Raw genomic sequence first — 46,988 nt, 5'->3', positions numbered from 1 at the left:
TTGTGCTGGCGACCATAGCAAGAGTGAACCACCTGATCCCTTCCCGAACTCAGAAGTGAAACCTCTTAGCGCTGATGGTAGTGTGGGGTTTCCCATGTGAGAGTAAGTCATCGCCAGCTCATTATTCTAAACACCCTCAACTTAACAGTTGAGGGTGTTTTTTTATGCTTGGAAAATTTAAAATGATAGAATAATTTTGGAATGAATTATGATATAAACCAAATACCTTAAAATGATAACAAGAGTATGAATAATGAAATTTGTAGGATTGAAACTATTTGTCTGTATGCTAGCTATAACACTTGGTAGTAAATCTATCTATGCTAATAAAGCTGTAGAAAGTTTATTTAGCACAAAAGCTTTTTTAAATATTTGTGTTAGTTCTAGAGGAAATCCAGAAATAATAAATAGACAAGCAAAAAATATGGGTTTTATTCAAATGCCTAATGAGTATGCTGCACATTTTTTAAAAGATTATAATGGGAGCGCTTGGATGATAAGCTCTTCAGAAGGGAAGTTTGTTATTACTCAACTCGATAACGGTGTATGTTCATTATTTATAAATAAAGGAAACTCAACTGAAATTCAGAAGAGTTTAGAAAGCTGGTTGCCCCCTAAATCTACTGGTTTAACTTATAAAAAGGAAATATCTAAAGATAAAAATTTGACTACAACAAATTATATTATTTCTAAAGATGGAAAGGCTTTAGAGACATGGATATATACTAGTTCATCTGAAAAGAATGCTTCACTAGTTGCAGTTATTTCCCATCAAATGAATTAATTAAAACAATTTAATGTATAGAAGAACCAACTTTTATTAAAAGAGCTCTTCTAAAATTGATTATTTCAACTGTCTACGTGCATGTTTTAAAGCAGTTCGAAGACCTTCTTCTAGAGTTGGATGATAAAAGGGTTTCTCTAAAATGTCATTTAAGGTTAAACCTTCGCCTATTATCCAGCTTAATAGGTGAGCCATATGTTCTGTTGCTTCTGTAAATAACTCAGCACCCAGAAGCTTTTGACTTTCTTTATCTATATAAACCTCAATACCTCCTTTGTTTTTTCCAAGGACGATAGCTCTACCTTGTCGTTCATAAGAGGCTTCGCCAGTAATAAAGTCTATACCAGTCTCTTTTAGTTGTTTAGAACTTTGCCCAACGATCGCCATTTCTGGATCACTAAATACAATTCCTAATGGGGTAAGAGTCTTAACTGAATTGATTTGTGGATAGTTCAAACAGTTATGAACAACTTTTTTCCCCTCATGTGCTGCTTCGTGTTGTAATGGTGTTAAGGTATAAGCATCACCGACAATAAAAATTGGATAGGTCTCTAATTGCTTGGTTTTTGCATTTATAGGTAATGACTTAATATCTTTAAAAGAATCATCAATATTTTCTAGTTTTAAAGTATCAAGCAAACTTGAACGGCCTGTTGCAACTAGAACATATTCAACTTTGAGAGTTTTCTCTTTTTCTTCAAGTTTGTAATTTAATATGACACCCTCAGAATTACATTTAACTTCACTTGGTAAAGTCTCGAATAGAATTTTTAACTCTTTCCCTAGCTCTTTTTGCGCAAGTTGTTGAAGTTTTGAGCTAGTCAGTATCCCAATTCGTTTACTGCGAGCAAATATAGTGGTTTCTACGCCCAAACGATGCAAGGCTTGCGCGATCTCAAGGGCAATCACACCACTACCAATGACTGCAATAGATTTAGGTAGTGTTTTTAATTCGAATATTTGATCTGTTGTTATAAGTTGATTACCGAGTTCTTGCTTCCAGGTTTGATCATAATTAGGAGTTGAACCAACCGCTAGAATAAAACTTTTTGATTGGTACTGTTTCCCGTTAACTTCTACAGTCTGTGCATCAATAAAATGTGCTTTACCAGAAATTTTATGTTCGGCAGGCCATTGTTCTACATCTTTTAAAGTTTCTTGCGTAAAACGATCACGTAAAGTTTGTACGTGCTGCATCACTTGATCAGTATTAATTTTTGCAGATACATCCAAAGCAAACTCTTGAGCATTTTGAATGTTAAACATACGGTTTGCTGTAGAGATGAGGACTTTACTTGGCATGCAGCCTACACGAGCACAAGTGGTATCCCATGGTCCATCATTTATAATTAAAAGATTATTAGTGTGTTTAACTGCTTCTTTATATGCGCTAATACCAGCGGTACCTGCACCAATGATAATAATATTGAACATTTTTCATTAAGCTATTTTAATAGATATTTAGAATATATAGAAAAACCCTCTTGAACAGAGGGTTTGGTTCTAATTATTTAGCTTTAAAATGTAAATTTTTGCATAAAAGGAGTTTTTAAAGTGGTTGAAACAGTCCCATTTTGATTTATAGACTGACCTTCGATGCTTATACCATTAATGACATGCTTAAAGTCTAATGTAGTTCCATTCAAGCTTTGTTTAAAAGTAAAAATATTTTGTCCTTCTAAATAAATACTGCCATTAAATTTTTGTGCATTCGTCGTTGAAGATTCATTCTCGACGCGACTTCCTTCAAGGCTAGTAATACTTGGTAGGCTTAATATTTGCTGATTACTTGATTTTACTTTGTATGTCGCATTGTTCGTATTGCCTGGAGTAGAGTTCACAATAAATGAAATTGGCTCAGCAAAAGGAACATTAGGATTATCATTAATAAGTACGTTGAAACCAGAACCACCCTGAACTACGTAGAGATCACCATCAGTTGATGTATTATCTTTATATACACTCATTGCACCAGTAGTAACTTCTTTTTCAGTGGGTTGACCTGTTTCTGGATCTTGAACAATAGTCGTTGTAGTAATTTTATAATCGCTTGTAGTGGCGTTAATTAATACAAATCTTTTTTGCTTGGTTTGTTCCAGTCCCCATGACTGTTGGAATGGATACGCAAAGGCTCCAGTAATTGTTACATCTTGGAAGTTTTTATCATTATTTTCATTTTCAAAAATATAAATTCTGGTATTTGATTGATAATCCTCTAAATTTGGAGATGTATTATCGCTTGCCAGTTTAATATTCTTTAAATCATCTGCTGTAATATCAAAGTCCCAATCATTATAACCAGAGAGCAAAGTTTTAATTTCTTCACCTTTAAATACGTAGCAGGCACGGTAGTCTGTAGTACTCTTTAGAAAGCATTTTTCACGATAGTGATCAGAATATTTGGTAAGATCTACTTTTCGAATATCTAAGGTTAACTTGAGTGGGCCTTGAGCGAAGGTGTCTAGTGCGTGATCAATGTAACCTTTTGATAACTTTTCATCGTTAAGATCATAGGCGCCAAACAAATATTTTCCTTCTTGCTTTACGCTATTTAAAACAGAAGTAGCCAACTCTTGATCTGTTGATGGTGTGGTTGGTGTTGTTGTAGAGCCAGAATTTGAATTTTGGTTATAGTAGCCATCACCGCCACCTCCACCACAAGCTGTCAAAAAAGCAGCCAAAGTAATCCCACATACCCCATGAGTAAGTTTCATCATTATCCCCAATTAAAATGATAAGTTATTTAAAATAATTTTTTAGATTTATAAAATAACATATACTTCATGAGGTTGCTCATTATATTTATGAGCAGTTAGCTAATTAAATTCTTGTACCCATAGTTACTCCAACTGTAGGCTTTACTTGCATTGATGAGCATGCTGTAAGAATTAAACAGGTTAAAAGAGCAAATATAAATTTATTCATGAAAATTAATAAATGATTCAAAAAGATTTAAATACTTTAGATCAATATTATTTTTAGTTCTGTTGAGTTCGTGCAGAGATATGCAAAATAAGTTATCAAAAAACCCTACTTTAAAGAAGAAATAGGGTTTTATAAAATATTAATTTCTTAAAATTAATCGTCTAGCAAATCCATTTGTTTTGCTAATTGATATAGGTTGTTTGAGCGGTTTCCTGTACGGCAGAACATAAGTACAGGTTTTGGTAACTCATTGTAATGATTTGCGAAAGTACGTACATCCAGTTCTGTAATCTGTCCAGCTACAACAGGTTGATAAACGTAGTCTAAGCCTACTTGGCGTGCTGCTTCTTCAATTTGAGCACTTGTAGGTTGTTCTGGGCCGCCTTCCATATCTGGTCGATTATTAATAATCGATTTAAATCCTTTTTCTACAACTTGGCCAACATGCTCTGGACCAATTTGACCTGCGAAACCAACATTCTCTGACATTTCGTCACTCCAAAATTTAACAAAACCTCTTATGCTGTATCATAGCATTAAGCTTAACCTGAGATACAAGACACTCGTGTGTTGTTCTGACTGAGAAAGTTATGCCTTATAGCTAAGTTATAAATTTTAAAAATGATCATCAAGCTATTTTAAAATTGGTTATTCATATTCTATTTCAACGGAGCACATATGCACGCTTATACGGTTGAGCCTTTATATGTTCCATGTGGTCAGGAAACGATCGCAGCTGATTTTTATATTCCAAAAACAAATAAGAAATCTGCCGTTATTATTATGGCCCATGGTTTTGCTGCGTTGCGTCAATTTAAATTAATCCAATATGCTCAGCGGTTCGCTCAAGCAGGTTATGCTGTTATTTTGTTTGATTATCGATATTGGGGTGGGAGCACTGGCAAGCCAAGAGAAATGGTCTCCATCAACTCACAATTAGAAGATTGGAAGACAGTAATTCAATACGCTTCTACCTGTAAACTTGTGGATAATCGAAGGATTGTTTTGTGGGGGACTTCATTAAGTGGGGGATATGCGCTAAGTCTGGCGTCTGAATTAAAAAATATTCAGGCAATTTTAGTACAAATTCCTTATGTCGATGGTGCTGAAACTGCCAAGCTTTATCCTTTGCAACGCTATCCTCAAGCATTGAAGTTATCGAGTCAGGATTATATGGGATCAAAAATGGGGCTTAATCCCAAAAGATTGCCTGTCGTCGATCAACATAATTTATGCTTTATGCCTACAGCTGATAGTTATTATGGTTATTTATCGATTGTAAATCCTGACTATTATTGGAGTGGGGAAGTCCCAGCCCGTGTCTTTTTTAATTTGATGCGATACCGTCCAATTCAAGTTGTACGCCAGATTAATATTCCAGTTTTATTTATTGCGGCCCAAAAAGACTCACTTATTCCTATTGAGTCCAGTCGCGAAGCTGCGACAAATATTGCGCCTTTTGTGAGTTATCATGAGTGGAATATGAAACATTTTGATATCTATCACGGTTCATGGTTTGAAAAAGCAGTGATAACCCAATTAGAATTTTTACATCAGCATATAGGAGTGGTGTAAATGATTATTGTATGTGCATCGTGCGGTGCAAAAAACCGAGTTCCGGAAGAAAAACTTCCTGAGCAACCAAGCTGTGGGCAATGTCATCAGCCATTACTACCGCTTGCACCTATTGAGTTAAATGAGCAAAATTTTAGTAACTACATCACGAATAGTGATCTACCTATTTTCATAGACTTATGGGCAGAATGGTGTGGACCTTGTAAAATGATGGCGCCACATTTTGCGCAGGTCGCAAAACAGAATCCAGGCGTTATTTTTGCCAAGATTAATACCGAAGAATCTCCTCGCTTGAGCCAAGCTTTTCATGTGAGAAGTATTCCGACACTTGTCTTAATGAATAAAACGACAGAGGTCGCGCGTATTAGCGGTGCATTACGTGCGCCTGAATTGCAACAGTGGCTTGATCAACAACTTCAAACGAATTTCGGGAGCTAAGGTGTCAGAAGCTTATACCAAACCAGAAGGGGTTTTATCCTTACAAACGATTGCCATGCCAGCCGATACAAACTGGAGTGGTGATGTCTTTGGTGGATGGATTGTGTCACAAATGGACTTGGCTGGAGCAATTCACGCAGAACGTTTCAGTCGTGGCCGCTGTGCTACGATTTCCATTAATCAAATGACCTTTTTGGTTCCAGTAAAGGTTGGCTTTGTCATTAGCTGCTATACCAAAATCTTAAAAGTTGGAAACACTTCTATTCAGATGCAAATTGAAGTTTGGGATAGTCATGATGACTCTCGCGAGCCAATACGTATTACCGAAGGAGTTTTTACCTTTGTAGCAGTGGATGTAAAAGGTAATAAGCGTCAGATTCCTGAAGAAGCGAGACACAAGTTTTTAGCATCTTGTGAATAATAAAAAAGCCCAAATTCAAATTTGGGCTTTTTTTTATCTTTATTTTTTACGTTTAGGTAACCATGCCCACAGCATTTGGCACTGGATTGGTTCATTGCCTGCATCATCAATCACAGTAACCGGAATCACAAGTTCACCTTTCTCATTATCCGCAATAAACTTTTGCTGTTCAGCAGATAACGTTGCTGTGGCAGTCAAACCGCCTTCAACCACTTTTAAATAATCCACATGCAATGATTTGATTAATAAAATGCGGTTATCAGGAATGTGTAAACCCGTTAGGAAACCAGTCGCAGTTTCTGCTAAAAGAGCCATAGCAGCAGCATGGACTCCTTTAATATGATTCTGCATATTTTTTTGGTTTTCTAAACGGACAGTAACGTGGTTTGAGTCTACTTCCAGATAGCGAATATTTGCTGTACCCACCATTGGCACGATACGACCAAACGCCTTGCTCCAAAGTGTACTCCGAATACCTTTAGGGAATTTTGAAGTCGCTTTTACCAGTTTTGATAGACGATTGGATTGAGACATGGAATTACCTTAGCTTTAAATGTCACGACAAGAGATTAATCTTTAAAGTTATTAAACTGTAATGGCACACCAAATTGTTGTTCACGTAAAAAATTCATCACTTGTTGTAAAGTGTCGCGCTTTTTATCCGTTACACGAATTTTGTCGCCTTGGATAGAAGATTGCACTTTAACGCCACTTTCTTTAATGGCTTTATTAATTTTTTTTGCAGTATCTGAGTCAAGACCGTCTTTAAGTTTAATTACTTGTACAAAATTTTTGCCTGAAGCAGCAGCTTTTTGCGGGTCTAGAGCTTGTACATCAATTTTACGTTTGTAAAAATGATTTTCTAACATGTTGTAAACTTGTTCACACTGGAAATCGCTTTCGGTACTGATTTTAATTTCTTTATTTTTTTCGTTTATTTCGACTGAAACATCATGACCACGAAAGTCAAAACGTGTTGCAATCTCTTTTTGTGTGTTCTGTACAGCATGATTAACTTCAAAAATCTCTAATTCAGAGACAATATCGAAAGAAGGCATAGTTTAGACCTTTACAAAGGGAAAGAATATTTGAGATGCTAAGAGGGTTTTCTTCATTTGCCAAGTGTTGTTTACATCAAAGGAGTGCACAATGATCCGTAAACAAGAAATTACAACATTTGAATTCCCAGAAAATGCTGTTATCTGGGATGTCCGTGATACAAATGCTTATGCAGAAGGGCATGTTAAAGGTGCGGTAAATCGCCCGATTAATGATTTGAATGCTGATATTTTGAACCAGGTCTCTGCGGGTCAGCCGATTTATATTTTATGTGGTGGTGGTAGCAAAGCTCCTCGTGCAGCTGAGACACTAGAAGGATTCGATGCCTCGCGTGAATATGTCGTGCTGATGGGGGGGACACGTGCAGCTCGTGATGCCGGCTTGCCTCTAGAGCAGGGCGCATAAAAAAAAGCACCTTCGGGTGCTTTTTTATGGAATTGAACTATTGTGGTTTGAAATAAGGCTTTTTAGGTTTTACTTTTTTTTGGAATCGTTGCGGATTCAATTTTTGTAATAAGCGGTCCGGTACTGGACAAGCTTCTCCTAACATTTGGGCAACTAAGATCTCACTGCATAGCGGAGCAAATAAGAAGCCCTTAGAACCAAGACCAGCAAAAGTAGCAATTCGGCTATTCTCCTGCATTTTTCCAACGAGAGGAAAATAATCTAAGCTTTGTGCGCGGATAGATGCTCGGCCTTGCCAAGTAGTTGTAGAAGGCAATTGTTGTGCATATTTAGGGAATACGCTGTGGATTAATTCAAAGTTATGCACATGGTCTTCTGGCACTACTTCTTGATCCTCACGATTTGGGTAGAAAGACGCACCTAAAATCATCTGTGAAGCATTAAGTTGCATACAGTAGCCGCCATAGCTATAAGCTTCCTGTATAGGTAGGGGAGCAAAAGTATTGTCAACCCAGCTTACTTGCCCACGTATTGGTTTTAACTGTGGATAGCTTTCAAAAAAAGTCGCGCTTTGACGTGCACAACACACAACAACATTGTCTGCCTCTGCAATAACTTCATTGCCAGTCTTCAATTGAACTTTATTTTCACAAGATACAAGCTCTGTAATATTGAGAATTTTTAAATCGATCAAAGGATGTTGCAAAATTTCATCACGTAGTTGATGTGGTGAAACAGAACCCGCTTGGGTAAGTAAAACACTTGAATATGCAGTTTCAAGTGAGTTCGTTGAGTGAGTAACAACCTGAGCTGGATATTGATTTACAAGATCGAGAAGTTCGTCTGCATTTTTCAAGGCGATTTGTTGTATTTGAAGTGGACGAAATGCTTGAAAATTTTTATAAAAATTCAAGGCATGTTGCCAACTTAAGGTCATCAGATGTTCATGACTTTGCTCAATTGGGCATAGTTTTGGATTAAGCAGGGCTAAAGGGTTTCCAGAAGCGCCAGATAATGCTTCTGTTCGCTCATATAGGGTGACTTGATGTCCACGCGCTGCATATGCCCACGCCGTAGTTAAACCTGCTATACCGGCCCCAATAATCGCAATATGCTGTTGTCCCTTACCCAATGAGTGAGCTAGGTCTAATGGGGAGGACTCATCATCAGATTGAGGTGGGTTCCAGATCGCTTTGAGCATTTCACGTTTATGCCGAAAACCACGTGGACGAGAAATATTAATACCATGTGCTTTTAGCCCACGTTTTAAAACACCCGCGACACTAAAAGAGGAAAATGTACTGCCATAGTCAGAAAGACGGACAATATTGTTTAAAACGTTTTGTTCCCACATGTCTGGATTGCAAGAGGGCGCAAAGCCATCTAAAAACCAAGCATTTACTGCTTTAGTTTTAGCCATGCTTGGGAAAATATCTTGTGCATCCCCTAGCCATAAGTCGATGCTAAAACGCTCTTCAGGGAAGCTTAAACGATGACATCCGGCAATAGGTAGCGGATATTGTTCAATTAACTGGTCTGCAAGTGGTTTAAGCTCATCCCAGACATTTAAAGCGCGAATGAGGTCGGCTTTAATTAATGGAAATTTTTCAACACTAATGGCGTGTAAATGGCTTTGATTATCAGGACGGACTTGTTGCCAAAGTTGCCAAAGTGCAAGAATGTTTAAACCCGTACCAAAACCGGTTTCTCCTACACTGAAGTATTCAAAATCTTTTAGATTGGCTAATCGTTCTGATAAGTCGTTACCATTTAGAAAAACATGCCGTGTTTCAAGTAGGCCATTATCTTTAGAGAAATAGACATCACCAAATTGTTTGGAAATGGGAACCTCGATACCATCGATTAATTCCCAGTCCAGTTCTGCTGTTTGTATACGGTTTGATACGTTCATTTAGTTTAATAGATCGCTTGGATTTACCACTGGCGTCGACGTTTTGTATGGATATAACTAGAGATAAAGAAACCCAGTAATACGCCACCAGCTAAGGTAACCGCACCATATAAAAACATTTGCGCACTACGTTCGCTTTGTAAGACTTGGACCTGAACAGAGAGGCTATCATTTTTTAACTGTAACTCTTGGTTCTGGGCGAGTGCTTCAAGATTGGCATGTTCTAACTGTTTTAAACGAGATGCCTGATCTTGAACTAAAGCTTTGATTTTCGCATCTTGCTGTTGTTTATTCTTTGCAAGTTGCTCAGCCGTGAGTGGTTTTGTTGCGGTCGACGCTGTTGTAGCAGCTGTTGGAACTGGCTGATTCGCAGCCTGAGTTGAAGAAGCACTTGGAGGTGTCGTTGCTGGTGTGGCAGCAGGTTCAACTGCATTAGCAGTTGAACAGATCAAACACAAGCCGAGAAAGCTTTTGATTGCAGGGTGCATATGATTACCCTTTTGGAAATGCTTTATTAAACGGTTTTACATCAATATGAGCGTAAATGCCTTCTTTGAGAAATGGTTCTTCTTTTAACCATTCGTCTAATGCTTCGCGACTGTCGAATTCAACAATCATGGTGCTGCCATAAAAACCTGCTTGAGGATCATTCGGGTCTTTTGGCATAGCTCCTGCTGTAACAAGGCGGCCTTCATCATCAAGTTTTTGCAAACGTTCGATATGCTGAGGGCGTATTGCCAAGCGTTTTTCTAAAGTTCCTTCGTTATCGGTACAGCTTAGAACAAAAAAGGGCATGTAATCGTATCTCTGTAATCAATCAGGAATCATTTTAAGCTTCAGGTGACTTAAAATGTTTACGTAAAATAATGAACTGAATAATGATAAATGAAAACATGACGATCATGTCACCAAATGCAGTGAATTCACCCCAATATTTTCCGCCGTGAAATAAAAACGCGAAGAAGATATGTAAACAAGACATCACCACAAACATGACTGCCCAAGCAAAATTTAGATTTTTCCAACCTTTTTCACTTAAGTCTAAAATAGGGTCAAATAGACGTCGTATGAGTGGCTTACGATCTTTACCAAACCAAGGTGAAACTAAGAATGCACCTGCAAAAACCAAATTCAAAATCGCAGCTTTCAGACGAATATAGAAATCATCACTTAACATGAGGGTGATGCCACCAAAAATAACAGTCATAAACAATACAAACCACTGTTGTTTATCTAGACGGAATTTTTGGAAAACAAATAGGGCACCATATACCACAAGCATTGAAATAATTAAGCCAGTAGTTGCTACAAGAATATTATTATTATCGGCACCACCAGCAGACCCGATCAGTTTAAGTAAAGGATGCTGTGTATCGGTTGGATCAACTGTTTTATATAAATAGAAGAAAATAATTAATGGAACAAAGTCCAGAAGTGCTTTCATGTTAGAGTATCTGATCCGGTTTGGTGAATGGCATAGTATAAAAGATGCAAGGCATAGATTTACATACACATAGCAATATTTCTGATGGAACTTTGTCTCCGGAATTACTGGTGCAAGCTGCTATAGATGTGAATTTGCATACTTTAGCTTTAACTGATCACGATACAATGGATGGGTTGCAGCGAGCTAGAATTGCTGCACAAGGTCATGATTTAAAAATCATTTCTGGTACAGAGATTTCAAGTCAGTGGTCACGTCCAACAACGAAGAAGAGTTATGGCGTACATATTGTTGCTTTAAACATGCAAAATGAAGCACCAATTTTAGAAGCATTAGAACAACAAAAAAGAGTACGAGCGCAAAGAGCTAAAGTAATTTGCGATTTATTAGAAAAATGTATTGGTTTTCAGATTTATGAGGATGTTCTTGCTAAAGTAGAAGATCAGGCAGATCGCATCACCAGAACACACATTGCTAAAACACTCGTCGAGAAAAAAGTTGTAACCCGCCCTCAACAAGCATTTGATCGTTTCTTAAAAGAGGGAAGACGTGCTTTTGTAAAGTTTGAAGGATTAGGGTTAAAAGAAACAATTGACATGATTCACGAAAGTAAAGGGTTGGCAGTTTTAGCACATCCGACTCGTTATGATTTATCTGCAACTAACGTTCGATATTTAATTGAATTGTTCGCAACTTCAGGTGGAGATGCAATTGAGTTACCTCCACCGATGGAAACTTTATCTACTCGCCAGATGATTGATCGGATGATTGAGCAATATCAATTAGCCGTATCGATTGGCAGTGATTTTCATGGTGAAAATATGCCATGGATTAAACTGGGAAATACACCTAAGCCAACGGCTAATCAGCAAGGTGTTTGGGAACGTTTTCTCTAAGCCATTACAACAAGTTATTATCTTGAGCTTGAATTGGTGGTGGGGTAGGTTTCCCCAAAGTCCCTAAAAGTTCAATTTCGATACTACGTACCATGGCATCTAAAGGTAAATCATTACTTTGAGTACCGAAAGGCTCTTCAATCTCCGAGCTGAGTGCATCAAGTCCTAAAAATGTATATGCCAAAATTCCCACCAGTAAAGGTGTTGCTAACCCAAGCAATGAACCAAGACTAAATGGCAACATAAAACAGAAAAAATAGACAGTGCGATTGAGCAAAACTGAATAGGCAAATGGAATAGGCGTATTGGCGATTCGGTCACAGCCTGTTTGCACAACGCTTAAATCTGCAACATTTTTATTCATCTGTGCATAGATGATGTCTGAGATTTCACCTTCTTTAAGCGCTTGCAATAATTCCCAGTGAATGAGGCTAAGTGTGTACTGAGGGGCATTATTTTGCTGATAGAGCTGGGTGAGTGCTTGCTGGCTCATGCCGCTGGTTTGTATGAGCTCAGTTGGGTTAGCGGTCTGACGACGTAAACGATCACGTAACACATTAGCAAAAACAATCACATGCTGAATAACACGTTCACGGCGGGCTTGAGTCAAAATTCGGCAGTCACGGTCAAAATGGCGTGAAGTTGCAATTAAAACGCCCCATAATTTTCGGGCTTCCCACCAACGGTCATAACATGCAGTATTTTTAAATCCCAAGAAAATAGAAAGTACGACGCCAATAAGGGTAAAGCCAACCAAAGGAATCTCTGGAAAGCGATAAAGATTGATATATTCTACGCCCCCAATGATTGCCGAAATCAGCATAACGACCCCTAGAGAGGGTAAAATTTTGGGTAAAATTGTCCCTCGCCAAGAGAATAATACTTTGAAAATACTAGGCTGCTCACGAACAATCATTTTATTTTTAACGTCACTATTTTTGCTTTGATCTTCTAGGCTTAGTGCCCCTTTGTCAATATCATTGAACTGATATTATTGTTGGGTTGAGCAGTTGTTGTTCAGCAAATGAAAAGCTTCCTTCTGGTGAGATAATAAAATGATCCAAGAGGCGTATTTCGACAAGCTGACAGGCGTGTTCCAGTTGCTGAGTTAAGGCAATATCTTCGGCAGAAGGCTGCGCCGAACCAAATGGATGATTGTGTGCAATGACCAGTTGGCAAGCATGTTGTTGTAGGGCGTAACGTAGGGTTTGATTGACTGAAACCGCACAATGTTGAACTGACCCAAAAAATAACTTTTTAAAATGGAGCTTTCTTAATTCAGGATCTAGACAGAGCACTGCAAAGACTTCTTGTTTCTCGCCTTTTAATTCGTAGCGCAAATAATCCAAGACTAAATCAGACGTGTGAAGGCTGAGATTATTTTTCTGAAAGTGATGATCGAGATAACGCCGCCCGAGCTCTTTGACTGCCAATAATTGTGAATATTTTGTTGCTCCAATTCCATTAAATTGAGTTAACTCACTTAACGATGAATCAAATACTGCATTTAGGCTACCAAAGTGCTGAATGAGTAACCGTGATAATTCGACTGCTGAATGTTGTCGTGAACCTGAGCGAAGAAAAATCGCGAGTAGTTCTGCATCTGATAGACTTTGCGGACCTTGTTGTAATAACCGTTCTCTTGGCCGTTCTTGTTCGGGCCAATTTTTAATAGAAGTATTCATATTCCCCAGCATAATTCGCTTAAAATTTTATTTTGTTTGCCCAATCAATCTTGGGTCTGCGCGTATTTAATGCTATTGTGAGCGCCACTGCAACAGTAAGGTATCCTGTTCGTGAGCTTTGATCTAAGTGTTATTCCTCATAAAAACATTGTTTTAGCTGTCACTGGCGGAATTGCTGCCTATAAAAGTGCCATTTTAGTCCGTCGCCTTAAAGATTATGGCTTTGACGTGCGTGTGGTCATGACACATGGCGCTCAGGCATTTATTACCCCACTAACGTTTCAGGCTCTTTCTGGTAATCCCGTTCATACTGAACTTTTAGATCCTGCGGCTGAAGCTGGGATGGGACATATTGAATTAGCGCGTTGGGCTGATTTATTACTGGTTGCGCCTGCAAGCTGCGATACTTTGGCAAAATTTGCGCATGGTTTAGCAGATGACTTGCTCAGTACAGTGTTTTTGGCAACAAAATCTCCTGTGTGGGTTGCGCCTGCCATGAACCAGCAAATGTGGGCAGCCAAAGCAACACAACGAAATTTACAAACCTTGGTCGAAGATGGCGTGCATGTGATTATGCCGGATGCGGGTGAGCAAGCGTGTGGTGATGTCGGTTTAGGCCGTATGCCAGAGCCAGAAGAAATTGCAAGGCAAGTCGCTGGCTATTTTCATCAGGCTCAACGTGCAATCGCTGAAAAATTTGGCTTGTTGGCTGGAAAGCGAGTTGTGATTACCGCTGGACCAACGCGTGAAGCGATTGACCCTGTTCGTTATATCTCGAACCACAGTACTGGTAAAATGGGCTTTGCTTTAGCCGCTGCTTGTTACGCTGCTGGTGCACAAGTGACGCTAATTGCTGGACCTGTAAGTTTAGATACACCAAATGGTGTAAAAAGAGTAAATGTTGCCTCAGCACGACAAATGTTAGATATCAGCATGGATTCGTTAGAAACAGGCTGTGATATCTTCATTGCAACTGCTGCAGTTGCGGACTATCGCGTAGCAGAAGTTGCCGAGCATAAAATTAAGAAGGCAGGGGATGAGTTGAATGTATCTCTTGTGAAAAATCCGGATATTGTGGCAACCATTGCGGGTCAGGAAAAACGTCCATTTATGGTGGGCTTTGCAGCCGAAACACAAAATGTTGAAGAATATGCAGCAGGAAAACTAGTCGCTAAAAAACTAGATATGATTGCATGTAACGATGTGTCTCGTGCAGATATTGGTTTTGCTTCTGATGAAAATGCCATGACGGTTTTCTTTGCTGAAAACTATCACATGAAAAAGCGTGAGTTAGAGAAAGCATCTAAACAAGAAATTTCGCAACAGTTGGTTGAAGCGATTTCGGATGCATTGCGCCGTAAATAATATGCTTTAAATAAAAAAACCGCGAATGAATCGCGGTTTTTTTATATGTCTTACTTTATCCAACTTAAGGAATTTCATCTTCAAATTCAGGTTTAACCTGAACGATGAAGTCCTGACGGTTAAGTCCACGCCATAAGGCAAAAGCTGTACCGATATAAATTGAAGAGTAAGTACCTACAAAGACACCAACAAACATTGCAACAGCGAACCAGTGTAGACCATCACCACCTAAGAACATCATTGCTAGAACTACAAGCAATAAGGTCATTGATGTATGAATGGTACGACGTAAAGTTTCGGTTAAAGCAATATTGATGATTTCACGAGGAGTCGCTCCGCGAATTTTACGGAAATTTTCACGGATACGGTCTGACACTACAATGTTATCGTTAAGCGAGAAGCCAATGACAGCAAGTACCGCAGCTAAAACCGTAAGGTCAAATGGCCATTGGAATAATGCAAAAGCACCAATAATAATGATGATGTCGTGGAATAAAGACATCACGGCACCCATCGCGAGTTTGAACTCGAAACGGATCGTCACGTAAATCAACATTAAGATAAGTGCAAGTGCAACCGCACCAGCAGAGCGAACATAAAGCTCGTTACCAACTTGACCACCTACAGAGTCCACTTTATGAACTTCTGCGGCATTGTTTGGCAACTGTACAGCCTTAGTAATCGCGTTATTAAGGTCTTCAACCTTAACTTCTTGTACCGGCATGCGCACAAGTAAGTCTTTATTGCTACCAAGTGTTTGTACTACAGCATCTTTAAAGCCAGCTTTGTCGAGTGCCTGAATAACTTCAGACTGATTTGCTGGTTGAGCATAGTTAAGCTCAGCTGAAACACCACCGGTAAAGTCCAAACCAAGGTTAAGACCCTTAGTTACAATAAAGAAAATACTCGCTAACGTAATAAGGATCGAGAAGATTGCCGCAGGTTTGGCAATCTTCATGAACGGGATGATTTTTGCATCATCCGGACGTCCATATTGTTTTGAATCTTGTTGAGTCACTTTAGTCATCATCGATCTCCTTAAATGCTCAACTTTTTCAAATTACGGCGTTTACCATAAATGATTTGTACAATTGCGCGAGTCACTGTAATTGCAGTAAACATCGAACACACAATACCAATCATTAATGTTACGGCGAAACCTTTGATCGGGCCTGTACCAATTGCAAACAAAATGAATGCAACGAGGAACGTCGTTAAGTTCGAGTCAAAAATGGTGTTGTAGGCTCGATCATAACCGGCCACAATGGCCTGTTTGGGCGATGCACCCCAGAGCATTTCTTCTCGAATACGCTCACATATCAATACGTTCGCATCGACGGCCATACCAATGGTAATAACGATACCCGCAATACCTGGTAAGGTGAGGGAAGCCCCAATCCATGACATAACCGTTAAAATCATTGCCAAGTTAACAACGAGTGCAAAGTTAGCGATTAAACCGAATAGACGGAAGAAAACCACCATCCAGATTGCAACAAGCAAGAAGCCGATTTGAGTTGATAATACGCCCTTATCAATGTTTTCTTGACCAAGGCTCGGACCAACTACACGTTCTTCAACAAAATACATTGGCGCAGCCAAAGCACCTGCACGTAGCATTAATGCAAGTTCTGATGCTTCTTGAGGAGAACTTAAACCGGTAATACGGAAAGTTGAACCTAAAACGGCCTGAACTGTTGCAGCATTGATGACCACAGATTCAGTGTATGGAGTACGAACTTCTGTTTGTGCACCAGTTTTAGGATCTGTGACATAAGTAATTTTTTGCTTATTTTCGATGAACAATACCGCCATGCGTTTACCAACAGCATTACGAGTTGCATCGGACATAAGCTTACCGCCAGCACTGTCGAGAGTAATATTTACTTCGGCACCACCAGAGTCTTGGCTAAAGCCAGAACTTGCATTTTGAACACGCTCACCCGTCAAGATACGGTTACGTTGCAACAAAAGTTGACGACCGCTATCTAAAGACTCATAAGCAAAAACTTCTGTGCCCGGAGGTAAAGGTTGACCATTATATTTACCTGTATATGGGTCAATATATTGATCATTTGCGTCAGAAACCAAACGGAATTCGAGGTTTGCAGTACGGCCTAAAACACGTTTCGCTTCAGCTGTATCCTGAACACCCGGTAATTCAACGACAATACGGTTGCTACCCTGACTTTGTACCAATGCTTCTGCAACACCAAGTTCGTTAATACGATTACGTAATGTTGTTAAGTTTTGATTCACCGCATATGACTGAATTTCTTGGCGACGTACATCAGTATAAGAAAGCTTTAAAGTAGAACCTGTAGAGCTTGCTAATGCCTGTTGGGTATATTCATTCCCATTACGACGTAAAAAATCCATTGCTGCATCACGGTCAGCATTGTCAGCAAATTGAACAGTGATCACATTATTGGTTAATGCAAGACTATTAAATTTGATCTTGTTTTCACGGAACTGACGACGCAAATCGGTGGCAGAGGTTTCCATACGTTGGGCAACGGCTTTGTCCATATCTACTTCAAGCAAGAAGTGGACACCACCACGTAAGTCCAAACCAAGTTTCATTGGTTTAGCCCCAATCTTTTGCAACCATTCCGGTGTGGTTGGTGCAAGGTTTAGGGCAACAACATATTGATCACCTAAGTCACGGCGTAATACTTCTTTTGCTTTCAACTGCGCTTCAGAAGAGCTGACACGCAATAGGGCAGCATTATTTGTAAAAGTATTATCGTGACTTGCAATATTTGCTGTTTTTAAAATTTGCTCTGCTTTTTGCACCACACTTTGATCAATTTGGGTGCCAGCTTTGGCACCGGAAATTTGAACGGCGGGCTCATCCGGATATAGACTAGGCAGTGCGTATAATGTACTGATTACCAGAACAACCAGAATCAGTAAATATTTCCATGCAGGGTAACGCATTCGCTTTCTTCTTAAATGAAAAAGCCGTGCTAAAGCACGACTGTTTTATGATTAAAGGTTATTTAGAGTGCCTTCAGGTAATACTGAAATTACGCTGGCACGCTGAATTTTTACTTCTACACCACGGCTAAGTTCAACAACTGCATAGTCACCTTCAATTTTGGTCACTTTGCCCATTAAACCACCAGCGAACACAACTTCACTACCTACACCTAAGCTCTCGATTAAAGAACGGTGCTCTTTAGCACGTTTTGCTTGAGGGCGCCAAATTAAGAAATAAAAGATTGCAACGAATACGACAATCATCAAGATGTTTGGCAAAATACCTGTAGTTGGGCCAGCTGCCGGTGCTGCATGTGCAGCAGAAATTAAAAAGCTCATTTTGATTTCCTAAAGTTAAAAATATGAGTCAGATACCTGACATAATCCTAATTCGTTTTGCAATTTACCTTGTCTTGAGGTTGAGCGCAAATCGGGCTTATTCATCAACCGGACATGGTGGAACTTCTAAACCACGACGGGCATAAAAGTCCTGAACAAATTCATCAAATGTGCCATTCTCTAATGCATCACGCATACCTTCAGTTAAACGTTGGTAATAACGTAAGTTATGAATAGTACCGAGCATAGACGCTAACATCTCTCCACATTTTTCAAGATGGAATAGATAAGCACGGGTAAAGTTCTTACAAGTGTAGCAATCGCAATGTGGATCGAGCGGGCTCTGGTCATGGCGATATTTACTATTACGAATACGTACCAGACCATCAGTGACAAAATAATGACCGTTTCGCGCATTACGGGTTGGCATTACACAGTCGAACATATCGACACCGCGGCGCACCGCTTCAACGATATCTTCCGGTTTACCAACGCCCATCAAGTAACGCGGTTTATCTTGTGGCATTTTGCTTGGTAGATAATCTAAAACTTTGATCATCTCATCTTTAGGTTCACCTACAGATAAACCGCCAATCGCATAACCATCAAATCCGATTTCAAGAAGACCATTTAAAGACTCATCACGTAAGTCTTCATACATACCACCTTGAATAATGCCAAATAATGCATTCTTATTTTTGAGCTCATCATGATGATGGGTTTTACAACGTTTTGCCCAGCGTAAAGAAAGCTGCAATGATTTTTGTGCTTCTTCATGAGTTGCAGGATAAGGTGTACATTCATCAAAAATCATGACGATGTCAGAGTTCAAAACTTGCTGAATTTCCATAGAAATTTCAGGAGATAAAAATACTTTTGAACCATCAATCGGTGAGCGGAAAGTAACACCTTCCTCTTTGATTTTGCGCATTGCGCCAAGACTAAAAACCTGGAAACCGCCAGAGTCAGTCAAAATTGGCTTATCCCATTTAATAAAGTTATGTAGACCGCCGTGTTCTTTAATAACTTCGAGACCCGGACGCAAATATAAATGGAATGTATTTCCTAAAATAATTTGTGCCTGAATATCTTCGATATCACGCGGTAACATACCTTTGACTGTGCCGTAAGTCCCCACTGGCATAAAAACAGGTGTTTCAACAACACCATGCTCTAAAGTTAAACGACCACGACGGGCGCGCCCCGACTGACCTAATTTTTCAAACTTCATCTAAAAATCCTGAACACGAGCAGAGGCGAAGAAACAGTTCGCTGCTAAAAAGAGAGCTATTTTCCTTGATTCTGCGATGTAGTTCTACTACTAAATGTAGCTGGCTATAAAATAGATAAAATTTTCGCTAAGTTACAGACTGTTTTTTTCCTATTAAAAATTAGGTTTATAGTCAAAATTTTCATTAACAAGATTATCCTTAAAAGGACGAATCGCTTTCTTAGATAAAGTTAATGTATTGATGAGATTGTTAGGGAATACTTCAATCTGATTGTTGAACAGCTCGACATTACGGTTAAAAATGGTAATAGCCGCACCCACATTTTCATTTTGTTCCTGAATGTCATCCATCATTTTGCTATAAAGTGAATCGGCTTTAAGCTCAGGATAATTTTCAACAACGACATTTAAGCTACGAATCAGTTCTTTGCTCATTTTCTCGATTTGTTGGAGCTGAGAAATATCAGTGTTATTCACATTTAAATTAAGAATTTGCTGACGTAATTCAGTGACTTTTTCTAATGTCGATTTTTCAAAATGAGTATATTGATTAAGTGTTGTCTCAAGCGCCTCTAAAGTTTTGACTTTTTGACGTTCGAAATTGGCAACCTCAGACCAAGCACGTTTGGTCGCATTAAAATAACGTACGATGGTATTACGGATGTGAATGCCCCAGACAATCAGTACAACAAAAATCCCCAGGAAAATAAATAAACCAGTCATGGTCAGTTCCTTATTGTTATTCCCTCAGTTTACTTTTTAACTTCTCATTTTTATGAGTCGACAATTAAGTAATACGAGAGATTTATTTAATTAAGTTCAACATTAATTGCTGAAATTTTTCATATTGCGGCATGGTCATGGTACGTAAGTGCCCACGCAATGCTGAAACATCATGAATTTCACTTTGCTTACTGGTGGTCTGAAAAAGATTTTGCTCACCCAGATAACACAAAATTTGTTCTTCGTGATGATAAATTAAATCACCTGTAAAGTGCTGAAAAAAATCATGTAATTTTAAAGTTAAGCTCGGGCTGACCTCTTTGGCTAACTGATGTTGATTAACCCCAAAAATATTAAGTTCTTGGTTAATCAAAATATCACTACTTTGCCATTTACTGCTGTAGGGAGTAAAAAAACGAGAACGCTGATTGCTGACAGCAATACCTAGGGCAGGCATTTCAAATATAAAAGCGCCCCATAGGTCTTTATGAATTTCTTTTATAATTTTTTTATCGCTACTTTGATCTTGAATAATTGGTATTTCATTAACGTAATGATATTGAAATAGCAAGACTTGATGATCGGTTACGCCATCGTTCCATGTGACAGAAGCATATTGGGTAATTTCATTAGATTCAGTCCCTCGGTTAAACAGTGGAAAATACTGTTTTAATTTGCTCAGAACTAAAACTGGCTGCGCATGAATAGGAAGATAAGCTGGCAACTGCTGAAATTGTAAACCATAACGCAATATCACCATGCGCTGTTCTAGATAACGAATGACTTGTGTTAAGGGTTCTTGAGATTGATAGAGTAAATACGCTAAAAACCCCGTTAAAAAGGCGCCTAAAAAGCTCCAAATATATTGAATATACGGATGAAGAAAATAGCCAAAGGCCAATATTGTGATGCTGCAAATTGCAAGTAAGTAGGGGAGCACATTAAAAAAGCGAAGGTTGTGATCTTCACGCCAAGGATGTAAAGCATTTAAAAGATCTTGGGCTGAATGAGATTTTTGTCCAGCATCCCAAAGTCGAGCAATATTGCGAAAAACCTGTGTATTTTTTTTACGTCTTATATGAAGAGCTTCTTGTACGGTATCGATTGGCATGGAGGTAATGAGTTGATTATGATAGAAAAGTGCTATCTAAGATTATCTTTTAAATTGAAAGAGATAAATACTAAATGCTTTTAAATTAAGAATTTGTCTTCAAAAAATTGATGCTTGAGTTTTATTTATAAATTTCTGCAACACACTGGGTTAAATTCATGATTTTTTATTGTAAATATCTGGGCTGGGTTAAACCTTTTAATTCACCAGTGTGGTTTAACCCAACCTTAATTTTTTTAAACTTCTACCTTATCAATCAGCATTGCATCGCCATAGCTAAAGAAACGATAGCGGCTTTTAACTGCATGTTCATAGGCAGCCAAAATGTTGTCTCGATTTGATAGCGCTGATACCAACATGAGCAGGGTAGATTCTGGTAAATGGAAGTTGGTAATTAAGCGGTCTACGATGCAGAACTGATAGCCCGGATAGATAAAGATTTGCGTGTCGCCAGTCCAAGCTGCGATTTTACCGCCATGAGCTTGAGCTGCACTTTCTAAAGCACGTGTTGCAGTTGTACCTACGGCAATCACTTTATTGCCACGTGCTTTAGTCGCCAAAATTAAATCAATGGTTTCTTGAGGAACATCACACCACTCACTGTGCATGATGTGGTTGGTAATGTCATCAGTACGAACAGGCATAAATGTGCCGGCGCCAACGTGTAAAGTCACAAAAGTTTTTTGAACATTTTTTTGTTCTAACTTTGCTAATAATTCTTCATCAAAATGTAAGCTTGCAGTGGGTGCGGCAACACTGGCAATTTTTTCAGGATTATGGAAAACCGTTTGATAACGTTCGGTGTCAATTTCTTCTGCTTCACGGTTAAAGTAAGGCGGAATAGGTAACTGACCATATTGCTCAAGGACAGGCAAGATTGGCTGTGAAAACTCAACCACAAATAAATTTTCGTGACGGCCACGGACAATCACAGGAATATTATCTGCACCAACAAAAAGCTCAGCACCTGCTTTAGGTGAGTTGCTCGATTTAATATGACAATACGCTGTGGTGTGGTTCAGCATGCGCTCAACCAAAATCTCAATAGCACCGCCTGTAGAACGTTTTCCTTTAAGTCGAGCTTTCATTACTTTGGTGTCATTGAGCACTAGCAGATCACCTTCTTCGAACAGATCGATAATGTCTGTGAACATGTGATCGTGATATTGACCCTTTGAGTCTAAGTGCAACAACCGTGAAGCACTACGTGATTCAAGAGGGTAACGGGCAATAAGTTCATCAGGTAATTCAAAGGAAAAGTCAGACAGTTGCATATTTAGAAAAAAACACCGCAAAAATTGGGCCTAGTATAAACTTTTTCGCTTTTTTATGGCTGTGCTTCTGGCTTAAATCATGAAAAATGTTTAAGTGATCTAAAAGTGAACGATAATATTCACTTAGGGTTTGACAAGTTTTACAAACGCGCTAATATACGCAACACAAACATACTTCCTCTCCCGAGGTGGTGAAATTGGTAGACGCGGCGGACTCAAAATCCGCTGTCAGAGATGACGTGTCGGTTCGAGTCCGACCCTCGGGACCATATTCAGAATCGTAAGATTCTACAAAAAACCCCTAAGCTAACGGCTTAGGGGTTTTTTGTTTTAGAAAACAAATATTTATGCTCCATTAACTAATTGATTTATAAAGTTACTCAAAGTTTTTCCTGAGAAATTAGCCCTCTTGATAGAAATAATAAACATCCATATAAACATCCAGAACTTCTTCTAAATGTTAATGAAATCAGAATGGCTAGGATTGTTAAACCTTTAACTGTTACTCAAATTGATGCTTCACAACCTAAAGATAAAGATTACAACTTATCTGATGGTGAAGGACTTTACTTACGTATAAGAGCCTCTGGAACAAAAACGTGGATATTTCAATATAAGAACCAGCAAGATGTTCGAGTAGTGATTACTATAGGAAACTACCCACAATATAAATTAGCCTTAGCTCGTGAAAAGAAAAGAGATTACTTAAGTATCTTGGCAGAAGGTAAAGACCTTAAAGAATATTTAGAATCATTAAAAAAGAAGTCTACTCAAGAACTTTCACTTGAGGTCATAACACGTACATGGTTAGAACAATATGCAGTCAAGAAGTCTCTAGATGAAGAGACTAAGAGAAAAAGAGTTAGGAAATTTGAAAATCATCTGTTTCCTTATATTGGGCATTTGCAAATAACAGATATTAGGTCCAGCGATTTAAGACTGTTACTAAACAAGATTTATGAAAAGAGTGCTGATAATGCACAACGGATACGTTCCGATCTCATCTTAATTTTTAGTTATGCTGTTCAATATGGCTACATTGAAGTCAATCATGCAAGAGAGATGGAAAGTCTTGATTTAACAGTCCCTAAAAAACATAGACCAGCTTATCTTTAGAAAGATTACCTGAGTTAATACGGCGTATAAAAAGTGATACAGGGCAACCTTTAACCAAGTTTGGAATTCTATTAGGTCTACACATTTTTATACGTTCTTCAGAGTTACGGTTTGCTAGATGGAGTGAAATTGATTTAGTAAAGAAGCAATGGGTACTTCCTGCTAAAAGAAATGAGGTAAGGGGCGCTAAGCATTCTGATCGTGGAGCCATCAGCATATTGTTCCTTTATCTGACTATGCAATTGGGATACTTAAAGAAATAAAGCTGATTACTATGGGAAGCGAATATATCTTCCCTAGCTCATATAAAGGTGCTCAATTTCTAGGTGAGAATACATTCAATGATGCTTTAAGAAGGATGGGATATGATACTCAATCGGAACTATGCTTTCATGGACTGAGAGCTATGGCTCGTTCGGCATTAGGTGAGTGTGGGTTGTTTCAGAAAGATGCTATAGAAAAGCAAATGAGTCACCAAGAGCGAAATAATGTAGTGGGAGCTTATACTCACGTTGCTGAGTACTTACAAGAACGAAAAGAAATGATGGAATGGTGGAGCCAATATCTAATTGATATCGAGAGAAAAGGATATATTTCACCCTATTATTATGCTAATCCAGAAAAAAATAATGTAGTTGTCTTTCAAAGAAATATTGCGTAAATGAGAGTATGAGGGAACTTGCTGTGCAGTTCCAAAACTACAAGTTGAAAAGTGGAAATTTTATCCATCATTAAAATTGAGTTTATAAATTATGATTAGATATGTAGCCATAATATTTCTATTCTTATCAGATATAGGGGATATACGATAGATAAGTTTGGACAAGATTTATGTATTAATGAATTATTGCTATTGGAACTATTACTTATTTTGAAGAGTTAAATGGGGTTTCAGCTAATGATCCATCAACGTTAGCGTTGTGTGGCATATTATCTATTATTTTTTCCATAATCTTAATTTTTATAAGAAATAAGTACTTTACACTATTGTTTCTATGATATAGGTATTTTGACGTTTAATATAGTATTAGGTGTTGATTCTTGTGATGAATTAGATAGGATACTTCCAAAATATTTTTTAATTTGTATAACAAGAAAATCAGGAGAAAAAGAGGTTGTTTTAATAAAAATTAATATCATAAAGTTTTTTGATAATTATATTGGATCTATTTTTTAATTTACTCACATTATATAAGCAAGTTTGCATAGTTTCATAATCTCATTATACGGCTTATTTGTGGCTTTTATTAGCAAAATAAGAAAAACTACTATTGCAATTTTTTAGTTATTCTTCACAAAAAATATCGACAATAAAGGAAAAATGTTATAGATTACCCCGCTTTAAACCCGAATAAAGTTAAAATTGGGTTAACTTTAAAATAATTTCAGCCCCTGGTCCTAGTGTAAAATTAATTGTCATGCTTAAAAATAATAGCCTTTTCCGAAAAGAGGTTTTTGATTCAAGGAAAAATAGATTCGTTGGGAATGTAATTATTTCAGTTCCAATCACATTTAAGATGTTAGCACTCATTTTTGGCTTGATGGGGCTTGCTTTGCTCCTTTTTATTTTTTTAGGTGAATTTACTAAAAAGGTTAGAGTTTCAGGCCAAATTATGCCGAATGATGGGTTTGTAAAAATATATAGTACAAGAACTAGTATTGTGAAGGATATTTACGTTAAAGAAAATGATTTTGTAAAAGTTGGACAGAATCTTTTACATATAAATAATTCATTTTTCTTGGAGAATAATAAAGATTTATATGATTCGATTAGTTACGAATCTAATCAGCGTACAGAGTTGTTTTCAAAGGAAGTTGCTAAAGAAAAAACAATTTATGAAAATAAAAAACAAAATATGATTAAGGAGCTAGACTATATAAATAAAGAAATAAGTAATGCAAATCAACTTTTCTATACTACAAAATATAAGTTGAGTGTAGCTAGTGATGTATATGCACGTTATAAAATAGCCTATAGAAATAATGCGGCTAGCTTGGATGAAGTCCAAATAAAAGAAAGCCAAACCTTGGATCTTAAAAATCAACTTAAACAAATAGAGAGTGATCTAGACAGCTTAAAAGAAAATTTAAGAAATAAAAAATTTGAAATCTTATCTTTAGAACAAGAACACCTTAAACATTTGACACAATTGAAAAGAGAAGAATCTGAAATTAATCAAGAAAAAATTCAGAATCAGTCGAATAGTGATCAAATATTAAAGAGTCCAATTGATGGCAAAATTTCGATAATTAATATCGAGAAGGGACAAACGATTGAACTCAATAAAATACTGATGTCTATAGTGCCAACAAACACTAAGTTAGTATGCTTTTTATACGTTCCATCTAATGCTATAGGTTTTATAAAACCTAACACAGAAGTTTCTATTAGATATTTTGCATTTCCATACCAAAAATTCGGGTTAGCTAAAGCAAAAGTATTGAGCATATCTGAAACCCCAATTCCTTATCAGGATTTAAATTCATTGGGACTGATACCTATGCAAGGCATTACTTCAAATGAGCCTGTATATATTATAAAAGCCTCATTAGAGAAGCAGACTATTACCACTTATGGAGAAGAAGTAAACTTAAAGGTGGGAATGCTACTTGAAGCAGATATAAAGCTTGAGAAAAGAAAAATTTATGAATGGATACTTGAACCTTTGTATACAGTAACTGGTAATATTTAAAATGTCTTATATTCAAAATTTGGTATTTACATTTAGATCAAAGGTCCCAGTAATCCTACAAACGGAAAACAGTGAATGCGGCTTAGCTTGTTTAGCAATGATTTCAAGCTATTATGGCCATTATGAAACAATCTTTACATTAAGGCAAAAATATTCAGTTTCAATAAAAGGAAGCAGTTTAAGTGATTTAATTAAAATTGCTGGACAAATAAATTTAAACTCAAGACCTTTAAGATTAGAGATGAATGAACTCTCGAAACTTAGACTACCATGTATTATTCATATTAACATGGATCATTTTGTTGTATTAGTTTCTGTTAATAAAAAAATTGAAGTGATTGACCCTGCTTTGGGGAAAAGGTTTTTTTCAATCGATGAATTTTCTGATATCTTTACGGGTATTGCTTTAGAAATCTGGCCAAATTCAAAATTTGAGAAGAATGAAAAAAAAGAAATATTTAATTTTTTCTATCTTTTACATGATTTAAAAAACTTATTACCTTCATTTAGTTACATATTAATACTGGCGGTTGTTTTAGAGATCTTAGGCTTAGTTTCACCTCTATATATGCAATTTGTTCTAGATAATGTTATTCCAGAAGGTGATAGACAGTTATTGTTAACTCTAACGATAGCTTTTTTTATGTTAATGGTTTTTAATATTATTATAACTACAACACAAACACTAATAGGCATGTTTGTTTCTACTACTTTAAATGTACGGTGGAAATCAAATGTACTTAATCATTTAGTTAATATTCCTAATGAGTACTTTTTTAAAAGGCATTTAGGGGACATTATTAGTCGGTTTAACTCAATTGACCCTATACAATCCACACTAACTTCAACTTTTATAATAACACTTTTAAATGCTTGTTTGGCGATATTTACACTTTGCTTAATGTTTTATTTTAGTGCTCAATTAGCATTAATAACATTAATTGCTATGATACTTTATCTGTTATTAAAAATAATCACATATTTACCTTTGCGAAGTTTGGCTGAAAAGGGAATTATTCTTGGTGCTTCACAAAATAGTTATTTAATGGAAACTATACGTGGAATCAGAGTAATAAAGCAATATAATAAGCAAGATGAGCGTTCTAATAATTGGCTTAGTTTATTTATTAACCAGACAAATAACTCCTTATCAAGTCAAAAATTAAGTGTAGTAATTTCAATAGTTAATAAATTTATATTTGGAGTTGAGAATTTATTAATTATATGGTTTGGGGCAAATCTTGTAATTGATAAAACATTTACTATTGGTTTTCTTACGGCATTTATTGCATATAAAACTCAATTCTCAACTAGGTTTTCAAGCCTTATTGATAGCTATTTTCAAATAAAAATGTTGAGTCTTCATGGTGAGAGATTGAGCGATATCGTTTTAACTGATCAAGAAGCTGTAACATCTTTTGAACTAACATCAAATTTAAAGCAGGAAATTAAAGGTCAGATTAAAGCTGAGAATATCAGTTTTAAATATGGGGATTTCGAAGCTGAAATTATTCAAGACCTGAATTTAACAATTGAGGCAGGTCAGAGTATTGCACTTACAGGACCGAGTGGATGTGGAAAAACAACATTTTTAAATTTACTTAATGCATCTTTAGAACCAACTTCGGGTGAAATTTTTCTTGATAATATTCCATTTTCACAATTGGGTACAAAAAATTTAAGGTCATTAATAGCCTGTGTAGACCAAAATGATACTTTATTTGCTGGAAATATTATTGAGAATATTAGTTTTTTTGATTCTAATGTAAATCTTGAATGGGTTGAGCGATGTGCTGAAATGGCAGGTATTCATAATGAAATAATTAAGATGCCTATGGGATATTGGAGTTTGGTGGGTGATATGGGAAGTAGTTTATCGGGAGGGCAGAAACAAAGAATACTAATCGCACGTGCGCTCTATCAAAAACCTAAAATTCTCTTTATGGATGAAGCCACAAGTCATTTAGATATACGAAAAGAAAAAGAAATTAACCAAATGATTTCTGAGTTAAAAATTACCAGAGTTATTATTGCTCATAGAAAAGAGACAATTATGTCTGCTGATCGTGTAATTTCACTTAAGGAGGGAAAAATATGCTTTGATAAGATTAAATGATCTCTCAAATTTTAAGCTTTGAAACTTTATACTTTTAAGAATTATTTTTATGATTAAACTTGATATCTCACCTAATAAATTTCGGAATGAATTCCAAAGTAAAAAACCATTTCTTGTTAGAAATTCTTTTGTCCCACAAATAACAGATCGACAAATTGATGAAATAGTGCTGCGTGCAGATATTATTCAAGATGACTTTAAACTTAATTTTGAAGGAAAAGTTCTACCAAAGAATAAATATGTTGAAAGTTTTCAAGATGTGGGAAAAGTACGTAATCGCTTTATAAAAGCAGCACTAGTTGATTATATGAGACGTGGTGCGACTCTTATTGCTAATAAATTATATAACGAGCCTTTAATATATAACTATCATAAACAAATTGAAGAAATAGCAAATCGACCTGCATTATCAAGCCTATATATCAGTTACGGGAATGAAGATGATAGCTCTTTCCGTGCTCATTGGGATACGCGTGATGTATTTGTTTTACAATTAGTAGGTCGAAAAAAATGGATATTGCATGAGCCAAATTTTGAATATCCTTTACCAAGCCAGCAAAGTAAAGATATGGAACATGTAGTAAAATGTCCAACTACTGAACCTTATATGGAAGTTATTTTAGAGGAAGGTGATTTATTATATGTTCCTAGAGGATGGTGGCACGATCCAGTACCATGTGGAGAGCGTACAGTTCATTTAAGTGTAGGTACATATGCCATTTATAGAAATGATTATTTACATTGGATTATTCAAAATATTTTGCCAAGTCATCCAGAAGCTAGAATGCATTTAGATTCATATAATTCTATTGATGACTTGACTGCATATGCAAATCTTATCCATGAAAAATTAACTGATCCGGAATTATTAAGAAATTTTCACCGGTTACATGCTGTTGAACATTATAGAACTAATGATACATTAAATTTAAATAGTCTATGTGATCCTAATATTGAAGAAATACCTGAAGAAAAATTACTATATATTAATTTATTTCATTGCGTGGAGGATTTAGAAAAAGATATTATTGCTAATGGTACTTTTTTAAAAATTGAAAGTAGGCCTGATATGAGAAAAGTTTTACAATGTATACTTGATCATCAAGGTATTTCTACTTATACATTGCTTAAAAAAATGCCAAATCTTGACAAAAAGTATGTTAAAAATATGCTTTTTAAATTAGCTTGTTTTGATATTATTCGTTTTGATTAATATTTAATTACTTTTTAATAAAAACTTTATTCGAATATGAGGCTTTAAATGCGAACTTTAAATATAGAAGAACTTGAAACGATTGGTGGTGGTGCTGATGATTCTAATTCTGCTGCAAAAGGCAAAGTAGTTGATGGTGTTATTGCATGGGCTATCGGGGAAATGGGAGAAAAAACACAAGAATATGCTGATGCGTATGATAGAGGTGGGATGACTAGTGTAATTGTTGAAACACCAGCTTTCCAAGCCATAATTGGTACCACATCAATGATTGGAGAAGCATTAAATGCTGGTACTGACTATTGCGGTGGTAGCACTGATTATAGTTAATTTATAAATAAAACAGCTACCCTCTCATAGGGTAGTTGTTAAATATTTTGTATAGAGAACTTATATTATGAATTTAGATTATTTTGGTTTTGGTGTTACTAGATTTATTATTGTTTTTTTGATAGGAAGTTTTTTCTCTCTATTGCTTCGCTTTGTTTTTAGTTTTGATAGTAATAGTGCTGTAGAAATTGGCACCTATTTAACTTATATACTTTTTGTTTATTTGGGATATATTTATACTAGAAAGTCCACTGGTTTAAGATATTTGAATTCTTTCTTTTTATCATTTTTAGTGATTTTAATATTTATTATAATTTGTATTGCTTTTGGTTATTTTGATTTAAGTGGTGCATTACGTTCTTTACTATTGTATTTGCTTTTAATGCAATTTGGGTCATTAATATTTCTTATTAAAACTAAGTTTGTGAACTGATAGGATAGTGAGCTTTGTTAAAGTAATTGAGCTCACTAAATTTTATCTTTAAATATTGAGGATAATAAATAAAAATTTCTATATAACTAATAAAAGAAAGTGAAATTTCAAACTATTAAATAATTTAACATAATTAAAAAGGCTCATGCGTTTAGTATAAATCCTCCTTTAAGGTTAAGTAGATATTTAAATAAAATGAGATAAACAGCATACAGTATGTTTTTATTAAACAATTTTTTAACTCCTGACAAAAACTAATGTAAATCCATCTTTTTTTGATTTGTTCGAAGGTAAATGATCAGAGTAATGAACTATTTGGATAAATAATGATCATTTGATTATGGTAGTAGAATAAACATCCATAAAGACATCCAATGTAAATTCATTATTAAAATAATTATTTATTATCAAAGAGATGACGTGTCGGTTCGAGTCCGACCCTCGGGACCATATTCAGAATCGTAAGATTCTACAAAAACCCCTAAGTTAACGGCTTAGGGGGGGGTTGTTGGGTTAAAAAAACTGCCTATCAATTATAATTTTATCTTTTATTGTTAATTCTTGATTTATAAAAAGTTTAGATTTCTTATGAAATTTCATTCAGGAGACGATTTACGAAAATAAGTGATGATCTATAATTTTTGTGGAATAAATAGATCTGTCCTTCATTCAAAGTCTTGAGCTGTAAATTTTGATTAGAATATAAAAGACAAGATAGGGTATACGATTTAGGTAGGATTATTTTTCTACTTATTATTTTACAATTAGAGAGTAAATTATGAATAAAAAAATGATTGGGGTAATCTTCGGCTTAATCATTTTGATTTGTGGGTATTTATACGCTTCGCCTTATATCATCTTAAATAGTATTAAGAATGCATTGAAAGAGAATGATAGTGAAAAGGTTTCTGCTTATATTGACTATACAAGTGTACGCCAAAGTCTGAAAGATCAGATGAATGCTTATATGCTAAAAGAGATCACAACTAAAGAAGCAAATGGTTGGGAAGCTTTAGGTGCAATGATGGCTTCTACTTTGGCCGAGAAGATGGTCGATGCAGTAGTAACACCTGAAGGTATGACCTTGATGCTGCAAGGGAAGGATCTTAGAAAAAGTTTAACTGGTAATAGAGAGGATACGCCTAAAGAAAGAACAGATACCTCAAAGATAGAATACAGAACTCGGTATTTATCAATGAGTATGTTTGAGGTAAATTTTAAAAATAAAGAGAATGGTTCGGATGTGAAAATCATTATGGAGCGTGATGGTTTGAGCTGGAAAATAAAAAAGATTGTTTTGCCCATGGATGAGATAAAGCCTAAACAAAAACTAGAGCCGACAACGATTCCTACAGTAGAAAAAATACCAGAATCTGAAAATCCATCAATGATAGAACCAACGACAACGTTTAATTTCTCTGGTGTACAGAAGGGGGCGAAACTTGAATCTTGTTATCATGATCCATGTTCAATTGCTCGTGTTATGGAATTTAAATTAATTAAGCAGACACCCACTGAATCAAATATTGAGTTAACACTTGTGGGTGGTAGCCGAGGCTGGGATGCTAAACAAATAGAATGGAACCATGAAGCTCATAAAATCCAGATTCAATGCTCTATTACTAAGCCAACAATACAGATTGAAGATCAGGTAACAATCGTACCTTTAAATAATTCTGGTGTGCCTGGTGTATTATGGTCGGATGCCGAAACTTATATGCAAGCATGCCATAACTATACTGGGGATATGGATGCTGGCATTCAACAGTATGGTTATAATGTACAAGATAGTTAAATTATTAATAAATAGTAATCTGAAAAAAGGCTAGTTTGTTGGCCTTTTTTCAAACAATACTTTTAATCTGCTTTCAATAATTCTGAACTCACATTTCTAACATCTTACAACTCTCCACCTTCAAACATTTGTTGTATTTTCCTAAAAACTGCCCACTTTATGTATCTAAAAACCTTTAATTGAAACTTCACATTTCTATTTTGAAAAGAAAGTTGCTCTTTTAATGTACTGTGTTAAAGTTTGTAGTAGATCATAATGATTATAAGTACATTTCTTTTAAGAGCGGTTCCGACCAAAAACGACAAAATCTGTGAGGCGGGCAATGACATTCCAACATTTAGAACTAAACCAGATTGAGCAGTTAAGTGCTTGTAGAATATCGCTTTTGCTTGGATTAAATGCCGAGCAGAACTATATTGAGCAATTTTTCCGGTTTAGTCTTCGTCTTTTGAAGTGTAAAAAAGCCTTATTGACTTTTAATCAAGAACCTTACTTTTGGCATCGTTGCCCAGATGGTATGACCGCCATTTCGTTTAAACCTTCAAAACATTTAAAACAGTGCTTTGCTAAACAACAGGTGATTAATCACTTACATCCTTCCTATCAAAATTTAACCAACTATTTAAAAGAATTAAACATCGAGTGCAGCAGGGCATTGGCCGTGCATCTTCTACACCCTGATAAAACATCTATGGGTTTCGCCGTTTTTTTTGATGATGATGCAGCAACATTTGAAGATGAAGACATCCAGTTATTGCTCGATTACTGTTCTACTTTTATGCAACAGGTCGAGTTGAAGTTTAACTATGAAGAGTTAAACGAACTCTATGAGCAACAAGTCGCGATTAACTCAAGTAAAACAAAATTCTTTTCAATCATTTCACATGATCTCCGAGCGCCATTTCATGGTTTGTTAGGTTTTTCAGAAGTACTCGCCAAAGAGCGTGAAACTTTAGATGAATCAAGCATTCAAAACATTGCAGACTATCTATATGACACTTCGCAATCGACCTATAACTTGCTCGAAAGCTTACTGACATGGGCCATGGCAGAAGGTGGGCGTTTTGTTTATCACCCGATTAACTTTAACCTTAGACAAGTCAGTAATATCGTTTTTGATGTTTTATATACCTTAGCTTTAAAGAAAAATATTGAATTGATGAATGCTGTACCAGAAGATTTAAAAATCTATGCTGATATCAATATGATGACCTCAGTGATTCAAAACTTGGTGTCAAACGCGCTGAAATTTACAGATGTTGATGGTTCGGGCAAAGTCTTTATTGAAGCTAAACAAACTGGCGAAAATATTGAAATAACAGTTCGAGACACCGGATTAGGTATGACCAAGCAACAAATGGCGAATTTGTTCCATCCACGTATTACTGCCAGCTTTAAAGGTACAGCAGGTGAAAAAGGTGCGGGTTTAGGTTTGAGCTTATGTAAACGTTTTGTCGAGATTAATCAGGGGAAAATTAATGTCAGTTCCAAAGAGGGTGTTGGAACCACATTTAAAGTTTTATTACCTTCGGCTCAAGACAGTCATGATCCTCATATCGAATATCAATCATCATCGGAAGCAAAATTAGTCTAATCCCTTTTCCTACCACTACTCGAACTGCTATAACTAAAAAGAGAGTACGAGGAAAAGAGCTTTTTATATGAATGCGGAGCAGTTACAAAAAACATTGCGTGCGAGTCAGTACGCAGAACAAGTTTTAGGCCTGCATCAGGCTGTTTTAGATCAAGATTACCAAATAGATCAATTTACTGCACCGCTCTCAACTGATCAAATTTACCAATTTGTACAAACCACATTAGATGGAATTGGTGACGAAACATCTTGGATGCGCGCACTTCGTATTTTGCGTGGTCGTTTAATGTTTCGCTGGATCTGGCAAGATGCCAATCAGCTTACCGATGTTGTCACACTTACTCGTGAACTTTCTGATTTTGCCGATGCCAGCATTTGTGCGGCAAAGGCTTTTGCACGTGTAGCACTCGTAGCGAAACACGGTGAACCTGTGGGTTACTCTGGCAAAGTTCAAGATTTGATTGTAGTTGCCATGGGTAAGCTCGGTGCACAAGAGCTTAATCTCTCGAGTGATATTGATCTAATTTTTGCCTTTGATGAACAAGGCGAAACCAATGGTCGTAAATGCATTGATGTACAGCAGTTCTGTATTTTATGGGGACAAAAACTCATTTATTTGCTTGAGCACATTACCGCAGATGGTTTTGTGTTTCGAGTAGATATGCGCTTGCGTCCTTGGGGGGATGGTTCGGCATTGGCGATTAGTCATGCAGCTTTAGAAAAATATTTAAGTCAGCATGGTCGTGAATGGGAACGCTATGCATGGATTAAGGCACGTGTTGTAACTGGAGATAAAGAAGGGCAAGACTTGTTAGAAATGACACGTCCTTTTGTATTCCGTCGTTATGTTGATTACACCGCCTTTGCTGCTATGCGCGATATGAAAGCGATGATTGAGCGTGAAGTTCTACGCCGTCATATCGAGGATGATATTAAACTCGGGGCAGGCGGTATTCGCGAAATTGAATTTATTGTTCAGGTGTTCCAGCTTATTTATGGCGGGTCTAAGCGTGAGTTACAAGACCGCCAATGTTTAGTCAGCCTTGAGCACATTGGTGAAGCAGGTTTGTTAGAAAAACAAGCCGTTTTAGAATTAGAAGATGCCTATCTGTTTTTACGCCGTGTTGAACATGCAATTCAAGCGCTCAATGATCAACAAACCCAGCTATTGCCAGAAGAAATTGACCTAAGACAACGCATTATAGATACCTTAGGTTTTGCGAGCTGGAATGAATTTATTGATGTTCTTAATGAGAAACGCCAGAAAGTAAAAGTTCAATTTAAGCAATTGATTGAAGATACAAGTTCAAATGCAGCGACTGAAAACTTTGGGCAGTTAGAGCAGCAATTAGATGAAGTGTTGGATGACAATGCGAAAAATCTGATTCATGAGTTTTGGCACGGTCATGCACTCAAAAAACTACCTTCAAATGCAGTTCAGCGTTTAAAAACATTCTGGCCTCATTTAATTGAAGTGATCTTACAGTCCGAACAACCTCAAACAGCACTTTTACGTTTAATGCCGCTAATTGAATCGGTCATGCGCCGGACAGTGTACTTAGTCATGCTGATTGAAAGTAAAGGAGCATTACAACGCTTAGTTAAAATGGCGACCGTAAGTCCTTGGATTTGTGAAGAGCTAACGCAATATCCAGTACTGCTTGATGAGTTTCTATCGATGGACTTTGAGTTGCCAAAACGGAAAGACTTAGAAGACTCTTTGCGTCAGCAGTTACTTCGCATTGAAATTGATCAGGTTGAAGACCAAATGCGAGCACTTCGCCTGTTTAAAAAGAGCAATGTACTCACTGTCGCTGCAAGCGATGTGTTAGCTGAAAGCCCACTAATGAAAGTATCCGATGCGTTAACTGATATTGCTGAAGTGAGTGTAAACGCAACCCTCCATTTAGCTTATCAGACTGTAGCAAAGCGTCATGGTTACCCATGTGATGTCGATGGGAAACGGTGCTCTCTCGACTACAAAGCCTTTGCTGTCATTGGGTATGGCAAGGTAGGTGGAATTGAGCTGGGTTATGGTTCAGATTTAGATCTTGTCTTTATTCATTATCTGGATGAACAAGCCGATACGGATGGAACTAAGTCTATTACTGGCTTTGAGTTTGCGATGCGTGTTGCTCAAAAATTTATGTCACTCATGACCACCCAAACGCTTGATGGCCGTGTCTATGAAATTGATACACGATTAAGACCATCAGGTGAAGCAGGTTTGTTGGTGACAAGTCTTAAGGCCTACGAACACTATCAGTTGAAAAGTGCATGGCTTTGGGAGCATCAGGCACTCGTTCGTGCACGTTCTATTGCTGGTGATCAGGTGCTTTGCCAGAAATTTGAAATATTTCGCCGCGAGATATTGACTCAATCTAGAGATGAGGCTTATGTTCGTGAAGAAGTGTTGAAAATGCGTCAGAAAATGAAAGACCACCTAGGTTCATCTTCTGAACAAAAAAAACATGGTATTTTTCATTTAAAACAGGATGCAGGTGGTATCGTCGATATCGAATTTATGGCACAGTATGCTGTACTTGCATGGAGCGGGACGAACCCTGATCTCGCCCATTATTCTGATAATGTAAGAATTTTAGAAGATGCTGCTAAAGCAGACTGCTTATCCAGTGAAGATGCCACAGCATTAATTCGAGCCTATCTTAGTGAACGTGCCGAAAGCCACCGTTTAGCCCTTGCAAATCAATCCATGCAAGTAAGCGCAGCGGACTGGCGTAGTACCCGTGCGGTCGTTTGCAATTTATGGCAAAGATTAATAGACCCAACCGCCTCGGTTGAGTTGGATAGTGAATGATTTTATAACAATTTGGAGTGTTCCATGAATTTGGCTGATCGTGATGGTTTTATTTGGCAAGATGGACAATTAATTGATTGGCGTGATGCAAAGATTCACGTTTTAACACATACTTTACACTACAGTATGGGCGTATTTGAGGGTGTTCGTGCTTATGAAACGCCTAAAGGTACTGCCATTTTCCGTCTGCAAGACCACACAAAACGTTTGTTAAATTCAGCAAAAATTTATCAAATGAAAGTACCGTATGACCAAGCAATGCTTGAACAAGCACAAATTGATGTTGTACGTGAAAATAAATTAGCTTCTTGCTATTTACGTCCCCTCATCTGGATCGGTTCAGAAAAACTTGGTATTGCAGCAACAAATAACACCATTCATGCCGCAGTTGCAGCATGGGCATGGGGCGCATACCTTGGTGATGAAGCAATGGCGAATGGTATTCGCGTTAAAACTTCATCGTTTACTCACCATCATCCAAACGTGACCATGTGTAAAGCAAAAGCATCTGGTAACTATACGTTGTCAATTCTTGCTCACCAAGAAGTTGCACATTCTGGTTACGATGAAGCTATGTTAATGGACCCGCAAGGTTATGTATGCCAAGGTTCTGGTGAAAACGTATTCTTAATTAAAGATGGCGTTTTACATACTCCAGATATCGCTGGTGGTGCGCTTGATGGTATTACACGCCAAACTGTCATGACGATTGCTAGAGATCTTGGTTATCAAGTTGTTGAACGTCGTATTACACGTGATGAATTCTACATTGCAGACGAAGCATTCTTCACTGGTACTGCTGCGGAAGTAACACCAATTCGTGAATACGATGACCGTCCAATTGGTGCAGGTGGCCGTGGCCCAATTACTACTGAAATTCAAAAGACTTACTTTGATGCAGTTCAAGGTAGAAATCCGAAATATGAACACTGGTTAACTTACGTAAAATAAGTTAATCCGTTAACATAAAAAGGCGAACATAAGTTTCGCCTTTTTATTTTTGGCTTCGGGAGCTTTTATGCATATTGTCTATGTCTCTGATGGTAAGGCAGGACACCGTTCACAAGCATTAGGCTTGTTTCAGGCAATGCAAAGACAACAGCCAGAAACAACTTTTGAAGAAATCCTCATTTCTGATTTACCTATTATTTCTTTAATTCAGGTACTTTTCTCTTCAAAAAACTCCTTATTTCAACAAGCCCCCGATTTTATATTTGGAGTGGGCAGTCACACTCATTTTCGGGTCTGGTTACTCGGTAAAATTTTTAGAAAAGCTAAAACTATTATTTTGATGAAGCCTAACTTACCTGTGGTTTGTTTTGATTATGCTGTTATTCCAGAACATGACGGTATTCATGCCGATAGCCATGTGATTGTCACGCGTGGTGCACTCAATCCAATTCGTAATGAAAATCGCCATCAAGCAGCCAGAATTTTAATAGCCTTAGGTGGCTCATCTAAACGACATCAATGGAACCAAGATAAAGTATTAAGCAGTGTTCAAAAAATTGTTGAGAATAATCCAGACGCTGAAATTATTCTGACGACTTCACGCCGAACGCCAGCAGGATTTATCGATATTTTAAGACAGCAAAGCTTTGCCACACATTTGCAAATATTTCCGGTTGAGCAAACACCTCAAGGCTGGATTTTTGAAGAAATGCAAAAAGCAGAAGCTGTTTGGGTGACAGAAGACAGCGTATCTATGATATTTGAGGCGCTTACTGCGGGTTGTCGAGTAGGGGTAATGGCAATGGACCGTTTGAAAGACGACCGCATTACCTACTCAGTTGATCAAATGTTAGAATCAAAGTTAATTTCACAGCAGACTTGTGTTGTACAGTTACCACAACCTTATGCTTTTAAAGAAGCAGACCGTGTGGCAACATATCTTTTAGCGAAAAATTAAATTTTTTATTTTGAGTAAATAAATGAAAATATTGCATATTGCGAATTTTGGCTTTAATAAACAAGGCGCCCATTTTTACTGCACAGACCGTAAAATTTCTGCCGGATTAATTGAAAATGGCCATTTCGTTTATGACTTTAGTTTTCGTGACATGGCTCGCATGGGAACCATTTTTAAAACAAAAAAACTGGGTGCCAGTTGGGCCAATAAAGAAGTACTAAAGGTCGTTAATAATATTGAACCTGATCTGATACTTATCGGACATAGTGATTTAATGAGTCCGGATGTCCTTAGACAGATTAAAGAATCTTATCCAAATACTAAAATTGCATTTTGGTATGTTGACCCGCTTTATCTCGAAAGCAAACTCGATTTCGTAAAAGCATTTTCGCCTTATCTAGATGCTATTTTCTGCACAACAGGTGGCGAATATCTACAAAAATTAAAGCAGCCTCATTTAAGCGTCGCCTATTTGCCAAATGTTGGTCACCGTAATGTAGAAACGCTACAACAATTTTCAAACGCTAACACAGACAAGACTTTTATTTTCTGTGGCGTGGTTTATAAAGAACCTGAGCGTGAGAAGTTCTTAAAAGATTTGGCAGATGCATTGAAACAAGGCCATGTGAACTATCAATATTATGGTTGCTTTGAACAGCCGGGTGTTTACGGTAAAGGTTATTATAAAGTTTTGTCTGAGACAAAAATGGGACTCAATTACTCACGCCGTAATGATGTAACCTTGTATAGTTCTGACCGTATTGTACAACTGACCGGTAATGGTTTACTCACCTTTAGCCCAAGAATTCCTGGCTTTGAAAAACTCTACACTGAGCAGGAAGTAGTTTACTTTGGTGATCAGTTCGACTTGGCCAAAAAGATACAATTCTTTGATCAGAATCCAGAGCAAGCTAAAAAAATAGCGAAAGAGGGATGGGAGAAAACACGCAAATCTTTCAATGCTAAGCGCATCACCCAATTTATGGTTGAAGTGACATTTAAGCAGCCCCTTTCAGAAAATTATGAATGGTCACATGAGGTGTATGCATGATGTGGTTTTTGTACGTTGCGGTAGGCCTGCTAGCACTTGCTGCACTATTATATGTGCTGGGTAATTATACATTTTGGCTTCCGTTTCGTTCGAGCAAACTACCACGCATTGTGATGCTGCATCAGGTTACCCCTAAAGATGCGGCCTCCGGCATGAATATGCCTCCTGAAAAGTTTGAACAACTCTTACAGTTGTTGACGCGTAAAAAAGCTACTTTTTGCTTTGTCTCTGAGCTTGAACAACATCGTGGTCAAAAGAACATTGTTGCTTTAAGTTTTGATGATGGCTTTATGGATAATTATCTATATGCCTATCCATTACTCAAAAAATATAATGCAAAGGCAACCATTTATTTGGCTACGCAAATTGAAGGAATCGAAAAGCTAACTCATGAGCAAATCCATGAAATGGCAAATTCAGGTTTGATTGAGTTTGGTGCGCATACACAACATCATGTGAATTTACTTAAGCTTGATGATCAAACCGCTTATGATGAAATGCTTCAATCTAAAAAAGATGTCGAAGCATTAGTTGGAAAATGCCCTAGCTTTGCTTATCCGTTTGGTCGATTTAACGAAAAGCACCAGAAAATGGCGCAAGAGATTGGCTTTAAAAACGCCGTATCAACTCGTAAAAAAATCGAAGCGTACGAAGCAATTAATCAATTTAATATTCCACGTGTCAGCACGCATGGTGCCATGAATGCTTTACAGATGCGTATCGCCCTTGCTAAAGGACGTTATAAGTTATGAATAAAATTCCATGTAGTGTCTATATTGTCACTTTAAATTGTGGCGCTTGGTTAGAGCGAACTTTGCAAAGTGTCAGTGAGTTTGATGAAGTCATTATTTTAGACTCTGGCAGTACTGACAATACTTATGAAATTGCAGAGCGCTTTGAAAATACGCAAATCTCTCATCAAGATTGGCAAGGTTATGCTGGGCAAAAAAGTTTGGCTTTAGCAAAATGCCGAAATGATTGGGTACTCAATTTAGATGGTGATGAAGTCTTATCTAACGAGTTAAAACAAGAGATTGTTGAGACCATTCAACAGAACAAGCTTGATGCATTAATCACACCGATTAATGATGTGTTCTTAGGTGTTCCCAACAGCAAACATACTAAAAAGCATGCAAAAGTGCGTTTTTTTCGCAAGTCTAAAGGACATTATGACCTTGCCAATAAAGTCCATGAAAATGTGATTGTGGATGGTGAATCTCAGCGCGCTCAACATGATATTTATCATTATGGCGAGTCGAGCATTTTCGTTAAAGTCGAAAAAAATAACCAATATTCCAATTTAAAAGCATTAGAGAAATTCCAAAAAGGAAAGTCTCCAAGCGTTGCAAAATTGGTTTTGGTGATGCCAGTGACTTTTATGAAGTCTTATTTTATTCGCCGTAGTTTCTTAAATGGTTGGCGTGGTTTCGTTAATAGTATGATCAACGCGTTTTATGCATTTCTAAAAGAAGCAAAACTATTTGAACAGACTATGAATAAAGATAAAAATAAGTAGGCAAGCTATGAAAATTGTTCAGGTATTGGCAACGAGTGGCGGAATTGGTGGCTTAGAGCAGCATACTTTTAACCTTGTTAATGAGCTTGCTTTAAATCAAGAAGTGCATGTCATTGCACATCCTTGCTATGTAGACAAGTTTAGCCAACAGGTACATTTTTATGCTGTTGATTTTGCACGTAGCCGCTGGAATATTTTTTTACTTTGGCAACTTAAAAATCTGATCCAGCAAATTCAACCTGCTATTGTTCATGCACAAGCAGGAAAGGCGGCTGAGCTAATTGCCCGTATTAAGCCATTTTTATCTGGCCCTAAATTTGTAACGACGGTACACGGTACTAAAAAGAATAAATCTGCCTATTTAGCAGGTGATGCTGTTATTGCTGTGAGCCAAGCACTCACACAAGGGATTCCCGAGTCGAAAGCACACGTGGTTTACAACGGGGTATATCCTCAACCCGTACTTACAGTTGAAAATAAAGAAAAATTACTTCAATCGATTCAAAAAGATTTTGCTGAGCTAGACCCTAGCAAAAAAGTTGTCATGTGTATTGGACGTCTAGAACCAGTAAAAAATATCAGTTTATTGATTGAGTCGTTGCAACATATCGATGCCAATTTATGGATTGTAGGCGATGGTTCACTTAGAGCAAGTTTAGCGAAACAAGTCAGTGAATTAAACATGCAAAATCGGGTCGCTTTTCTTGGGTTTAGAACTGATGCTCGTGATCTGGTCCAGTTGGCAGATGTTGTAGTTTTATCTTCTGACCGTGAAGGTTTTCCGCTCGTAATGGTAGAAGCTTTACAGGCCGATAAAGCTATGGCTTCAACTAAAGTGAATGGTGTGATCGAGTGGCTGCCAGAACAATATCTAGCAGAAATTGGAGATGCAGAGGGCCTAACAAGCGCAATTCAAGCTGCACTTAAGCCGGATGCACAAAATGCCTTTAGCCCTCTGTATGAAAAAGCCAAAGCTGAACTAACTGTGCCAGCCATGGCCGAGCAGACGCTTAATATTTATAAGCAGCTGTTGAAAACTTAATTATTTTTTGGCGTAAGGCGGATGGCATCAAGTACCACGAAGTTATCTTCGACATTAATGGTATGGCAACCGTCATCTGCCTGATTCCAGTCTGGTAAAACCACTTCTAGTAATTTTTCTTCATAGGCTGTTGGGCTAAGCTGAGTAATCGCTTTTAATTCGATATTGCCGCCATAACGTTTTAAAGAATCTTGGCTTGGTCGAACCAGTTGTCCTTTATAAATAAAAGGTTTGCCTGCCATACGGAATTGCTGACTGCCTCGGCACACTGGATTCATTGGGTGCTCTTGCCATTGAGGATTCAAAATATCTTCGGTAAAAAATAGATCTAAACGGTCACCAAACTTCTTACAATCACGACGTGTTGAAGTAAAAAGATACCATAAGCCTTCATGATAAAAAGGTGTGCTGTCGACTGCTTCGATATTCTCGATCAGATTAGAATGCTTTTCCCATTTCAGTGGAAACTCAGTACATTTCCAAAGCTCAATAGTTTTATTAGCCGAAGTCTCAGGAATCATGTACCAAGTGTCTTCTACTTTAAATACACAAGGATATGAGAGGTGGTAATCGAGTTTTAAAATAGTCTCAGGTGGGGTGTAGGTGCCATCCTTAAAGACTTCCAAGACAGAAAGAAAGCCGACTGGATGCTGATCATCGACTTCTTCAAAAAAAATAAAATGACGGCCATTTTCATAAGCATAAAAGCTATCTGCAAATGTAAACTTTTTAGGGGAATGGATCTCAAAGAGTGAATCTAATTGCTCAAGTGTTGTAAAAGGTTGTTCTAACCAGCCGAAACGCATATACCAATGAGAGTCAAAAGATTTTGCTTTTTTTGCTTGTTGGTATTTGTACCATTTTTTTTGAATTGAACGAATCATGACAATACAAGAAAATAAAAAAGATATATTAACTCTATTTTACATTAGATATGATACTCGCTGTTTAAAAGGGGAATAGCTTAATGAAGATTTATGTTGTAACTATCGAAGATGAAAAATCACCTCGTTTAAGTAAGTTCCTCGGCCAAAATTTTTTCAAGACGAGTAAGGTTGACTACACAAAAGTAGGCGTTAAGGGGGTGGATTTATCCGTAAAACAATATTTTGAAATGGCTGTAAAAGGTCGTTCCCAACCTTTAACACCGAGTGAGCTAGGCTGTACCTTATCTCATTTAAAAGCTTTAGAGCTTTTTCTTGAATCGGAAGATGAATATGCATTGATTTTTGAAGATGATGCAATATTGCCTGATGATTTAACGATTGATAAGTTAAAAGAAGAATTAGAAAAAGTAGCTTTACCATCGAATTTACTATTTAGTTTAGGCGGTATTCAAATGAAGGAATGCCTAAAAACAAGAGGTGAATTTAAAGACTACAATTTTTTAAATAAAAAAGTATTAGAAGTGGTTCCAGATTTTTTCCATCGTGCTTGCTATGCTTTTGCGTACGTTGTTGATAGAAAAATGGCTGAAACATTACTTAAATATCATCATAAAATAAGAAAAGCAGATGATTGGAGTTATTTATTTGATTTTGATTCAACTGTTCATATCTTAATGTCATTTATTGTCGATCATCCAGTAATTGAAATTGGAGAAAAAGATCCAATATTAAGCCGGTTAGAAAGTGAAAGAGCAAAATCTGAAGATTTAGAAAAAAGTAAATATGGTCATGGTTTAAGAAAAAATTTGGCGAAATTATCATATAAGCGATACTTTTAAATTTTTTAATTATATTTTTAAGTTTAGAGATATTTTATATGACAGCTTTAGTTAGTATTATTGTGCCGGCTTATAATGCCTCAAATACTATTCTTGATACTATTAAATCAATAGACGAACAAACTTATAAAAATTTTGAGTGCATAATTGTAGATGATGGATCAAACGATAGTGCTGAGTTGTGTGAAAATATATCTGATTATTTAGGTAAAGATAAGTATAAATATTTTAAAAAAGAAAATGGGGGAGTGTCGAGTGCTAGAAATTGGGGGGCAAATAATGCTTCTGGTGACTATTTGATGTTTGTTGACTCTGATGACAAAATTGCATCTAGCTATATTGAAAAATGCTTAAATATATTGCAAACGCGTCCTGATTTAGCATTAGTGTGTACAAATGTTCAAGAGTTTGAACGATCAAATAATAAGATTAGCCATAAAATAGTAAGTTTAAAAGAGTTCATTTTTCATAATGCTATTTTTCCATGTATTGCTTTAATGAGGACTGCTGACTTTAAAAAAGTAGGAGGCTATGATGAAAAACTTAAAGTATGTGAAGATTGGAACTTATATATATCTTTATTAAAAAATAACGAAAAATATTTTGTTATTCCAGAATATTTATATTTTTATAGAAAAAGATCAGATCAGTCTAGTTTAACTGATCAAATTGATTGTCAAAAAATTTCAAAAGAAATCGCTTTGAATAGAATATTTGATAACCATAAGGATTTATACAGTGATCAACTTGGTTCAATCTGGAGTATGGTTGAAAAGAATAATGAAGCTATAAAAATTTCTAAACGATATAGTAGAAGTATTAGTCTGATTTTTATCGTATCACTAATAAGTTTCTTTATTGCATTCTGGGGTAGTTCCACTCGATATATTCAAATAATTGTAATTTTTAATATATTTATTTTTGCACTATTTCTTTTTTTAAATAATAAATTTAAAAAAGAAATAACTAAGTATAGATATTAATAGATTTTAAAAATCAAGAAGTGAATTTTTCTTAACTTTATTTGATTTAATATATGGTGCTAATAAATTTCTATCTGAGCCAATTAACTTTATAAGATAAGGCATATTTGATGGTCTATAGTTCAGTACTAATGATTCAATAAAGTGGATATGAGATTTTTTATTAAAACCATGATAGATAAAAGCATTTTCATCACAATTAACTAGTGAAATACTCATATCCATTTTTCTTAAAACTTTTTGACAAGCTACATAAATAACTAGATATTCGAGTCGACAAATATTTTGAAAATATTCATTATAGTTTGGACATGTTTTTCTAATTTCCTCAATATAGTTTTTAACCCCTAATTTAATGGCATAGGTTAGTTCAATTAACCATTCTTTAAAAAAAGGATTATCTTTCTCAGAAGCTAGAAGCCAACTTTCAATGACTGGGTACTGTTTTACAGTAGTATTGGCATTGCTATAATAACCAAATGCCTTGGTTTTGTTGTTATTACATAGATCAATAATCCAGTCTAAATTACTATATAGAATTACACTTGCATCAACCCATATACCACCATGTTTATATAATAAATATAAGCGTAGTAGATCAGATTTTAATTGAGGAGTGAGACCTTCAAATTGAGAAAAGTCAATTTCACAAAAATCACTTATATTGTTATTATCTAAAATATGAACAGTATATTCATGATTCAAACTTTTAATACGTTCTAAACAACGTTCTACAAGTTCTGGTTTTTTAGAGTCCCAGTATATCCATATGATTTTTGGAATATTAATTTTACCTTCAGATTGAGGATGAAGGGTAATTAGATTTGCTAGGTTGTTAGGTTCAAGATTTTTGATACGCTTATCTATATAGAATTTAAGATGAAACCTTAAAAGGAAAAAAATTTTTCTTGTAGATTTGCGTAAACCCATAACAACCTCAAATGATAAATAAAAAGAATTTTTTATTTATCCGTATTTCCTTTTAAAACCATATAAATCAGCGCAACAAAAATAAGCAATGCACCTGCTAAGCTACTTACGCAGAAATAAAGAATACGTTGACTTGTAGTGATGTTAAATAATTCATTTGCAAGGATATAGCGCATGAAAAACCATTGCGCAAGAGAGAATACAATTACGATTAAAGCATGTCGACGTACATCAGGGCGCATTGCCATAATGAATCACCAAGGGAGAAAAAGTGGAGGTATTATGCCATTTGCCCACTCTCATCTCAATAGAGCCTTAATTGAGTAAAATTGTGTAGAAAAACTAAAATTATGAATAAATTGTGAATTTTTATTAACATTAATAAACTTTGAGGTCCATTTTTTATCTGAAATTTTCTAGTAAATTTCTGTACTTATTTGGATATATGTTTAATGCAGCCTGTTGATTTTGTAATGATTTGGGTAGACTCAACCGATACGAAATGGCAGCAACAATACATATATTATAAATCCAGAGAAACTAAAACAAAGGTAGTTGAATCTATTGATCAATGCCGCTATCGCGACTGGAATAATCTTCATTACTGGTTTCGATCTGTTGAGAAATATTGTCCGTGGGTCAGAAAGATCCATCTGGTGACTTGTGGTCACTTCCCTGAATTTTTAGTCAAAAATCATCCTAAGTTAAATTTGGTCACACACGATCAAATTATAGAACCAAATTGTTTACCGACATTTAACTCACATGCCATTGAAATCAATATTCATAAAATTGAGGGATTAGCAGAGCATTTTGTCTATTTTAATGATGATACCTTTATCAATAGCCCTTTAGAGCCTGAGTTCTTTTTTAGAAATGGTTTACCTTGTGATGGTGTGCGTTTACAGCCACTCATGGTCGTAGGTGAAGAGAACTTTTTAGGCGCAGTTGCTTTGACTGATGTTGCAATTATTAATAAACATTTTGATAAGCGAAAATTATTTCATAAAAATCCTTATGCTCTTTTTAATTATCGTTATTCTATGAGCAGTAATTTGGGGAATTTTTTAAGTTTATATAACCGAAAATTCTCAAGCTTTTATAGTACTCATTTGCCTCAACCATTTTTGAAGTCAGTCTTTGAGGAAGTGTGG

The 46,988-nt window shown here is 36.5% G+C and carries 47 protein-coding genes, 1 tRNA gene and 1 rRNA gene (1 of these 49 cut by a window edge); 28 read left to right on the top strand and 21 right to left on the bottom strand.

All coding sequences use genetic code 11. From position 1 onward, the window contains the following. Window positions 1-4 precede the first annotated feature (4 nt). Window positions 5-119: ribosomal RNA gene (gene rrf, locus HL290_RS14745) — 5S ribosomal RNA — on the top strand. 134 nt (window positions 120-253) lie between these two features. After that, complete coding sequence (locus tag HL290_RS18890) at window positions 254-784, top strand: NMCC_0638 family (lipo)protein (RefSeq protein ID WP_413784448.1); 531 nt, start codon at window positions 254-256, stop codon at window positions 782-784. A gap of 60 nt (window positions 785-844) precedes the next feature. Here the strand turns inward: HL290_RS18890 and HL290_RS14730 are convergent, their stop codons facing one another. The 3 genes from HL290_RS14730 to HL290_RS14720 form a co-directional block, all read right to left on the bottom strand. Beyond that, entirely contained in the window at window positions 845-2,218 is a 1,374-nt protein-coding gene (locus tag HL290_RS14730) for a dihydrolipoyl dehydrogenase (RefSeq protein WP_198496870.1), read from the bottom strand. 83 nt (window positions 2,219-2,301) lie between these two features. Further along, window positions 2,302-3,498 carry a hypothetical protein gene (locus HL290_RS14725; RefSeq protein WP_198496873.1) on the bottom strand — a complete coding sequence of 399 codons (1,197 nt, stop codon included), beginning with the start codon at window positions 3,496-3,498 and terminating at the stop codon, window positions 2,302-2,304. Window positions 3,499-3,862: 364 nt separating this feature from the next. Next, a complete protein-coding gene (locus HL290_RS14720) occupies window positions 3,863-4,198 on the bottom strand; it encodes a TIGR01244 family sulfur transferase (RefSeq protein ID WP_005036085.1) in 336 nt (111 codons plus the stop codon). A 189-nt stretch (window positions 4,199-4,387) separates the two neighbouring features. Here HL290_RS14720 and HL290_RS14715 point away from each other — a divergent pair, with 189 nt between their 5' ends. The 3 genes from HL290_RS14715 to HL290_RS14705 are packed head-to-tail and all read left to right on the top strand — an operon-like array spanning window position 4,388 to window position 6,143. Next, entirely contained in the window at window positions 4,388-5,284 is an 897-nt protein-coding gene (locus HL290_RS14715; RefSeq protein ID WP_198496869.1) for an alpha/beta hydrolase, read from the top strand. Next, window positions 5,285-5,722: a thioredoxin TrxC gene (gene trxC / locus HL290_RS14710; RefSeq protein WP_004638738.1), complete on the top strand. Its 438-nt coding sequence runs from the start codon at window positions 5,285-5,287 to the stop codon at window positions 5,720-5,722. A gap of 1 nt (window position 5,723) precedes the next feature. Next, window positions 5,724-6,143 (top strand): acyl-CoA thioesterase, encoded by a 420-nt coding sequence (locus tag HL290_RS14705; protein WP_003655113.1) that lies wholly within the window; start codon window positions 5,724-5,726, stop codon window positions 6,141-6,143. Window positions 6,144-6,182: 39 nt separating this feature from the next. Here the strand turns inward: HL290_RS14705 and HL290_RS14700 are convergent, their stop codons facing one another. Continuing rightward, complete coding sequence (locus HL290_RS14700; protein ID WP_005036088.1) at window positions 6,183-6,677, bottom strand: DUF4442 domain-containing protein; 495 nt, start codon at window positions 6,675-6,677, stop codon at window positions 6,183-6,185. 35 nt (window positions 6,678-6,712) lie between these two features. Beyond that, on the bottom strand, window positions 6,713-7,201 hold the full coding sequence (locus tag HL290_RS14695; protein ID WP_004638746.1) for a YajQ family cyclic di-GMP-binding protein: 489 nt from the start codon (window positions 7,199-7,201) through the stop codon (window positions 6,713-6,715). A 91-nt stretch (window positions 7,202-7,292) separates the two neighbouring features. Here HL290_RS14695 and HL290_RS14690 point away from each other — a divergent pair, with 91 nt between their 5' ends. Continuing rightward, complete coding sequence (locus HL290_RS14690) at window positions 7,293-7,607, top strand: rhodanese-like domain-containing protein (RefSeq protein WP_004638747.1); 315 nt, start codon at window positions 7,293-7,295, stop codon at window positions 7,605-7,607. A 37-nt stretch (window positions 7,608-7,644) separates the two neighbouring features. Here the strand turns inward: HL290_RS14690 and mnmC are convergent, their stop codons facing one another. From mnmC to HL290_RS14670, 4 genes are read right to left on the bottom strand one after another with little or no spacing between them, the layout of a single operon-like run. Continuing rightward, the gene (gene mnmC / locus HL290_RS14685) at window positions 7,645-9,519 is read right to left on the bottom strand and encodes an FAD-dependent 5-carboxymethylaminomethyl-2-thiouridine(34) oxidoreductase MnmC (RefSeq protein ID WP_198496868.1); all 1,875 of its coding nucleotides are present in this window, start codon (window positions 9,517-9,519) and stop codon (window positions 7,645-7,647) included. 23 nt (window positions 9,520-9,542) lie between these two features. Further along, window positions 9,543-10,007 carry a hypothetical protein gene (locus HL290_RS14680; protein WP_198496867.1) on the bottom strand — a complete coding sequence of 155 codons (465 nt, stop codon included), beginning with the start codon at window positions 10,005-10,007 and terminating at the stop codon, window positions 9,543-9,545. Window positions 10,008-10,011: 4 nt separating this feature from the next. Then, the gene (locus HL290_RS14675) at window positions 10,012-10,314 is read right to left on the bottom strand and encodes a YciI family protein (protein ID WP_004789071.1); all 303 of its coding nucleotides are present in this window, start codon (window positions 10,312-10,314) and stop codon (window positions 10,012-10,014) included. A 34-nt stretch (window positions 10,315-10,348) separates the two neighbouring features. Beyond that, window positions 10,349-10,963, bottom strand: coding sequence for a septation protein IspZ (locus tag HL290_RS14670; protein ID WP_003655122.1), 615 nt, complete (start codon window positions 10,961-10,963; stop codon window positions 10,349-10,351). Between the two features lie 44 nt (window positions 10,964-11,007). Here HL290_RS14670 and HL290_RS14665 point away from each other — a divergent pair, with 44 nt between their 5' ends. Further along, window positions 11,008-11,859 carry a PHP domain-containing protein gene (locus HL290_RS14665; protein ID WP_004638753.1) on the top strand — a complete coding sequence of 284 codons (852 nt, stop codon included), beginning with the start codon at window positions 11,008-11,010 and terminating at the stop codon, window positions 11,857-11,859. A gap of 4 nt (window positions 11,860-11,863) precedes the next feature. Here HL290_RS14665 and HL290_RS14660 read toward each other — a convergent pair whose 3' ends face one another. Next, complete coding sequence (locus HL290_RS14660) at window positions 11,864-12,775, bottom strand: bestrophin family protein (RefSeq protein WP_005064169.1); 912 nt, start codon at window positions 12,773-12,775, stop codon at window positions 11,864-11,866. A 61-nt stretch (window positions 12,776-12,836) separates the two neighbouring features. After that, window positions 12,837-13,556, bottom strand: coding sequence for a RadC family protein (gene radC, locus HL290_RS14655; protein ID WP_198496866.1), 720 nt, complete (start codon window positions 13,554-13,556; stop codon window positions 12,837-12,839). A 99-nt stretch (window positions 13,557-13,655) separates the two neighbouring features. Between radC and coaBC the strand changes: the two genes are divergently transcribed. Then, window positions 13,656-14,909, top strand: a complete 1,254-nt coding sequence (coaBC, locus tag HL290_RS14650) for a bifunctional phosphopantothenoylcysteine decarboxylase/phosphopantothenate--cysteine ligase CoaBC (RefSeq protein WP_005050195.1) — start codon at window positions 13,656-13,658, stop codon at window positions 14,907-14,909. Window positions 14,910-14,973: 64 nt separating this feature from the next. Here the strand turns inward: coaBC and secF are convergent, their stop codons facing one another. The 7 genes from secF to queA form a co-directional block, all read right to left on the bottom strand. Then, window positions 14,974-15,939 carry a protein translocase subunit SecF gene (secF, locus tag HL290_RS14645; RefSeq protein WP_198496865.1) on the bottom strand — a complete coding sequence of 322 codons (966 nt, stop codon included), beginning with the start codon at window positions 15,937-15,939 and terminating at the stop codon, window positions 14,974-14,976. Between the two features lie 8 nt (window positions 15,940-15,947). Then, window positions 15,948-17,849, bottom strand: coding sequence for a protein translocase subunit SecD (secD, locus tag HL290_RS14640; RefSeq protein ID WP_004638762.1), 1,902 nt, complete (start codon window positions 17,847-17,849; stop codon window positions 15,948-15,950). A gap of 51 nt (window positions 17,850-17,900) precedes the next feature. After that, on the bottom strand, window positions 17,901-18,230 hold the full coding sequence (yajC, locus tag HL290_RS14635; RefSeq protein ID WP_003655131.1) for a preprotein translocase subunit YajC: 330 nt from the start codon (window positions 18,228-18,230) through the stop codon (window positions 17,901-17,903). A gap of 97 nt (window positions 18,231-18,327) precedes the next feature. After that, window positions 18,328-19,461 carry a tRNA guanosine(34) transglycosylase Tgt gene (gene tgt, locus HL290_RS14630; protein WP_004638765.1) on the bottom strand — a complete coding sequence of 378 codons (1,134 nt, stop codon included), beginning with the start codon at window positions 19,459-19,461 and terminating at the stop codon, window positions 18,328-18,330. A gap of 153 nt (window positions 19,462-19,614) precedes the next feature. Then, complete coding sequence (locus HL290_RS14625; RefSeq protein ID WP_198496864.1) at window positions 19,615-20,184, bottom strand: LemA family protein; 570 nt, start codon at window positions 20,182-20,184, stop codon at window positions 19,615-19,617. An 82-nt stretch (window positions 20,185-20,266) separates the two neighbouring features. Further along, entirely contained in the window at window positions 20,267-21,295 is a 1,029-nt protein-coding gene (locus tag HL290_RS14620) for a hypothetical protein (protein WP_198496863.1), read from the bottom strand. 236 nt (window positions 21,296-21,531) lie between these two features. Continuing rightward, window positions 21,532-22,569 carry a tRNA preQ1(34) S-adenosylmethionine ribosyltransferase-isomerase QueA gene (queA, locus tag HL290_RS14615; protein WP_198496862.1) on the bottom strand — a complete coding sequence of 346 codons (1,038 nt, stop codon included), beginning with the start codon at window positions 22,567-22,569 and terminating at the stop codon, window positions 21,532-21,534. A gap of 182 nt (window positions 22,570-22,751) precedes the next feature. Between queA and HL290_RS14610 the strand changes: the two genes are divergently transcribed. The 17 genes from HL290_RS14610 to HL290_RS14535 all read left to right on the top strand — a co-directional run bounded on the left by HL290_RS14610 (window position 22,752) and on the right by HL290_RS14535 (window position 42,195). Next, window positions 22,752-22,838 (top strand) — tRNA-Leu (locus tag HL290_RS14610). 205 nt (window positions 22,839-23,043) lie between these two features. Next, complete coding sequence (locus HL290_RS18845) at window positions 23,044-23,685, top strand: tyrosine-type recombinase/integrase (RefSeq protein ID WP_320158884.1); 642 nt, start codon at window positions 23,044-23,046, stop codon at window positions 23,683-23,685. Window positions 23,686-23,902: 217 nt separating this feature from the next. Then, on the top strand, window positions 23,903-24,346 hold the full coding sequence (locus tag HL290_RS18840) for a hypothetical protein (RefSeq protein WP_320158885.1): 444 nt from the start codon (window positions 23,903-23,905) through the stop codon (window positions 24,344-24,346). A 757-nt stretch (window positions 24,347-25,103) separates the two neighbouring features. Beyond that, entirely contained in the window at window positions 25,104-26,378 is a 1,275-nt protein-coding gene (locus HL290_RS14600) for an HlyD family secretion protein (RefSeq protein WP_198496861.1), read from the top strand. Between the two features lies 1 nt (window position 26,379). Then, window positions 26,380-28,494, top strand: coding sequence for a peptidase domain-containing ABC transporter (locus HL290_RS14595; RefSeq protein WP_198496860.1), 2,115 nt, complete (start codon window positions 26,380-26,382; stop codon window positions 28,492-28,494). Between the two features lie 49 nt (window positions 28,495-28,543). Next, on the top strand, window positions 28,544-29,707 hold the full coding sequence (locus tag HL290_RS14590) for a JmjC domain-containing protein (RefSeq protein ID WP_227602298.1): 1,164 nt from the start codon (window positions 28,544-28,546) through the stop codon (window positions 29,705-29,707). A gap of 48 nt (window positions 29,708-29,755) precedes the next feature. Continuing rightward, entirely contained in the window at window positions 29,756-30,037 is a 282-nt protein-coding gene (locus HL290_RS14585; RefSeq protein WP_198496859.1) for a hypothetical protein, read from the top strand. 67 nt (window positions 30,038-30,104) lie between these two features. Beyond that, a complete protein-coding gene (locus HL290_RS14580) occupies window positions 30,105-30,470 on the top strand; it encodes a hypothetical protein (protein WP_198496858.1) in 366 nt (121 codons plus the stop codon). A 778-nt stretch (window positions 30,471-31,248) separates the two neighbouring features. Continuing rightward, window positions 31,249-32,265, top strand: a complete 1,017-nt coding sequence (locus HL290_RS14575; protein WP_198496857.1) for a DUF2939 domain-containing protein — start codon at window positions 31,249-31,251, stop codon at window positions 32,263-32,265. Window positions 32,266-32,587: 322 nt separating this feature from the next. Further along, complete coding sequence (locus HL290_RS14570) at window positions 32,588-33,859, top strand: sensor histidine kinase (RefSeq protein ID WP_198496856.1); 1,272 nt, start codon at window positions 32,588-32,590, stop codon at window positions 33,857-33,859. Window positions 33,860-33,926: 67 nt separating this feature from the next. Continuing rightward, window positions 33,927-36,677, top strand: a complete 2,751-nt coding sequence (gene glnE / locus HL290_RS14565; RefSeq protein WP_198496855.1) for a bifunctional [glutamate--ammonia ligase]-adenylyl-L-tyrosine phosphorylase/[glutamate--ammonia-ligase] adenylyltransferase — start codon at window positions 33,927-33,929, stop codon at window positions 36,675-36,677. 24 nt (window positions 36,678-36,701) lie between these two features. Next, window positions 36,702-37,628 carry a branched-chain amino acid transaminase gene (locus HL290_RS14560; RefSeq protein WP_198496854.1) on the top strand — a complete coding sequence of 309 codons (927 nt, stop codon included), beginning with the start codon at window positions 36,702-36,704 and terminating at the stop codon, window positions 37,626-37,628. Window positions 37,629-37,695: 67 nt separating this feature from the next. Beyond that, window positions 37,696-38,586: a mitochondrial fission ELM1 family protein gene (locus HL290_RS14555; RefSeq protein ID WP_198496853.1), complete on the top strand. Its 891-nt coding sequence runs from the start codon at window positions 37,696-37,698 to the stop codon at window positions 38,584-38,586. Between the two features lie 22 nt (window positions 38,587-38,608). Next, entirely contained in the window at window positions 38,609-39,637 is a 1,029-nt protein-coding gene (locus HL290_RS14550) for a glycosyltransferase (protein ID WP_198496852.1), read from the top strand. Next, on the top strand, window positions 39,634-40,389 hold the full coding sequence (locus HL290_RS14545) for a polysaccharide deacetylase family protein (protein ID WP_198496851.1): 756 nt from the start codon (window positions 39,634-39,636) through the stop codon (window positions 40,387-40,389). Before HL290_RS14550 ends, HL290_RS14545 begins: the two co-directional genes overlap by 4 nt. Next, window positions 40,386-41,153, top strand: coding sequence for a glycosyltransferase family 2 protein (locus HL290_RS14540; RefSeq protein WP_198496850.1), 768 nt, complete (start codon window positions 40,386-40,388; stop codon window positions 41,151-41,153). The genes HL290_RS14545 and HL290_RS14540 overlap by 4 nt, the downstream gene beginning before the upstream one ends. 7 nt (window positions 41,154-41,160) lie before the next feature. After that, on the top strand, window positions 41,161-42,195 hold the full coding sequence (locus tag HL290_RS14535; protein WP_198496849.1) for a glycosyltransferase: 1,035 nt from the start codon (window positions 41,161-41,163) through the stop codon (window positions 42,193-42,195). Here the strand turns inward: HL290_RS14535 and ghy are convergent. Beyond that, the gene (gene ghy, locus HL290_RS14530; protein ID WP_198496848.1) at window positions 42,192-43,079 is read right to left on the bottom strand and encodes a glycosyl hydrolase Ghy; all 888 of its coding nucleotides are present in this window, start codon (window positions 43,077-43,079) and stop codon (window positions 42,192-42,194) included. The two genes, HL290_RS14535 and ghy, sit on opposite strands and share 4 nt — an antisense overlap. An 83-nt stretch (window positions 43,080-43,162) precedes the next feature. Here ghy and HL290_RS14525 point away from each other — a divergent pair, with 83 nt between their 5' ends. Together HL290_RS14525 and HL290_RS14520 are read left to right on the top strand one after the other, a co-directional pair. After that, complete coding sequence (locus tag HL290_RS14525; RefSeq protein WP_045435562.1) at window positions 43,163-43,921, top strand: glycosyltransferase family 25 protein; 759 nt, start codon at window positions 43,163-43,165, stop codon at window positions 43,919-43,921. A 38-nt stretch (window positions 43,922-43,959) separates the two neighbouring features. After that, complete coding sequence (locus HL290_RS14520; RefSeq protein WP_198496847.1) at window positions 43,960-44,904, top strand: glycosyltransferase family 2 protein; 945 nt, start codon at window positions 43,960-43,962, stop codon at window positions 44,902-44,904. Window positions 44,905-44,910: 6 nt separating this feature from the next. Here the strand turns inward: HL290_RS14520 and HL290_RS14515 are convergent, their stop codons facing one another. Next, the gene (locus HL290_RS14515; protein ID WP_017392425.1) at window positions 44,911-45,834 is read right to left on the bottom strand and encodes a glycosyltransferase family 32 protein; all 924 of its coding nucleotides are present in this window, start codon (window positions 45,832-45,834) and stop codon (window positions 44,911-44,913) included. A 32-nt stretch (window positions 45,835-45,866) separates the two neighbouring features. Further along, on the bottom strand, window positions 45,867-46,082 hold the full coding sequence (locus HL290_RS14510; RefSeq protein WP_080027769.1) for a hypothetical protein: 216 nt from the start codon (window positions 46,080-46,082) through the stop codon (window positions 45,867-45,869). Window positions 46,083-46,286: 204 nt separating this feature from the next. Between HL290_RS14510 and HL290_RS14505 the strand changes: the two genes are divergently transcribed. Further along, a protein-coding gene (locus tag HL290_RS14505) for a stealth conserved region 3 domain-containing protein (RefSeq protein WP_198496846.1) crosses the window boundary here: on the top strand, window positions 46,287-46,988 show its 5' portion. Its footprint extends 327 nt past the window's final position; only the first 702 of its 1,029 coding nucleotides appear in the window; its start codon is at window positions 46,287-46,289; its stop codon lies beyond the right edge, outside the window.

It is taken from the genome of Acinetobacter sp. AC1-2 (assembly GCF_016124155.1).
GTDB lineage: Bacteria > Pseudomonadota > Gammaproteobacteria > Pseudomonadales > Moraxellaceae > Acinetobacter > Acinetobacter calcoaceticus.
This window is presented reverse-complemented; position numbering and strand designations above follow the sequence as displayed.

Excerpts from the sequence above, each read along its gene's own strand:
- glnE (WP_198496855.1), top strand. The coding sequence starts at position 33,927 with ATGAATGCGGAGCAGTTACAAAAAACATTGCGTGCGAGTCAGTACGCA.
- HL290_RS14550 (WP_198496852.1), top strand. The coding sequence starts at position 38,609 with ATGAAAATATTGCATATTGCGAATTTTGGCTTTAATAAACAAGGCGCC.
- HL290_RS18890 (WP_413784448.1), top strand. The coding sequence starts at position 254 with ATGAAATTTGTAGGATTGAAACTATTTGTCTGTATGCTAGCTATAACA.
- HL290_RS14725 (WP_198496873.1), bottom strand. The coding sequence starts at position 3,498 with ATGAAACTTACTCATGGGGTATGTGGGATTACTTTGGCTGCTTTTTTG.
- HL290_RS14595 (WP_198496860.1), top strand. The coding sequence starts at position 26,380 with ATGTCTTATATTCAAAATTTGGTATTTACATTTAGATCAAAGGTCCCA.
- HL290_RS14625 (WP_198496864.1), bottom strand. The coding sequence starts at position 20,184 with ATGACTGGTTTATTTATTTTCCTGGGGATTTTTGTTGTACTGATTGTC.
- yajC (WP_003655131.1), bottom strand. The coding sequence starts at position 18,230 with ATGAGCTTTTTAATTTCTGCTGCACATGCAGCACCGGCAGCTGGCCCA.
- HL290_RS14555 (WP_198496853.1), top strand. The coding sequence starts at position 37,696 with ATGCATATTGTCTATGTCTCTGATGGTAAGGCAGGACACCGTTCACAA.
- HL290_RS14575 (WP_198496857.1), top strand. The coding sequence starts at position 31,249 with ATGAATAAAAAAATGATTGGGGTAATCTTCGGCTTAATCATTTTGATT.
- HL290_RS14680 (WP_198496867.1), bottom strand. The coding sequence starts at position 10,007 with ATGCACCCTGCAATCAAAAGCTTTCTCGGCTTGTGTTTGATCTGTTCA.
- HL290_RS14695 (WP_004638746.1), bottom strand. The coding sequence starts at position 7,201 with ATGCCTTCTTTCGATATTGTCTCTGAATTAGAGATTTTTGAAGTTAAT.
- HL290_RS14665 (WP_004638753.1), top strand. The coding sequence starts at position 11,008 with ATGCAAGGCATAGATTTACATACACATAGCAATATTTCTGATGGAACT.
- mnmC (WP_198496868.1), bottom strand. The coding sequence starts at position 9,519 with ATGAACGTATCAAACCGTATACAAACAGCAGAACTGGACTGGGAATTA.
- ghy (WP_198496848.1), bottom strand. The coding sequence starts at position 43,079 with ATGATTCGTTCAATTCAAAAAAAATGGTACAAATACCAACAAGCAAAA.
- HL290_RS14570 (WP_198496856.1), top strand. The coding sequence starts at position 32,588 with ATGACATTCCAACATTTAGAACTAAACCAGATTGAGCAGTTAAGTGCT.
- HL290_RS14580 (WP_198496858.1), top strand. The coding sequence starts at position 30,105 with ATGAATTTAGATTATTTTGGTTTTGGTGTTACTAGATTTATTATTGTT.
- HL290_RS14510 (WP_080027769.1), bottom strand. The coding sequence starts at position 46,082 with ATGGCAATGCGCCCTGATGTACGTCGACATGCTTTAATCGTAATTGTA.
- HL290_RS14560 (WP_198496854.1), top strand. The coding sequence starts at position 36,702 with ATGAATTTGGCTGATCGTGATGGTTTTATTTGGCAAGATGGACAATTA.
- HL290_RS14670 (WP_003655122.1), bottom strand. The coding sequence starts at position 10,963 with ATGAAAGCACTTCTGGACTTTGTTCCATTAATTATTTTCTTCTATTTA.
- HL290_RS14590 (WP_227602298.1), top strand. The coding sequence starts at position 28,544 with ATGATTAAACTTGATATCTCACCTAATAAATTTCGGAATGAATTCCAA.
- HL290_RS14720 (WP_005036085.1), bottom strand. The coding sequence starts at position 4,198 with ATGTCAGAGAATGTTGGTTTCGCAGGTCAAATTGGTCCAGAGCATGTT.
- HL290_RS14525 (WP_045435562.1), top strand. The coding sequence starts at position 43,163 with ATGAAGATTTATGTTGTAACTATCGAAGATGAAAAATCACCTCGTTTA.
- HL290_RS14660 (WP_005064169.1), bottom strand. The coding sequence starts at position 12,775 with ATGATTGTTCGTGAGCAGCCTAGTATTTTCAAAGTATTATTCTCTTGG.
- HL290_RS14700 (WP_005036088.1), bottom strand. The coding sequence starts at position 6,677 with ATGTCTCAATCCAATCGTCTATCAAAACTGGTAAAAGCGACTTCAAAA.
- HL290_RS14585 (WP_198496859.1), top strand. The coding sequence starts at position 29,756 with ATGCGAACTTTAAATATAGAAGAACTTGAAACGATTGGTGGTGGTGCT.
- HL290_RS14540 (WP_198496850.1), top strand. The coding sequence starts at position 40,386 with ATGAATAAAATTCCATGTAGTGTCTATATTGTCACTTTAAATTGTGGC.
- trxC (WP_004638738.1), top strand. The coding sequence starts at position 5,285 with ATGATTATTGTATGTGCATCGTGCGGTGCAAAAAACCGAGTTCCGGAA.
- HL290_RS14690 (WP_004638747.1), top strand. The coding sequence starts at position 7,293 with ATGATCCGTAAACAAGAAATTACAACATTTGAATTCCCAGAAAATGCT.
- HL290_RS14515 (WP_017392425.1), bottom strand. The coding sequence starts at position 45,834 with ATGGGTTTACGCAAATCTACAAGAAAAATTTTTTTCCTTTTAAGGTTT.
- HL290_RS14620 (WP_198496863.1), bottom strand. The coding sequence starts at position 21,295 with ATGCCAATCGATACCGTACAAGAAGCTCTTCATATAAGACGTAAAAAA.
- HL290_RS14600 (WP_198496861.1), top strand. The coding sequence starts at position 25,104 with ATGCTTAAAAATAATAGCCTTTTCCGAAAAGAGGTTTTTGATTCAAGG.
- HL290_RS14535 (WP_198496849.1), top strand. The coding sequence starts at position 41,161 with ATGAAAATTGTTCAGGTATTGGCAACGAGTGGCGGAATTGGTGGCTTA.
- HL290_RS14545 (WP_198496851.1), top strand. The coding sequence starts at position 39,634 with ATGATGTGGTTTTTGTACGTTGCGGTAGGCCTGCTAGCACTTGCTGCA.
- radC (WP_198496866.1), bottom strand. The coding sequence starts at position 13,556 with ATGCTGGGGAATATGAATACTTCTATTAAAAATTGGCCCGAACAAGAA.
- queA (WP_198496862.1), bottom strand. The coding sequence starts at position 22,569 with ATGCAACTGTCTGACTTTTCCTTTGAATTACCTGATGAACTTATTGCC.
- secF (WP_198496865.1), bottom strand. The coding sequence starts at position 15,939 with ATGATGACTAAAGTGACTCAACAAGATTCAAAACAATATGGACGTCCG.
- secD (WP_004638762.1), bottom strand. The coding sequence starts at position 17,849 with ATGCGTTACCCTGCATGGAAATATTTACTGATTCTGGTTGTTCTGGTA.
- HL290_RS14520 (WP_198496847.1), top strand. The coding sequence starts at position 43,960 with ATGACAGCTTTAGTTAGTATTATTGTGCCGGCTTATAATGCCTCAAAT.
- HL290_RS14730 (WP_198496870.1), bottom strand. The coding sequence starts at position 2,218 with ATGTTCAATATTATTATCATTGGTGCAGGTACCGCTGGTATTAGCGCA.
- HL290_RS14675 (WP_004789071.1), bottom strand. The coding sequence starts at position 10,314 with ATGCCCTTTTTTGTTCTAAGCTGTACCGATAACGAAGGAACTTTAGAA.
- HL290_RS18845 (WP_320158884.1), top strand. The coding sequence starts at position 23,044 with ATGGCTAGGATTGTTAAACCTTTAACTGTTACTCAAATTGATGCTTCA.
- tgt (WP_004638765.1), bottom strand. The coding sequence starts at position 19,461 with ATGAAGTTTGAAAAATTAGGTCAGTCGGGGCGCGCCCGTCGTGGTCGT.
- HL290_RS14715 (WP_198496869.1), top strand. The coding sequence starts at position 4,388 with ATGCACGCTTATACGGTTGAGCCTTTATATGTTCCATGTGGTCAGGAA.